Source organism: Hydrogenophaga aquatica, assembly GCF_054780915.1.
In genome coordinates this window covers 1-55,420 of record NZ_BAAGVK010000027.1, presented here as the reverse complement: position 1 = coordinate 55,420, position 55,420 = coordinate 1, and the positions used below count along the sequence as shown (strand labels likewise).

Here is a 55,420-nt window from a genome sequence, read left to right as displayed (position 1 = left end):
GCAAAAGGTGTGGTCACCTGGGCCAAAGCGCGGTTGTTGGCTGCGCCAAAGCCCAGATTGCGACCATGCGCCAGCACCTTTGCATGTGGCCACAGCTCGCTGGCGGCACGAGGGGTGTCATCGCCGCTGCCGTTGTCGGAAACGATGACGTGTGCGCACTGACTCAAGAGCGGCGCCAAGCGGTCCAGGCAATGGGCGCTGTTGTAGGTGACGACGATGATGGTCACGCCATTGAGCGCGGGGGCAAAGCCAGTGTTCATTGAGTTGCTCCTGCGGTGTGGCGGTATGCGTTCAACAGGAATGCTGCATAGCGTTGCGCGGCCCCCTGCCCTTGCTGCTGCAACACGCCACATGCCTGGCGGGCGCCGGCCAGGGCCTGCACATCGCCCAACAAACGCTGGGTTTGAACCATGGCGCCCTGCATGTCTGCCACGCGAATGGCTGCGCCCACCTGGGCGGCTTGCTCCGCAGCGTCCGCAAAATTGAAGGTGTGCGGCCCCATGACGACGGGGCAGCCGCAAGCCGCCGCCTCGATGAGGTTCTGCCCCCCCAGGGGCAGGAAGCTGCCGCCCAGCCAGGCCACGTCGGCCATGGCGTAGTAGGCGTGCATTTCGCCCAGCGAATCACCCAACCAGACGTTGGCGGTAGCTGCTGAGGCTTGATCGTGATCTTGCCATGCGCTGCGGCGGAACACCGTTAGCCCAGCCTGCTGCACGAGCGCAGCCACTTCGGCAAAACGCTGCGGGTGACGTGGTACCACAAGCCACAGCACCTGCTGTGCCCAAGGCTGGTTGCGCAGTGCCTGTAGCCAAAGGGCCTCTTCCCCTTCGCGGCTGCTGGCCAGCATGACCACAGGCCGCCCGCCTGCCGCCAGCTTCCAGCGCTGCCCCTGCGCAATTTGCGCGGGGTTGGGCTCCACATCGAACTTGAGGTTGCCGAACACACCTTGTACAGGTGCCCGCAGCTGCGCGAACCGTTCGGCATCGGCCTGCGTCTGCGCGAGCACGGCTTCGAGCCCGGCATAGGCGGGCCGCGCCAGCCAGGCCACGCGCTGCGCCTGGTGCAGCGACTTGGCACTCAGGCGGCCGTTGACCAGGCACAGGGGAATGCCCCTGGCTTGGCAGGCATGCACCCAATTCGGCCAGACCTCGGTTTCCATCAACACCCCCAGCGCGGGGTTGAAGTGGTTCAGAAACCGCTCCACCGCGCCCGGGGTATCCCACGGTTGCCACACCTGCAGGTCACCCGGTGCCAGCAGCTTGGCCCCCTCGGCCCGGCCGGTGGCTGTACCGTGGGTGAGCAGCACCCGCAGGCCCGGCATCTGCGCTCGCAGCGCGTTCAACAGCAAGCCTGCCGCACGCGTTTCGCCCAGAGAGACTGCGTGCACCCACAACCAGCCCGCAGAGGACGGTATGCCCGGGTAATGCCCCAGGCGCTGTTCAACGTGCGCCAGGTAGCCCGGCTCCACTTGGCCACGGCGCTGCAGCTTGCGCCGCAGCAGTGGCACCAACAACCACATGGCAAGGCCATAGCCCCACAGGGCCAACCGCTCGATGGTTGAAAGGCCACGGGCCTCAAGCGGCATCGAACAGCCCTTGGTAAACACGGCCAATGCCTGCAGCCTCCTGCGCCAGCGAAAACGCCGACGTGACCCTTGCCTGCGCCGCTTGCCCCATGCGCAGCGCCGCCTCGGGGTCTTGCATGACCTTTTGCACGGCCTGCGCCAAGCCTACGGCGTCGCCCGTGTCGACCAGATAGCCGTTCACACCGGGTTGCACCAGTTCTTCGAACGCGCCCGTGCGCGAACACACCAGCGCGCAGCCCGTGGCGGCAGCCTCGAAAGGTGTGAGACCAAAGGGCTCGTAACGCGGGCAAGCCACGCAGAGCAGGCAGCGCTGGTACCAGCGGTGTACCTCGCCCGCAGGCACCTCACCCAGAAAGACGATCCGATCTGCCAGCCCCGCTGCCGCGATCTTGTCTTTCAAGGCCTGCTGGTAGGCCTGGTGCTGGGGCTGGGCCAGGCCGGCAATGACAGCCGTGGCGTCTGGCAAATGCGGCAGCGCCTCGATCATGGCGTCCACAAAAACGTCGCTGCCCTTGTCGGGCCGGACGCGCCCGAACACGCCGATACCGTACTTGCCCGGCAGGCCGGAGTCGGCCCAGGCGTTGAGTTTGTCGGCTGGCGGGGAAAAGCGGCTCAGGTCGATGCCGTGCGGCACCACCGCCGTGGTGTTGGGCACGAAGCTGGCGGCCTTGGGCGTGGTGGAGATGACAGCGTCCATGCGCGAGATGAGCCAACGCGGAAACCAGCCGTGCAGGTGCTGCGCGGCCGAGGTGAACACCAGCTTGATGGGCAGGCGCAGCACATCGCGCGCCCAGAGGCCTGCGGCCATTTCGTGGTCGCGGCGCACATGCCAGATGCGGAAGTTGCGTCCTGCTGGCGGCTTGCGCGACAGGCGAATGGCTTCCTTGAGCGTCATGCCAGGCACGCCGTTGGACAGCGGCGTACCGCAGTAGGCCAGCTGCCACTGGTTCAACTGCAGCGGCACCAGTGCGTTCACCGTGGCGGACACGCCGGTGTAGCGCTTCTTGAGGTTGAAGACGATGACTTCGGGATCGTTGCTGGGCGTGGCCATGGGTGTCCTCAATGTGCGGCCTGCCCGATGTGGGCGTCGGGTTTGACGCGACGCAACAGCGCCAGCATCTCGGTTTCAATGCGCTGCAACGCTTCGGGCGTTTGCCCCTCGAAGCGCAGCACCAGCACGGGCGTGGTATTGGACGCACGGATGAGGCCAAAGCCATCGGGCCAGTCCACGCGCAGGCCGTCGATGGTGTTGGCCTCGGCCGGTGCCCGGAATTGCGCCAGGGCCTGCAATTCGGCCACCAGACGGTGCGGCTCGCCATCAGCGCAGGCCACATTCAGTTCGGGGGTGGAATGGCTGGTGGGCAGGGCCTCCAGCACCGCACCAGGATTGGCCTCACGGCTCAGAATTTCAAGCAAGCGCGCGCCAGCGTAGGTGCCGTCATCAAACCCGTACCACCGTTCCTTGAAGAAGATGTGGCCACTCATCTCGCCGCCCAACGGGGAATCAACTTCCTTCATCTTGGCCTTGATGAGCGAATGCCCGGTTTTGTACATGAGCGGCACGCCACCAGCGGCACGAATCGCCGGGGCAAGGCGCTGGCTGCATTTCACGTCGAACACGATGGCGCCACCCGGCACGCGCGACAGCACGTCCTGCGCAAAGAGCAGCATCTGCCGGTCCGGGAAGATGTTCTGGCCACTGGGCGTGACGATGCCCAGTCGGTCACCGTCGCCGTCAAAGGCCAGGCCCAGATCGGCACCCGTGCTTTGCAAGGCCGCGATGAGGTCACGCAGGTTCTCGGGCTTGGAGGGATCAGGGTGGTGGTTGGGAAAATTGCCATCCACCTCGCTGAACAGTTCGATCACCTCGCAGCCAAGGGCGCGGAACAGCTGCGGCGCGGACGCCCCGGCCACGCCATTGCCACAATCCACCACCACCTTCAGCGGGCGCGCCAGCTTCACATCACCCACGATGCGCTGGACGTAGTCGTTCAACACGTTGACCTCGCGCAGCGCGCCGCGTGGCTCGGCCTGAGCAGCGGCTGGGGCTTCGGCTTCGATTGCCTGCCGCAGCGCCTGGACCTCTTCACCATAGATGGCCCGGCCGGCCATCACCATCTTGAAGCCGTTGTGGTGTTTGGGGTTGTGGCTGCCGGTGACCTGGATGCCGCTGCGACACAGCGTGTGCGCCGCAAAGTACAGCATGGGCGTGGTGACCATGCCCACGTCGATCACGTCTACCCCGGCCTGCCGCAGGCCGTGGATCAAGGCGCTGGCAAGCGCGGGGCTGCTGAGCCGCCCGTCGCGCCCGACGGCAACCACCGCCTCCCCTTCGGCCAGGGCACGCGCACCAAAAGCGCGCCCCAAGGCCTGTGCCATGTCCGGGTGCAGCGCGTCTGGCACCACGCCGCGAATGTCGTAGGCCTTGAAGATGTGGGGAGATACTTGCATGCGTACTGATATGGGTGTTTGTGCAGGAGTATGATTTTCGCATTGTCGGCCACCCCCATGACCCACCCCCCATCCACCGTATCCTGCCAATGGCAAAGCCCCGTGGGCCCGCTGCTGCTGGCCGCCAGCGAAACTGCCCTGCGTGGCATATGGTTCGTGGACCAGACGGGCATTCCGCCGTGGGCTACGCGCGCTCCGCAAGTGCATGGCCACCCCATCCTGGACGAAACGCTGACGCAACTGCAAAGCTACTTTGCCGGGCAGCGCCGCGATTTTGACCTGCCGCTGGACTTGTCCTGTGGCACCGAATTCCAGCAAACCGTGTGGCGCCAGCTGCAGCACATACCCTACGGTGAATCCTGCAGCTACAGCGACGTGGCCCAGGCCGTTGGCCGCCCCAGGGCCGTGCGCGCAGTGGGTGGCGCGGTGGGCCGCAACCCGCTGGGCATCGTGCTGCCTTGCCACCGCGTGCTGGGCCAGCAAGGCCAGCTCACCGGCTACACGGGCGGTCTGGCACGCAAGGCGGCGCTGCTGTGGCTCGAAACCTCCTGACGCTCTGACACCATGAAAAAACAACTGGCAGCCGAGTTCGTGCTGCTCGCCGCCCTTTGGGGCTCGTCCTTCCTGTTCATGCGCTTTGGTGCCGCTGAATTTGGCGCCTGGGCCACTGCAGGGGCGCGGGTGGCCGTGGCCAGCGTGGCGCTGCTGCCCGTGCTGCTCATCAGCGGCCAGTGGAATGCGTTTCGCGCCAACGCAGGGCGCATTCTTTTTGTGGGCGTGTTGAATTCTGGCCTGCCATTCGCGCTGTACGCGTACGCGCTGCTGTCCATCACCACGGGGCTGTCAGCCATTCTCAACGCCACGGTGCCGCTGTTCGGGGCCCTGGTGGCCTGGCTGTGGCTGAAGGAACGGCCCGGGCGTTGGCGGGCGGTGGGCCTGGCCATCGGCTTTGTGGGTGTGGCGCTGCTTTCCTGGAACAAGGCCAGCTTCAAGCCCGGCGGCACCGGCTGGGCAGTGGTGGCCTGTCTGGGAGCCACGCTCTGCTATGGCATTGCCGCCAGCTACACCAAGAAGTTCCTGACCGGCGTGCACCCACTGGCCACGGCCACGGGCAGCCAGTTCGGCGCCACACTGGGCCTGGCTATTCCCGCCTTGTGGTTCTGGCCTGAACACAACCCCAGTGCCGGGGCGTGGTGGTCCGTCATCGCGGTGGGGGTGCTGTGCACGGCCGTCGCTTACATCCTGTATTTCCGCCTGATCGAAAAGGCAGGCCCCAGCAAGACCCTGACGGTGACTTTCCTGATCCCGGTGTTTGCCTTGGTCTACGGCGCACTGCTGTTGAGCGAACCGATCACGCTCTGGATGGTGGTGGGGGGCGCCATCATTCTGTGCGGGGTGGCGTTGGCCACCGGCCTGGTGGCACCAGGCAGCGGGGCGCGCCGCACGGCCAGGGCATGAAAAAGGGCCCTTGCGGGCCCTGTGTGTTCAAGCAGCGGCGGTATCGCCGCCCGTTTGCACCGAGTCCTTGAGCTTGGGGCTGGCGTGGAAGGTCACCACACGCCGGGCCTCGATGGCCACGGGCTCGCCAGTGCGCGGATTGCGGCCGGGACGGGCCGCCTTGGTGCGGATCTGGAAATTCCCGAAGCCGGAAATCTTCACGTCCTGACCATCCACCAGGCTCTGGCTGATGAGTTCAAAGAACGCATCAACCATGTCCTTGGATTCGCGCTTGTTCAGACCGATCTGCTCGAACAGCAGCTCGGCCATCTGGGCTTTGGTCAACGCGTTCGACTCGGCTTCTGTCGGCTTTTCTGCCATGTGTTGTTCTCCTCCGTGTCAGGTTTTCAGGCACGCAGACGGGCTTGCACACGCTGTGCCAGCTCGGCCAGCACGGCCTGCACGACTCCCTCGATTTCCTCGTCCGTGAGCGTGGCGTCGCCGCGCTCCAGCGTCAGACGCACGGCCAGGCTCTTTTCATCAGCGGCCAGGCCCCCTGCCTGTTCCGCGCCTTTCTTGGGCCGGTACACGTCAAACAGCACGGCTTGCTTGAGCCAGCCGTTGGTGGCCGCGGCATGCACAGCGCCCATCAGCGCCGCGTGAGTGACACCTTCCTTCACCACCACGGCGATGTCACGCTCCACCGGCTGGTGGCGCGTGACGGGCTGCGCCACGGGCACCTGGCGTTCCAGCACCGCGGGCAGGTCCAGCTCGAACATCACGGGAGCCTGCTGCCAGCCTTCCAGCTGGCGCCAGCGCGGGTGCAGTTCGCCCACATAGCCCACAGGCTGGCCGTCGAGCAGCACGCGGGCGCAGCGGCCCGGGTGCATGGCGGGGTGAGTTGCAGGTTCGAAGGTTGGCACGCGCGGCGCCAGCAAGGCTTCGACATCGCCTTTGACATCGAAGAAGTCCACGGCACGCGCAGGCATGCCCCACTGCAGGCTGGCATCATCGCCGTAGGCCACACCCGCCACACGCATGGGCTGGGCAAAACCGGCCACGGTGGTGTCGCTGTCGGCCACCGATGCATCTTTGCTGAACACCCGGCCCAGCTCGAACACACGCACACGGTGCGCCTTGCGGTCGGTGTTGAACTTGAGCACAGCCAGCAGGCTGCCCAGCAGCGAAGAACGCATCACGTTCATCTGGCTGGCGATGGGGTTGAGCAAGCGGATGGGGGCCGCATTGCCCGCGTAATCGCGCTCCCAGCGCTCTTCCACAAAGCTGTAGTTGATGGTTTCCTGGTACCCCAGCTGCGCCAGTTGGCGACGCAACTGGAAGGGTGCGCGGCGGCTCTCGGGGCGGATCTTGGCCGTCACGGGCGCGAGCGGCGGGGTGTGCGGCAGGTGGTCGTAGCCGATGACGCGCGCCACCTCTTCGATCAGGTCTTCCTCGATCTGCAGATCGAAACGGAAGGACGGCGGCGTGACGGTGACCGTACCCTCGCCTTCACTCACGGGCAGACTGAGGCGGCGCAGTGCGTCAGCGCATTGCTGCTGCGTGACCGGCATGCCGATGACCTTGGCTGCGCGTGCCACGCGCAGCGTCACCGGCTGGGCTTGCGGCATGTTGACGATATGGTCGTCGATGGGGCCGGCCTGGCCGCCACAGACCTGCAGGATGAGGTCGGTGATGCGCTCGACGTGTTCCACGGTGAGCTGGGGGTCGACCCCGCGCTCGAAGCGGTGGCCCGCGTCAGTGCTGAAGTTGTAGCGGCGTGAACGGCCTGCAATGGCCTTGGGCCACCAGAAGGCAGCCTCCACGAAAACGTTACGTGTCTCGTCACCCACGGCCGTGGCATCGCCGCCCATGATGCCGGCGAGCGATTCCACCTCTTTGTCGTCGGCAATGACGCCCACGGTCTCGTCCACCGTGACGGTATTGCCATTGAGCAGCTTGAGCTGTTCACCGGCCTTGCCCCAGCGCACCTGCAGGCCACCGTGGATCTTGTCCAGGTCGAAGATGTGCGAAGGACGGCCCAGCTCGAACATCACGTAGTTGGAGATGTCCACCAATGCAGACACGCTGCGCTGGCCGCAACGGGCCAGGCGCTCCACCATCCAGGCGGGCGTTTGCGCCTGCGGGTTGATGCCGCGCACGATGCGCCCGGTGAAGCGGCCGCACAGATCGGGCGACAGCACTTTGACGGGCAGCTTGTCGGCGTGCGCGGCCTCCAGCGTAGGGTAGACGGGTGTATTGAGGGGCGAGCCGGTGAGCGCCGCCACCTCCCGTGCGATGCCGTACACACTCAGGCAGTGCGCCAAATTGGGCGTGAGCTTGAGGGTGAACAGGCGGTCGTCGAGCTTGAGGTGCTCGCGGATGTCCCGCCCCACCGCGGCGTCACCAGCCAGCTCCAGCAGCCCGCCGTGGTCCTCGGACAGGCCCAGTTCGCGGGCAGAGCACAGCATGCCGTAGCTTTCCACACCGCGCAGCTTGCCCACCTTGATCTGGAAGGGCTTGCCATCCTCACCCGGCGGCAGCTCTGCACCCACCAGGGCACAAGGAACCTTGATACCCACACGGGCGTTCGGCGCGCCGCAGACGATCTGTAGCAGTTCACCAGTGCCTGCATCCACCTTGCACACGCGCAGGCGGTCGGCGTTGGGGTGCTGTTCGGCTTCGACTATTGAGCCAACCACGATCTTGGAAAACGGCGGCGCCACAGGCACGCACTCCTCCACCTCCAGACCGGCCATGGTAAGGGTGTCGGCCAATTGCTGGCTCGTCAGGGGCGGGTTGCAGAATTCACGCAGCCAGGACTCGGGGAATTGCATGTTTCAGACTCTCGGAATGCGTTGGCAGATCAGCGGAACTGGCTCAGGAAGCGGATGTCACCGTCGAAGAACAGGCGCAGGTCGTTGACGCCATAGCGCAGCATGGTCAGGCGGTCCGGCCCCATGCCGAAGGCAAAGCCGATGTATTTCTCGGGGTCCAGCCCCATGTTGCGCACCACGTTCGGGTGCACCTGGCCGCTGCCCGCCACCTCCAGCCAACGGCCCGCCAGGGGTCCGGTCTGGAACTGGATGTCGATCTCGGCGCTGGGCTCGGTGAAGGGAAAGAAGCTGGGGCGGAAACGCAGCACCAGATCGTCCGACTCGAAGAAGGTGCGGCAGAAATCGGTGAACACGAACTTCAGGTCCTTGAAGCTCACGTTCTCGCCGATCCACAGGCCTTCACACTGGTGGAACATGGGCGAGTGGGTGGCGTCGCTATCCACCCGGTAGGTGCGGCCCGGCGCGATGACGCGGATCTCGGGCATGTCGCCACCGAAGAGCCCGTCTGCCGGGGCCCCGGCCAGCGCCTTGTGGCGCTTGACGTGCTGCACCGCGTGGCGGATCTGCATGGGGCTGGTGTGCGTGCGCAGCAGGTTGGGGGCCTTGTCGGAGCCGCCTTCGACGTAGAAGGTGTCGTGCATGGAACGCGCCGGATGGTCTTCGGGCGTGTTCAATGCGGTGAAGTTGAACCAATCGGATTCGATCTCGGGACCGTCGGCCACTTCAAAGCCCATGGAGCCGAAGATCGCCTCGATGCGTTCCATCGTCAGGCTCACGGGGTGCAGACCGCCGGTGCCACGCTGGCGACCGGGCAGGGTCACGTCGAGTGCCTCGGCATGCAGCTGCCGCTGCAGCTCGGCCTCGGCCAGGGCCTGCCGACGCTCGTTCAATGCCGCCTCGATCGCCTGCTTGGCCACGTTGATGGCCGCGCCACGAGTCTTCTTCTCTTCCACGCTGAGCGCCGCCATGCCTTTCATCAGCTCGGTCATGCGGCCACTCTTGCCCAGGTACTGGGCCTTGGCGTTTTCCAGGTCGGCGGGGGTGGCGGCCTGCGCGAACAGCTCGCGTGCCGACTGCACCAGGGAATCGAGGTCGTTCATCTCAACGGTCCACGGCTTGCCCTCAAAGGGCGGAATCCAAATGAAAAAGGGCCAGAACTTTGCAGCCCTGGCCCCCAATTGCCGGTCGATTGGCGGCTTTTCTGTTCAGAAAAACCAATCGTCCATCAGGCAGCCAACTTGGCCTTGACCTGCTCGACGATGCTGCTGAAAGCAGCCTTGTCGTTCACGGCCAGATCGGCCAGCATCTTGCGGTCGATCTCGATGGCGGCTTTCTTCAGGCCGTTGGCGAACTGGCTGTAGGTCAGGCCCAATTCGCGCACGCCGGCGTTGATACGGGCGATCCACAGCTGGCGGAACACGCGCTTCTTGGTACGACGGTCACGGTAGGCGTACTGACCGGCCTTCATCACCGCCTGTTTGGCGATGCGGAAGACGTTACCGCGACGGCCGCGGAAACCTTTGGCCAGGGCCAGGACTTTCTTGTGACGGGCACGTGCGGTGACACCACGTTTGACGCGAGGCATAGCTTACTCCTTGTTCGTCGTTGAATTACAGGCCAGCAAAGGGCAGCATCTGCGCCATGTGACCCATGTTGGTCTCATGCACATTCACCGCACCACGCAGATGGCGCTTGTTCTTGGTGGTCTTCTTGGTCAGGATGTGACGCTTGAAGGCTTGACCGCGCTTGACGGTGCCACCCGGACGAACGCGAAAACGCTTTTTCGCACTGCTCTTGGTCTTCATTTTGGGCATGTTGATGCTCCTTATGGTTTGTGCTCGTGAGGCGCCGCGAACCAGATCGCGGTCTTGTTGGCCCCGAGCCACTTGGGTTGTGCGGCTGGTTCAAGGAACCGCCGCTTGGAAAGGCACCCTGTGGAGTGCGCTTCCCGGACCCGCCGCAGGCGACCAACCCGCCACGGACCCGTTTCTTGCACCGGCGGATTACTCTGCCGGGGTGGCCACCGGAGCAGCTTCCTGCGCCGGTTTGCCTGCACCGCCCGCCTTCTTGCGGCCGGGTGCGATCATCATGATCATCTGGCGGCCTTCGAGCTTGGGGAACTGCTCCACCACGATCGAATCGCCGAGTTCATCGCGAATGCGGTTCAACAGCGCCAGACCCAGTTCCTGGTGCGTGATCTCGCGACCACGGAAACGCAGGGTGATCTTGCACTTGTCGCCGTCTTCCAGGAAGCGGCGCACGTTGCGCATCTTGATGTTGTAGTCACCTTCGTCGGTACCGGGGCGGAACTTGATTTCCTTGACCTCGATGACCTTCTGCTTGGCTTTCGCCTCCGCTGCCTTCTTCTGCTCCGCGTACTTGAACTTGCCGTAATCGATGAGGCGGCAGACCGGCGGCTTCGCCATCGCGGCAATTTCCACCAGATCCACGTCCAGGTCACCCGCCATGCGCAGCGCTTCCTGGAGACTCACGACACCAATGGCTTCGCCTTCGGGCCCCGTAAGGCGAACCTCGGGAGCGTTGATTTCGCGGTTCAGGCGGTGGGCGCGTTCCTCGCGTTGACGGCGGTCGCGGAAGTTGGGGTTGGTAGCGATGGTGAAATCCTTTGTTCAAAAAGCTGCAGGGCAGCAAAATCGCTGCCCACTGCCTGACACCCGAGGCACCACAGAACAGGAAACCCAGGCCTCAGGCCTTGGCTTCGATGTCGGAGCGGATGCGTTGGGCGAACTCCTCCAGGGACAAAACCCCCAGGTCCTTGTTGCCGCGCGCGCGCACGGCAACCGCCCCGGCGGCCTTTTCTTTGTCACCTACCACGAGGATGTAAGGCAGCTTCTGCAGCGAGTGCTCCCGTATTTTATACGTTATTTTCTCGTTGCGCAGATCAAGCGCCACCCTAAGCCCTTGATTCTCCAGTGTTTTGGCAATTTCACGACAGTAATCTGCCTGCGCGTCGGTGATGTTGAGCACCGCCACCTGCACCGGGGCCAGCCACGTGGGCAGGGCGCCAGCATGCTGCTCGATCAAAATGCCGATGAAACGCTCCAGGCTGCCGACGATGGCGCGGTGCAACAGGACGGGGCGGTGGCGCATGCCATCCTCCCCCACGAACTCGGCGTCCAGGCGCTCCGGCAGGTTCGGGTCCACCTGGATGGTGCCGCATTGCCACTGGCGGCCCAGCGCGTCCTTGAGCGTGTATTCGATCTTGGGACCGTAGAAAGCCCCCTCGCCCGGCAGGTACTCGAAGTCGCAGCCAGCGGCCTTCAGGCCCTCGGCCAGAGCCGCCTCGGCCTTGTCCCAGCTTTCCTCGGTGCCAATGCGCTTTTCAGGGCGCGTGGACAGCTTGTAGAGGATGTCGGTGAACCCAAAGTCCTTGTAGACCTTCTTGAGCAGCGCAGTGAAGGCCGCCACTTCAACCTGGATCATGTCTTCCGTGCAGAAGATGTGGCCGTCGTCCTGCGTGAAGCCCCGCACACGCATGATGCCGTGCAAACCTCCCGTGGGCTCGTTGCGATGGCACTGGCCGAACTCGCCGTAGCGCAGCGGCAGGTCACGGTAGCTCTTCACACCCTGCTTGAAGATCAGGATATGGCCCGGGCAGTTCATCGGCTTGAGCGCGTAGTCGCGCTTTTCCGACTCGGTGGTGAACATGTTGTCCCGGTACTTGTCCCAGTGGCCGGTTTTCTCCCACAGGGTCTTGTCCAGGATCTGCGGGCCCTTGACCTCCAGGTAGCCGTTGTCGCGGTACACGCGGCGCATGTACTGCTCCACTTCCTGCCACACCGTCCAGCCCTTGGGGTGCCAGAACACCGTGCCGGGCGAATGCTCATCGATGTGGAACAGGTCCAGCTCCCGGCCCAGCTTTCGGTGGTCGCGCTTCTCGGCTTCCTCCAACAGGGTCAGGTACTGCTGCAGCTCGTCCTTGGAGGTCCATGCCGTGCCGTAGATGCGTTGCAGCATCTCGTTGCGGTGGTCACCGCGCCAGTAGGCTCCCGCCACCTTCATGAGCTTGAAGTGCTTGAGTTTGCCGGTGCTGGGCACGTGCGGGCCGCGGCACAGGTCTTCAAAGCTGCCCTCGCGGTAGAGGCTCACCTCTTCGTTCGTGGGTATGCTGGCAATGATCTCGGCCTTGTAGTGCTCACCCAGTCCCTTGAAGTAAGCAACAGCCTCATCGCGCGGCAGCACGCGGCGCACCACCGGCTCGTCCTTGTTGGCCAGCTCGGTCATCTTCTTTTCGATGGCGGCCAGGTCTTCGGGGGTGAAGGGGCGCTTGTACGAAAAGTCGTAGTAGAAGCCGTTGTCGATCACCGGACCGATGGTTACCTGGGCCTCGGGGAACAGCTCCTTGACAGCATAGGCCAGCAGGTGCGCGGTGGAGTGGCGGATCACCTCCAGCCCGTCGGCGTCCTTGGCGGTAACGATGGCGAGGGCGGCATCGGCTTCGATGCGGAAGGACGTATCGACCAGCCTGCCGTCCACCTTGCCTGCCAGCGCGGCCTTGGCCAGGCCGGAACCAATGGAAGCAGCCACCTCGGCCACCGTGACCGGGCCTGGAAACTGACGTTGCGAGCCGTCTGGGAGCGTGATGTTCAGCATGGGAAGTCCAGAAAACAAAAACGCGGCTCGGGGCCGCGCTGTGAGAGTGAAAAGATACCGTGCAGGCGCGAACTGCCGCCCATCAATGGGCAGTGACAACCTCCGGGGTAGTTCGCGGTGTCATAACCGGTGTGCCTTTCTCGCTCTTGTTGATCAGAAAGTGGGCATTTTCCCACAAAAAAAGCCCGGGGATCGCCCGGGCTCTCGTCTCCTCGCCCCCGTTGAGGGGCTTGCGGATCAGTGGAACTGCTCTTCTTCGGTGGAGCCGGTCAGGGCTTTCACGCTGGAAGAACCGCCTTGGATAACCGTGGTCACGTCGTCGAAGTAACCCGCGCCCACTTCCTGCTGGTGCGACACGAAGGTGTAGCCCTTCTCACGCGCTGCGAACTCGGGCTCTTGCACCATGTTCACATAGTGCTTCATGCCTTCGCCGCGAGCGTAAGCGTGAGCAAACTGGAAGGTGTTGAACCAGTTGATGTGGATACCGGCCAGCGTGATGAACTGGTACTTGTAGCCCAGCGCAGACAGCTCTTCCTGGAAGGAAGCGATCTGGCTGTCGTTGAGGTTCTTCTTCCAGTTGAAGGACGGCGAGCAGTTGTAGGACAGCAGCTTGCCCGGGCAAGCGGCGTGCACGGCCTGGGCGAACTCACGGGCGAAGCCGATGTCAGGCACGCCGGTTTCGCACCACACCAGGTCGGCGTAGGGCGCGTAGGCCACGCCACGGCTGATGGCCTGCTCCAGACCGTTCTTCACACGGTAGAAGCCTTCTTGCGTGCGCTCGCCAGTCAGGAAAGGCTTGTCGTTGGCGTCGTGGTCAGACGTGATCAGGTTGGCTGCCTCGGCGTCGGTACGAGCCAGGATGATGGTGGGCACACCCATGGTGTCGGCAGCGAAACGAGCGGCGATCAGCTTCTCGATGGCTTCCTGGGTGGGCACCAGCACCTTGCCGCCCATGTGACCGCACTTCTTCACGGCAGCCAGCTGGTCTTCGAAGTGCACGCCTGCCGCGCCGGCAGCAATCATGTTCTTCATCAGTTCGAAGGCGTTGAGCACGCCGCCGAAACCGGCTTCTGCATCAGCCACGATGGGCAGGAAGTAGTCGATGAACTCGGGAGAGCCCGGCTCGATGCCACGGCCCCACTGGATTTCGTCGGCGCGTTTGAAGGTGTTGTTGATGCGGCGAACCATGGTAGGCACCGAGTCGTAGGCGTACAGCGACTGGTCGGGGTACATGGTTTCGGAGGTGTTGCCGTCGGCAGCCACCTGCCAGCCGGAGAGGTAAACAGCTTCCAGACCAGCCTTGGCCTGCTGCATGGCCTGGCCAGCGCTGATGGCGCCGAAGGCGTTCACATAGCCCTTCTTGGCACCGCCGTTGATCTTGTCCCACAGCTTTTCGGCACCGCGCTGGGCCAGGGTGTACTCGGGCTGCAGACTGCCGCGCAGACGAACCACGTCTGCGGCGGTGTAACCGCGCTTGATGCCTTTCCAGCGGGGATTGTTGGCCCAGTCTTTTTCCAGGGCTTCGATCTGTTGCTGACGGCTCAGTTGCTGGGTGATGGATTGAGGCATGGAAACACTCCTTGGCTTAGGTTGAGACACCGGGTGGCAGTTGCCTTGTTGATTACATGCAAGTGCAGTGCCGTTGGAGAAAGTTTAAGTCTTCTATAAGACTTGATGTGAATCTTATGTCTTATAGAAGACATTTATTTTTTTATTAAAAATCAATTACTTAACAAACTGTTTTTTCAATGTGAAAACTCATTCTTCATATTGAGAAATTTTGCGGCGGCGCAACATCCTTTGATTTCATAATACAAAAATGTTTGCGTCTGTATGAAAATGCGCCCTCGCCATCAGGCATGCACCTGATAGGTGACACCTCTCGCCCTTGGTGCATGATCGGGGGCCACACCACCGCTGTCACACGTTCCTCACCATGTTGCACCCCACCCCCTGGCTGGCCTACGCATGCCTTGCCCTGAGCATGTCACTCGTTGGAAGCTATGTCGCACTGTCCAAGCCGCTGGTCGCCGTGCTGCCGGTGTTCCTGCTCGCCTGGCTGCGCTTTGGCATTGGTGCCCTGGCCATGGCCACATGGGTGGTGAAGCCGGCCGATGAGCCTCCCCTGTCGGCACGCACCCGAGGACTCCTGTTCCTGGAGTCCTTCCTGGGCAACTTCCTGTTTTCCATCTGCATGCTGTACGGTGTGAGCCTGACCACTGCCACCGCCGCAGGCGTGGTCATGTCGTCGATTCCTGCGGTGGTCGCCGTGTTGAGCTGGCTGTTCCTGCGCGAACGGCTCAGCGGCCGCAACCTGGCCGCCATTGGCCTTGCCGCATTGGGCATCGGCCTGTTCTCCATGGAAAAGTCCAGCACGACAACAGGCACCACCGGCAGCTTCCTGGGCATGCCCCTTGCCCTGTGGGGCAATCTGCTGGTGTTTGCGGCCGTGGTGTGCGAGGCCTCATACGTGGTGATTGGCAAGAAGCTCACCCAGGGCCTGGGTCCCAGACGCATCTCTGCCATCATCAACCTGTGGGGGTTGGCCCTTGTCACCCCGCTGGGCCTGTGGACCGCATGGTCCTACGATTTCAGCCAGATGACGCTCTCACTGTGGACACTGCTGGCGTTCTATGCCCTGGCAGCCAGTGTCTGGACAGTGTGGCTGTGGATGACCGGGCTCAAACGCGTGAGCGCCAGCCAGGCAGGGGTTTTCACGGTGATGCTGCCGGTGAGCGCCGCGGCCATCGGCGTGCTGTTCATGGGGGAACGGCTCACACCCATGCAACTGACGGCATTTGCCATTGCCCTGGCTGGCCTGTTGATCGCTACCCTGCCCTCGCGTACCGGCTCGGCGCACCACTGATCTGCCGCCGGACCATCCCAAGGCGACGAGACGTCAGGCGCACCAGAGCCCGGTGGGCTGCGTGATACCCATCCACAAGGCCCAACCCGACGTCAAGGCCAGGGCGAGCCCGGCAAGCCGTATGCCCCAACCGCCCGAGCGGGCGTTCTTGACGCGGAGCAGCAGCCACGGGCCAGCCACCAGCGACACCATGGTCCCCGAGGCGAAGGCGGCCATGATCAAGGCGCCGTCGAACGCAGAGGCCGACAGCGAAGCCACCAGCAAAGCCGAATAGAGCAGCCCGCAAGGCATGAGCGCCCATCCCACGCCCAGCACGACAGGCGCCTTGCCCCCCAGGCCTGCCATCACCGGCCTGGCCTTGCGCCAGAGCCGCTGCCCCCAGTCGTCGATGAAAGCGGGTTGACGGGCCTGCCACAGCAGAACCAGCCCGAGAAGGAGAGCCGCCACGTGCATCATGGTCCACAACGGGCGCAGCACTGCGGTCTGCTGGCCCATCCAGCCCAGGCCCTGCACGGTTCCACCCGCCAACGCCCCCATCAGGCTGTAGCCCAGCAACCGCGAGAACTGGAACTTCCACAGGGCCAGGGTGCCGCGCGGCTCGGCAGCGCGTGCAATGCCTGCGCAGGCCGCCCCGCACATGGCCACGCAGTGCGGGCCGCCGACCAGGCCCATCATGAGGGCCGACACTGTCATGGAACTGAGCATGCGGGAACTGTAGCAGCGCGGCCGGACCTGCGTTCAGATGATCTTGGAAAACCTCGCGCGGTCCTGATCCACCTGCAGGTATTTGTCGAACACCATCGCAATGGCACGCACCAGGTACCAGCCCGCTGCCGTCACCTCGATGCTGTCGGCGTTGATCTGGACCAGACCCCATTCCTGCATGGGCTGCAGGCGCTCCAGCTCGCGGGCAAAGTAGGTTCGAAAATCGACCAGATGGCCCAGGTTGATGGACTCGAAGTCGACCGCCCCCTGGCACATGATGGCCATGATGACACTGCGGCGCAGCGCATCGTCACGGTTGAGCGCCAGACCGCGCACGATGGGCAGGCGGCCCTGATCGAGCGCGTCGTAATACTCCTCCAGCGTCTTGGCATTCTGGCTGTAGGTGGCGCCGATGCGGCCGATGGCCGAGACGCCCAGCGCGATCAGGTCGCAGTCAGGCTGCGTGCTGTACCCTTGAAAATTGCGGTGCAGGCGCCCCTGACGTTTGGCCACGGCCAGGGCATCGTCCGGCAGGGCAAAATGGTCCATACCCACGTACACGTACCCGGCCTCGCTGAACATGTCCAACGAGATGGACAGCATGGACAGCTTCTCGGCCGGGCTCGGCAGCTCCGCCGTCAGGATGCGGCGCTGAGGTTTGAAACGCGCAGGCAGGTGGGCATATGCGTAGAGCGCAATGCGCTCGGGCCGCAACGCCTTGACCTGCTCCAGCGTGTGCCGGAACGACTCCGGCGTCTGCAGGGGCAGGCCGTAGATCAGATCGACGTTGACGGATTCAAAACCGATGAGGCGCGCTGCCTCGACCAGCGCGAACACCTGCTCTGCCGGCTGCACCCGGTGAACGGCTTTCTGCACCGTGGGATCGAAATCCTGCACACCGAAGCTGAGGCGGTTGAAGCCCAGGCGGTGCAGGTGCTCCAGGCGCTGCACGGTCACCGTCCGGGGGTCCACCTCGACCGAGTACTCACCGCCGGGCACGAGATTGAAATGTCTGCGAACCATGGCCAGCAGGTCAGACAGTTCGTCGTCGCTGAGGAACGTTGGGGTACCGCCGCCCAGGTGCAACTGCGACACGCTGTGTCCCCGGCCGAAGTGCTCAACCTGCAACTCCAGCTCGCGCGAAAGGTAGCGCAGGTACTCCGCCGCCTTGCTGTGATGCTTGGTGATCACCTTGTTGCAGGCGCAGTAATAGCAGAGAGACTCGCAAAAAGGAATGTGGACGTACAGTGACAGAGGCAGAGCCAGAGAACCGGCGCGGCGCTGCTCCAGCGCCTGCACATAGTCTTTCTCGGTGAACGCCTCCACGAAGCGGTCGGCCGTCGGGTACGAGGTGTAACGCGGCCCCGGCACGTCAAACCGTTGCAGCAGTTGCTCGTCGATCACATGGTTCACAGGCAATATCTCCAGATTTTGTTGAACTGTGCCGCATGGGCTGAGTCTTGCCATTGACGTGAGTCAAAGATTCCCCACAGGGCGGGCAGAATTTCGCACCTGTGAGAGCTATGGGTTAAGCTCACGCCTGCACCAGCCTTTACTTATGGATATCCAAAGCATCAAAGTCGCCTGTTCCAGCTGCAACCTTCGGGAGTTGTGCCTGCCCATGGGACTGAACGCCAGCGAGATGGACAAGCTCGACACCGTCATCTCGACCCGGCGCCGCGTCAAGCGGGGCTCGTCGCTCTTCAACGTGGGCGACAGCTTCACATCGCTTTACGCCGTGCGGTCTGGCTTCTTCAAGACCAGCATCACCACCGCGGACGGCCGTGACCAGGTGACGGGCTTCCAGATGACGGGCGAGATCATCGGGCTCGACGGCATCGTCAACGACAAGCATTCCTGCGACGCGATTGCCCTGGAGGATGCCGAGGTCTGTGTCCTGCCGTTCGACAAGCTCGAACAATTGTCCCGGGAGTTCAGCACCTTGCAGCACCATGTGCACAAGATCATGAGCCGCGAGATCGTGCGGGATCATGGCGTGATGCTGCTGCTGGGCAGCATGCGCGCAGAGGAACGGCTGGCCGCGTTCCTGCTCAACCTTGTTCAGCGCCTCCATGCCAGGGGGTTCTCTCAGTCCGAGCTGATCCTGCGGATGACCCGCGAGGAGATCGGGAGCTATCTGGGCATGAAGCTGGAAACGGTGAGCCGGACGTTCTCGAAATTCATGGACGAAGGCATCATCGAGGTGAAACAGCGCTACGTCCACATCAAGGACACGCAGGCGCTGAGCAGCATCGTCAACGCCCAGCAGCAACAGGAAATCTGAGGCTCAGCAGCAGTTCCTGGCGCAATCCTTGGGCCGTTCGTCTGGTTCAACCGGGCAGCGGTTGACCTCGAAGGGCGACTGCGACAGCAAGGTGGTGAGGGCGCTGGACGCAAAGGTCATGGCCCAGAAGAAAAAGAAGGCAACGGTATAGGTTGCCTGGCGTGATAGCTCGAGCGGCTGTCCGCCCCAATGCAGCTCACTGGGATCGACCAGTGCAAAGACCACCATCTCGATCACCCCTGCCACCAGGAAGGCAGGCCACGCGATCCACATCAATCGTTGAGCAAGCATCATCGGTCTCCTCTTGTGTGCCTGTCCAACGTCGGCAGGCATTATTCGTCTTTGGGTAGTGTAGGCGAAACCACGTGGTTTCGAGCCTTGCCCGCGGGCATCACGCTGAGCTCGGCCGCGGTACGTTCCTCTGGCGAGAGCCGCTGCAGGGCGGCTTCGTCAACCTGAACTTGCGGCTTGCGCTGCAGCACCGGATCGGGATGCCGCACGGCGAGCACGACCGTGTAAATGCCCGCCACAACGACCAGCAAGGGCCCACCCAGCACCATCCAGACGTAAGGCTCCTTGTACCAGGGGCGGCCCGAACGGGCTGGCGCGGGAGATGCCGTGGGGGCGGGGGCTGCGGTACTCATGACACGGGGCTTTCAGGCGTATGTGCGGTTAGCGAGGGATCAGGAAAACCGATTTTTCCTTGACCTGGATGGCGCTGTCACCAGCGGCCTTGATCTCGAACTGGATAGGGTGTGAACCGGGCTCCGAGCTGTTAGGCGGCACCTGTACACGCACTGCAACAGAACGGACTTCGGTGGGCAACACTTCAACAGAAGGTTCGGACGCGATGGTTATCCCGGGCAAACCCGAGACCGAGATGTCGTAATGCTGCTTTGCCTCGGTGGCGTTCATCACCTGCAGGCGGAAAACGTTTTCGATGCGGCCCTGCTCGACCATGCGCGCCAGAGCTCCCCGGTCACGGATCACGTCCACCTTGAGCGGGGTGCGCAGGAACAGGCTGACACCCAGGGCGACGCAGATGGCAAGCAGGATGCCCGAATACACCAGCACGCGGGGCCGCAGGCCACGCCTGATCATCTGGGCACGGGACCAGTTGTTCGTCATGCCGTTCTGGGTCGAGTACTTGATCAGACCGCGGGGATAGGACATCTTGTCCATGACGTCGTCGCAGACGTCGATGCAGGCGCCGCAGCCGATGCACTCGTACTGCAGGCCCTTGCGGATGTCGATGCCCGTGGGGCACACCTGCACGCAAAGTGTGCAGTCGACACACGCACCCAAGCCCAGCGAGGCTGGGTCAGCCTTCTTGGAGCGCGCGCCACGAGGCTCACCACGTTTCTCGTCGTAGGTGACGATCATGGTGTCCTTGTCGAACATGGCGCTCTGGAAGCGTGCGTAAGGGCACATGTACTTGCAGACCTGCTCGCGCATGAAGCCCGCGTTGCCGTACGTGGCAAAGCCGTAGAAGAAGATCCAGAACGTCTGCCAGGGGCCAAGGTCCCAGGACATCACCGCAGCGCCCAGTTCGCGGATAGGTGTGAAGTAACCGACGAAAGTGAGGCCCGTCCACAGGCCAAACGCGACCCACAGGAAGTGCTTCAACCACTTCTTGCCAAATTTTTCAAGGGAGAGCGAAGACTGATCAAGCCGCATGCGGGCAGACCGGTCGCCCTCCACCTTCTTTTCGATCCAGAGGTAGATTTCCGTATAGACGGTCTGGGGACAGGCGTAACCGCACCAGAGCCGGCCGGCCACGGCGGTAAACAGGAACAGCGCCAGGGCGGAAATGACCAGAAGCCCGGTCAGGTAGATGAAGTCCTGCGGATAGAGAACCAGGCCGAAGATATAGAAACGGCGCGCCTCAAGGTCAAAGAGAACGCCCTGGCGGGCGTTCCACTCCAGCCAGGGCAGTCCGTAGAAGATCAGCTGCGTGAACCAGACAAGCACCCACCGCCACTTGCTGAACAAGCCCGAGACAGAACGGGGATAGATTTTCTGTCGCGACGCGTACAGCGAGACTTCGATTTCATCGGTGCCTGCCTCGGCGGCAGGCACGGTTCTGGGCTCTTGCGAATGGGAACTCACAGCGGATCTTCAGTAAACGTACTCAGTTCTGCGGCTTGTTGGACAGGCCCCAGACATAGGCAGTCAGGACATGGATCTGCTGTTCGGTCAACTTGGCGTTCTGGGCCGGCATGACGTTGGTCTTGCCTTCGTTGATCATCTTCACCACAGCGTCCACACCCCAGCCATGCAGCCAGACGTCATCGGTCAGGTTGGGCGCACCCATGACCGTGTTGCCCTTGCCATCCATGCCGTGACAGGCGGCACAGGCACCGAACTTGGACTTGCCAAGCGTGGCCTTGACGCTGTCGTGCGGGCTGCCGGACAGGCTGAGCACGTAGTGCGCAACGTTCGTGACGTCGTCCGGCGTGCCCACGGCGGCGGCCATGGGAGGCATCATGCCCTGACGTCCATGGGTGATCGTGGTCTTGATGGCCTCGGGGTCGCCGCCCCACAGCCAGTCGCCGTCGGCGAGGTTGGGGAAGCTCTTGCTGCCTCGTGCATCGGAACCATGGCACTGCGCGCAGTTGTTCATGAACAGGCGCTCGCCAATGGCCATCGCAGCGGCGTCGGCCGCAAGCTTCTGGGGCTCCATGTCATTGAACTTGGCGTAGATCGGTGCAATGGCGTCCTCGCTCTTCTTCACCTCGGCGGCATGCTGGCCGGTGGACGACCAGCCCAGTTGGCCCTGGATGTTGCCGAACATGGGGTACAGCGCACCATACGCCAGACCGAAGATGACGGTGATGATGAAGAGATAGACCCACCACTTGGGCAGCGGGTTGTTCATCTCACGCAGGTCTTCGTCCCAGACGTGACCGGTGGTGTTGTCGTCATGCGCCTTGACCTTGGTGGTGCCGCTGATCCACAGCAGGATCAGGCAGGCAATGATGCTGACGAAGGTCAGTCCCGCCACATAAAGGTGCCAGAAATCGCTTGTAAAGTCGCTCATGATGATTCTCTTTTCTTGTTGGCTCTTTATTCATCCTTGAAGGGCAGTTGTGCTGCCTCTTCAAAGCGGGACTGGTTGCGCTTCGACCACGCCCACCAGACGATGCCCAGAAAAGTCACCAGGCTGATCACGGTGACGATGCTTCGCAGGTCGTTGATGTCCATCTCAGAGCCCTCCGGTTACTTGACGGCCGTGCCCAGACTCTGCAGGTAGGCGATCAGCGCCTGCATTTCGGTCTTGCCCTTGACCTCTTCGACAGAAGCGGCGATCTCCTGGTCGGTGTAAGGTGCGCCCAGCGTGCGCAGCGCCTTCATGCGGGAAGGCAGCGCTGCAGCATCGACTTCCTTGCGCTCCAGCCAGGGGTAGGCGGGCATGTTGGACTCGGGCACCAGGTCACGCGGGTTGACCAGGTGGATGCGGTGCCATTCGTCAGAGTAGCGGCCACCCACGCGAGCCAGATCCGGACCGGTACGCTTGGAACCCCACTGGAACGGGCGGTCGTAGACGAACTCACCGGCCAGGGAGTAGTGGCCATAGCGCATGGTCTCGGCGTGGAAGGGACGGATCATCTGGGAGTGGCAGCCGTAGCAACCCTCTTTCACGTAGACGTCACGACCTGCCACTTGCAGCGCCGTGTAAGGCTTGAGGCCCTCGACCGGCTGCGTGGTGGACTTCTGGAAGAAGAGAGGAACGATTTCGACCAGACCGCCAACGGCGATCACCAGGACGATCAGAACGATCATCAGGAAGTTGTTGGTCTCGATCCGCTCGTGGGTAAAACCCTTGGGCGCTTCGTTGTGTTGTGCCATTTTGTTGTCCTCCTCAGGCGTGAGCGGTGGCAGCGGGAATCTTGACCTGGGGCACTGCGCCTGCCTTGAGGCCTTGGCGAGCGGTCATCCAGACGTTCCAGGCCATGACGCACATGCCGCCCAGGTACAGCAGACCACCCAGCAGACGGATCACGTAGAACGGGAAGGTGGCCTTCACGGATTCGACGAAGGTGTAGGTCAGCGAACCATCGGGGTTCACGGCACGCCACATCAGGCCCTGCATGACACCGGCGATCCACATGGCGGCGATGTACAGCACGATGCCGATGGTGGCCACCCAGAAGTGCAGCTCGATGGCCGACTTGGAATACATCTGCTTCTGGCCGAACAGGCGCGGCACCAGGTAGTACAGCGAACCCATGGAAACCAGACCCACCCAGCCCAGGGCACCGGAGTGCACGTGGCCGACGGTCCAGTCGGTGTAGTGAGACAGCGCGTTGACGGTCTTGATGGACATCATCGGGCCTTCGAACGTGGACATGCCGTAGAACGACAGGGACACGATCAGGAAGCGCAGGATGGGGTCGTCACGCAGCTTGTGCCATGCACCCGACAGGGTCATGATGCCGTTGATCATGCCGCCCCAGGACGGTGCCAGCAGGATGAGCGAGAACACCATGCCGACGGACTGGGTCCAGTCAGGCAGCGCGGTGTAGTGCAGGTGGTGGGGACCCGCCCACATGTAGGTGAAGATCAGCGCCCAGAAGTGGACGATGGACAGGCGGTAGGAGTAGACAGGGCGCTCAGCCTGCTTGGGGATGAAGTAGTACATCATGCCCAGGAAGCCTGCCGTGAGGAAGAAGCCCACGGCGTTGTGGCCGTACCACCACTGCACCATGGCGTCCTGCACGCCAGCGTAGGCGGAGTAGGAGTGGAGCAGACCGGTGGGCAGAGCCGCGCTGTTGACGATGTGCAACAGGGCCACGGCGAGGATGAAGGCGCCGAAGAACCAGTTGGCCACGTAGATGTGGCGGACTTTGCGGGTGCCGACGGTGCCGAAGAAGACGATGGCATAGGCCACCCAGACGGCGGCGATCAGCACGTCGATCGGCCAGATGAGTTCGGCGTACTCCTTGCCCTGGGTGTAGCCCAGCGGCAGGGAGATGGCGGCGGCGACGATGACCAGCTGCCAGCCCCAGAAGGTGAAGGCAGCCAGGGGCCCGAGGAACAGGCGCGTCTGGCAGGTGCGCTGCACCACGTAGTAGCTCGTGGCGAAGAGCGCACAACCACCAAAGGCGAAGATGACCGCATTGGTGTGCAACGGGCGCAGACGGCCATAGGTCAGCCATTCAATGCCCAGGTTGAGCTCGGGCCAGGTCAACTGGGCCGCGATGATGACGCCAACCAGCATGCCCACCACGCCCCATACCACGGCCATGATGGAGAACTGTCTGACGACCTTGTCGTTATAGACCCCCTCCAGGGAGCCCGCTGTTGTTACGGACATACCAAACTCCTCGTAAATGTCACCACGATGCAGTATCCGACGCCATTCGGCAAATCGGCTTGACTTAGATCAATCGCCCCGAAGAATGCGTTCACCTTCGCGTTCGATGTTGTCGAACTGCCCCGATTGCAGGGCCCACCAGAACAGCCCGATGATGCCGAGCACCAGCACCACGGACAGCGGAATCAACAGGTACAGGACTTCCATTGGGAGGACCTCCTTTTCATGATTGCGGGAAAACAGGGGGCGCAGGCCAGGCGCGCGTCAGGCGCATGGCGTTGCCGATGACCAGAAGGGAACTGGCGGCCATGCCAAGGCCCGCCAGCCATGGCGGCATGAGCCCGACCAGCGCCAGCGGCACGCAGACCGCGTTGTAGGCAGCCGCCCACCACAGATTCTGCCGGACGATGGCCATGGTTCTGCGCGCCAGCAGCAGGGTCTCGACAACCTCCAGCAGCCGCCCGCTCTGGACGACGAAATCCGATTGGGCCTGCGTGAGCGGCGCGCCATGCCCCAGGGCGAAAGAGCTGTCGGCCCGCGCCAGCACCGGGCCGTCGTTGAGGCCGTCGCCAACCATGACCAAGCGGGCGCCCTGCTCCTGGAGCGCGACCACCTCGGCCAGCTTGCGCTCGGGGCTCGCCTCCGCCACGACGTCCGGTATCCCGAGTTGACGCGCGACACGCTCTGCCGCCTGACGCCGGTCACCGGAGAGCAGCCGCGTGCGCAGGCCCTCTGCCTGGAGACGGCGCACGGCCTCCAGGGCATCTTCGCGTATGCCTTCGTCCAGCACGAAAGTGGCGAGCCAGCCGTCCTCATCGGCCAGATAGGCGCAAGGCGTGCCCGGTTCGCTGCGACCCAGTTCGAGCAGGTTCGCCTCGTCGAGCCCGCAAAAGGCCGCGGACCCCAGGCGCATCCAGCCGCCCCCCGGCAAAGCAAAAGCCATCCCCTGCCCTGGCACATCCTGGACTTCCTGGAAATGGCCTGCATGGGGCCTGTCACCGGCCTCTTCCGCTGCCCGGGCAATCGCTCGTGAGACCGGGTGCAGCGACACACTGGCCAGCGGCCACGCTGCGAGCAGCGCATCCCGGGGCGCCAACCCGTCTCGAACACGGACTTCACGCAGGACCACACGGTCCCGCGTGAGGGTACCGGTCTTGTCGAACACCACCGTGTCCACGTCTGCCAGGACTTCAAAGGCCTGCAGGCGGCGCACCAATATGCCACGCTGCGCCAGCACACCGGCCGATGCGAGCATGGCCGCGGGCGTGGCCAGCGAAAGCGCGCACGGGCAGGTCACGATGAGCACCGCCACGGCCACCGCCAAGGCGCGGGTGTGGTCCAGCTGCCACCAGTAGAAAGCCGCCACGGCGGCAGCCAGCAGCACCAGCACCAGGAAAGGCGCCGCAATGCGGTCGGCCAACCTGGCCAGACGCGGTTTTTCAATGGAGGCCTGCTCCATGAGGTTGACGATCTGGGCAAACCGCGTGTCACGGCCGAGCTTGTCGATGCGGATCAGCGCCGGGCCTGACAGGTTGTAGCTGCCTGCCACAACGGACTCACCCTTGTGGCGAGTGACGGGGTGAGACTCGCCCGTGAGCAGGGCCTCATCGACCGTCGCGCCGTCGCTGAGGACGGTGCCGTCCCCCGGGAAGGCCTGGCCCGCATGCACGCGCACAACGTCACCCACCAGCAGGCGCTTGAGGGAGACCGGCGTGAAACTGCCATCGGTGCCCTGGCGGTCACAGCGCTCGGGCAGACGGTTCATCAGGGCGTCCAGCGCGCCAGCCGTGCGGTCACGCGCCTTGAACTCCAGGTAGCGCCCGCCCAGCAGGAAGAACACGAACATGGTGAGCGAGTCGAACCAGACCTCGCTGCCCCAGGGACCGGACGGATCAAAAGTGGCAGCGCTGCTGACCAGGAAAGTGACCAGGATGCCGATGGAGACAGGCGTGTCCATGCCGATGCGGCCTTTTCGCAGGTCGCGCCACGCGCTTTCGAAGAAAGGGCCGCTGGCAAAAAGCACCACAGGCAGGCTAAGCACCCAACTCGCCCAACGCAACAGCTGGGAAATGTCCGCAGGAATCTCGCCCGGCTCCGTGACGTAGTCTGGCCATGCGTACATCATGACCTGCATCATGCAAAAACCTGCCACGAACAAGCGCCACAGCGCCTTGCGGGTTTCGGCCAGCCTGGCACTGACGCTGAGCGCCTGCCGCATGGGCAGGAGGCGGTAACCGGTATCGCCCACCGCGCGGGCCAGATCGGACACCCGCGTGAGCGCCGGGTCCCAGCGCACGGTCAGGCGGCGCGTGGCAGCATGAACCTGCGCAGACACAACACCTCGCCGTCCCTCCAGCGAAGACTCGACGGCATCGGCACAGGCAGCGCAATACATGCCCTGCACCATCAGCACCGACTCGCACAGCGCAGGACCGTCACCGCCACAAGGCTGCGTGAACTCTTGCTGCTCCACCGGATCGTCGAGAACCGAGAAATCGTCCTCGACGGTCAACGGCCCGCGATGGGCATCGCCCGGCCACGGCACCTGCCGGGAAGCCGAAGGCGCAGCACCGCCCTCATCGACTGAACGAACCGCCGTGGAATCTGACATTGAGCGAGCCTAACCGAGGAGAACTGCGAGACGGTTGACATAGGTCAAGGCTGCCAACGTCAACCCCATTTGCACTGGGGCCATTTCTGGCCACAATAACCCGTACCGCACACAAGCAAAAGAGGAGATTCTGCATGTACAAGCGCATCCTGGTGGCCACCGATGGCTCGAAACTTTCCAACATGGCCGTGGAACATGCTCTGGGGCTGGCCGACATCACAGGCGCTGAAGTGGTGGCCTTGAAGGTGGTGCCCCGGTATCCCCAGACGTATTTCGAAGGCGGCGTGGCCCTGGCGGCAGAAGAGGTCAAACGCATCGAGAAGCAGTGGCAGGAAGAAGCCCTGGAAGTGGTGAACGCCGTGAAGGCGCAAGGACAGAAGCAGGCCGTGAAGGTCAAGACCGCCACAGTGAAATCCGACCTGATCGCCGAAGCGATCATCGCCGCGGCCAAGCGCCACAAGGCCGACCTGATCGTGATGGCGTCACACGGACGCCGAGGCCTCAAGCGCCTGCTGCTGGGCAGCGAAACCCAGCAGGTGCTGACGCACTCGCACATTCCGGTGCTCGTGCTGCGCTGACCGCCATCAGGCGCGCGCCTGGAACGTCTCCTGGTACTGGGCGCGCAGCAGGTTCTTCTGGACCTTGCCCATGGTGTTGCGGGGCAGGTCGGCGACCACCACGCAGCGCTTGGGCACCTTGAAATTGGCCAGCTGGCCCTTGAGGGTGGACAGTATGTCGTCCGCCGCCACGGCGGCCCCCGCCCGCGGCACGATGACCGCCACCCCCACCTCGCCAAAATCGGGGTGTGGCACACCGACCACGGCGCTTTCAGCCACGCCGGGCAGTTCGTTGATGTAGCCCTCTACCTCGGCCGGGTAGACGTTGTAGCCGCCGCTGATGATGAGGTCCTTGCTGCGGCCGACGATGGTGACGTAGCCTTGCTCGTCCTGCCGCCCCACATCACCGGTCTTGAACCAGCCGTCTGGCGTGAATTCCTCGCGTGTTTTTTCGGGCATGCGCCAGTAGCCCTTGAATACGTTGGGCCCGCGCACTTGAATGCCGCCGATCTCGCCCACCGGCACGGGGGCGTTGTCGTCGTCCACGATGCGTACACCGACGCCCGGCAACGGGAAGCCCACCGTGCCGCCACGCCGCTCCGACTGCCCCCCATGACGCCCATCGGCCCGGTAGGGGTTGGAGGTGAGCATGATGGTCTCGCTCATGCCATAGCGTTCCAGGATGGTGTGCCCCGTACGCACCTGCCATGCCTTGAAGGTTTCGATGAGCAGGGGCGCCGAGCCGGAGATGAACAGCCGCATGTGCCGGGCCGCCTCGGGCGTGAGCGCGGGCTCGGCCAGCATGCGCACGTAAAGTGTGGGCACGCCCATGAACACCGTGGCCCTCGGGAACCAGCCGATGGCGATCCTCGGGTCGAACTTCGCCATCCACAGCATGGGGCTGCCGTTGATGAGCGCGCCGTGTATGGCCACGAACAGGCCGTGCACGTGGAAGATGGGCAGAGCGTGGATCAGCACGTCATCGGGCTGCCAGCCCCAGTAATCGCGCAGCATCTGTGCGTTGCTCAGCAGGTTGCCGTGCGTGAGCATGGCTCCCTTGCTGCGGCCGGTGGTACCGCTGGTGTACAGAATGGCAGCCAGATCATCGGCCTGGCGCAGCACGGGCTCGTGCACGTCGGCGTGGTGCGCGGCACGCTCCAGCAGGCTGCCGGTGCGGTCGTCGTTCAGCGTGAACACGTGCGCCGTGCCCGCCTTGAAGGCGATCTTGCTGACCCAGCCGAAGTTCGCGCCCGTGCAGACCACGACAGCGGGCTCGGCATCACCGATGAAATATGCGATTTCGGCCTTCTGGTAGGCGGTGTTCAAGGGCAGGAACACCAGACCGGCGCGCAGGGTGGCCAGGTAAAGCACCATGGCCTCGACGGATTTTTCCACCTGCACCGCCACGCGCGCGCCTTCTGGCAAGTCAAGCGACTCCAGCAGGTTGGCCACCATGGCGCTGGCGCGGTCCAGGTCGCGCCAGGAATAGAGCAGGCCCTGGTCGGTCTCGACGGCCCAGGTGTCCAGGTCTTCCGGGAAAGCGGCCCGCAAGGCCGAAAAGACGTTTTGGTTCATGTCGGCTTCCACAGAATGCTCAGGAGACAACCTCAGGCTGCGCGGCGAGCGGACCAAACCCAGAGCGCCACACCCGCCAGCACCATGGGCAGGCTGAGCCACTGGCCCATGCTCAGACCCATGCCCAGGAGGCCCAGGTGCGCGTCGGGCTCACGGAAGAATTCGGCCAAGAAGCGGAACGAGCCGTAGCCCACGAGGAAGGCGGCGGACACCACGCCCGTGGGGCGAGGCTTGCGTGCGAACAGCCACAGCAGCACGAACAGCAGCAACCCCTCGAGCAGGAACTGGTACAGCTGCGAAGGGTGGCGGGGTGCGTCACCCGCGCCGCGGAACACCATGCCCCAGGGCAACGACGGGTCCGCCACCCTGCCCCAGAGTTCGCCATTGATGAAATTGCCGATGCGCCCGGCAGCCAGGCCGGTGGGCACGCAAGGCGCCACGAAGTCCATCACCTGCAGCCAGGAGCGCTGCCGCGTGCGCGCGAACCAGACCATGGCCAGGAGCACACCGATGAGCCCGCCGTGAAAGCTCATGCCGCCTTCCCAGACGGCAAAGATGCCCAAGGGATTCGCCAGATAGTCCAGCGGCTTGTAGAACAGCACGTAGCCCAGGCGGCCGCCCAGGATGACACCCATCACACCCAGGAAAAGGATGTCCTCGACATCGCGCTTTTCCCAGCCCAGCGCGTTGTAGGGCGGGTGCGACAGCCGCAGGCGACCCAGCCACAGGAACAGCCCGAAAGCCGCCAGGTAGGTCAGGCCGTACCAATGCACGGCCAGAGGCCCGATCTGCAAGGCGACCGGGTCGATCTGGGGATGCTGCAGCATGTGCGGGCGTCAGTCGTCGAGCAGGGACAGGTCGCGCACGGCCCCCTTGTCGGCCGACATGGCCAGCAAAGCGTAGGCCTTGAGCGCGGCGGAGACCTTGCGCGGGCGCGGCTGCGCGGGCTTCCAGCCCTTGGCGTCCTGCTCGGCGCGGCGGCGCGCCAGTTCCTCGTCGCTCACCAGCACGTCGATGGTGCGGTTGGGGATGTCGATGCGGATGCGGTCACCGTGGCGAACCAGACCGATGGCGCCGCCAGCGGCTGCCTCGGGCGAGACGTGGCCGATGGACAGACCGGACGTGCCGCCGGAGAAGCGGCCGTCGGTGAGCAGCGCACAGGCCTTGCCCAGCCCCTTGGACTTGATGTAGGACGTGGGGTAGAGCATTTCCTGCATGCCGGGGCCTCCCTTGGGACCCTCGTAGCGCACCACAACCACGTCACCAGCCTTGACCTTGTCGTCCAGGATGTTGGCCACGGCTTCGTCTTGCGACTCGACCACGTGGGCCGGGCCTTCGAACACCAGCAGCTCATCGTCCACGCCAGCCGTCTTGACCACGCAGCCGTTGAGGGCGATGTTGCCATGCAGAACGGCCAGGCCGCCCTCCTTGGAGAAGGCGTGGTCGTACGAGCGGATGCAGCCTTCGGCGCGATCGGCGTCAAGGCTGGGCCAGCGTGTGTTCTGGCTGAATGCCACCTGGGTGGGGATGCCGGCAGGCCCCGCCATGTAGAACGTCTTCACCTCGTCCGAAGGATTGCGCATGATGTCCCACTGGTCCAGCGCGTCTTTCAGCGTCTTGCTGTGCACCGTAGGCACATCGGTGTGCAGCTTGCCTGCACGGTCCAGCTCACCCAGGATGGCCATGATGCCACCGGCACGGTGCACGTCCTCGATGTGGTACTTGTTGGTGTTGGGCGCGACCTTGCACAGCTGGGGCACTTCGCGCGAGAGGCGGTCGATGTCCTTCATGGTGAAGTCGATACCGGCCTCCTGGGCGATGGCGAGCAGGTGCAGGATGGTGTTGGTGGAGCCGCCCATGGCGATGTCCAGCGTCATGGCGTTCTCGAAAGCCTTGAAGCCGACAGAACGGGGCAGGACGGTTTCGTCTTCCTGCTCGTAGTAGCGCTGGCACAGTTCCACGGCCAGGCGGCCCGCGCGCTTGAAGAGCTGCTCGCGGTCGGCGTGGGTGGCAAGCACGGTGCCGTTGCCCGGCAGGGAGAGGCCCAGGGCTTCCGTCAGGCAGTTCATGGAGTTGGCGGTGAACATGCCGGAGCAGGAACCGCAGGTCGGGCAGGCAGAGCGCTCGACTTCGGCGATCTCGGCGTCGGAAACCTTGCTGTCGGCAGCCATGACCATGGCGTCCACCAGATCGAGCTTCTTGATCTGCACGGTCTGCGTGCCGGGCACGGCCAGGCGCACCTTGCCGGCCTCCATCGGGCCGCCAGAAACGAACACCACGGGGATGTTCAGGCGCATGGCGGCCATGAGCATGCCGGGGGTGATCTTGTCGCAGTTGGAGATGCACACCAGCGCGTCGGCGCAGTGGGCGTTGACCATGTACTCCACGCTGTCGGCGATGATGTCGCGGCTAGGCAGCGAATACAGCATGCCGTCGTGACCCATGGCTATGCCGTCGTCCACGGCGATGGTGTTGAACTCCTTGGCCACGCCGCCAGCGGCCTCGATCTCGCGGGCGACCAGCTGCCCCAGGTCCTTCAAGTGGACGTGACCGGGCACGAACTGGGTGAACGAGTTGGCGATGGCGATGATGGGCTTGCTGAAGTCACCATCCTTCATGCCAGTGGCGCGCCACAGGGCGCGGGCACCCGCCATGTTGCGGCCGGCGGTGGAGGTCTTGGAACGGTATGCGGGCATGGGAGGGAAACCTTCGTGACGTGGATACGCGCACCGCAATCGGTGCAGAGGAAATTATCTCGCAGCCTTGGATTGCGCGGGGCGGCCAAGGCCTTCCAGGGACAGGGGGTAAACGGTTATTTGCGCTTGATGGGAGGCAGCCCCAGGCGCTTGCGCCCGGTATTGATGCGCTCTTCCTTGCGCTGATCTTCCCTTGCCATGGCCTTGCGGCGGGTGTACCCGGAAAAGTCAGCCCACCACCACCAGACGACGGCCATGGCGAAGGGAGACAGCACCCACCACCACTCCCAGGAAGAGACAGGGTCGACTTCCAGGTACTTGAGGATCAGCAACGCCACTCCCAGAACCAGCAGGTACATGTTGTACTCCTGTAACGCTTAACCGTATCGATTGCAACAACTCGTAATGGCCAAGACGGTATTTCAGCGAGGCCCGATAGAATTCATACCGTCACTGTATCTCCAAAATTCTCTCCCAAGGAATACTCCATGAAACGCGCATTGCTGATACTCGCTGCATCCACCGTGGTGGCACTGCCGGCCATGGCTGACGAAGCCCTGGCCAAGTCCAAGAACTGCATGGCTTGCCATGCCGCCGACAAGAAACTGGTCGGCCCCGCCTACAAGGACGTGGCCAAGAAGTACGCTGGCGACGCCACAGCCGCCGACAAGCTGGCCGCTAAGATCGTCAAGGGTGGCTCCGGCGTGTGGGGTGCCATCCCCATGCCCGCCAACCCCCAGGTCAGCGACGCTGATGCCAAGAAGCTGGCATCCTGGATCCTCGGCATGAAGTGATTCAGACAGCGTTCTGAACAAAAAACCCCGCTTTTTCAAGCGGGGTTTTTTTATGCCTGCCGCAAGCGCGGCAGGATGGCACGGCATGGCTCAGTTGGTCTTGGCCAGCTGCTCCAGGATGTGCGGGTTCTCCAGCGTGGAGGTGTCCTGCGTCACAGCCTCGCCTTTGGCGAGCGAACGCAGCAGGCGCCGCATGATCTTGCCGGAACGGGTCTTGGGCAGGTTTTCGCCGAAGCGGATTTCCTTGGGCTTGGCGATGGGGCCGATTTCCTTGCCCACCCAGTTGCGCAGTTCATTGGCAATGGCCTTGGCCTCGTCGCCCGTGGGCACCGGGCGCTTGAGCACCACGAAGGCCACGATGGCCTCGCCGGTGAGGTCGTCGGGACGGCCCACCACGGCGGCTTCGGCCACCAGGTCGGTCTTGCCCACCAGGGCGGATTCGATTTCCATCGTACCCATGCGGTGACCCGAGACGTTCAGCACGTCATCGATGCGGCCGGTGATGCGGAAGTAGCCCCGGTCAGCGCTGCGCACGGCTCCGTCGCCCGCCAGGTAGTAGCCCTTGAGCTCCTCGGGGAAGTAGCTCTTCTTGAAGCGCTCGGGATCGCCCCAGATGGTGCGGATCATGGACGGCCACGGGCGCTTGACCACCAGGATGCCACCAGAACCGTTGGGCATGTCGTTGCCGGTTTCATCGACGATGGAAGCCATGATGCCCGGCAGCGGCAGCGTGCAGGAGCCAGGCACCAGCGGCGTGGCACCCGGCAGCGGGGTGATCATGTGGCCGCCGGTTTCGGTCTGCCAGAAGGTGTCGACGATAGGGCAGCGCTCGCCGCCCACGTGCTTGTAGTACCACATCCAGGCTTCGGGGTTGATCGGCTCGCCGACGGAACCCAGGATGCGCAGGCTGGACAGATCCCAGTTCTTCGGGTGCACCTTCTCGTCGGTGTCGGACGCCTTGATCAGCGAACGGATGGCGGTGGGCGCGGTGTAGAAGATGGTGCACTTGTGCTTCTCGATCATCTGCCAGAAGCGGCCGGCGTTCGGGTAGGTTGGCACGCCTTCGAAGACGATCTGGGTCGCGCCTGCGGCCAGCGGGCCGTAGGCCACGTAGCTGTGGCCGGTGATCCAGCCGATGTCGGCCGTGCACCAGAAAACGTCGCTGTCCTTCAGGTCGAAGGTCCACTGCATGGTGAGCGCAGCCCACAGCAGGTAGCCGCCGGTGCTGTGCTGCACGCCCTTGGGCTTGCCGGTGGAGCCGGACGTGTAGAGCACGAACAGCGGGTGCTCGGCGCCCACCATTTCGGCCGGGCAGTCGGTGGACTGGGCAGCCATGACGTCGTGCATGAAGGTATCGCGGCCAGCGACCATGTTGACGGCCGTCTGGGTGCGCTGGAACACCACCACGTTCTTGATGGTTTCGCAGCCGCCCATGGCGATGGCTTCGTCCACGATGGACTTGAGGGGCAGCTCCTTGCCGCCGCGCATCTGGTAGTTGGCGGTGACCACGGCCACGGCGCCGGCGTCCTGGATGCGCTCCTGCAGTGCCTTGGCGGAGAAGCCGCCGAACACCACGCTGTGGGTCGCGCCGATGCGCGCACAGGCCTGCATGGCCACCACGCCTTCGACGGTCATGGGCATGTAGATGACCACACGGTCACCCTTCTTGACACCCATGCCCTTGAGCGCGTTGGCGAACTGGGAAACCTTGCCCAGCAGTTCCTTGTAGGTGACCTTGGTGACGGCGCCGTCGTCGGCTTCAAAGATGATCGCGGTCTTGTTTTCGACCGGGGTACCCATGTGGCGGTCCAGGCAGTTGTAGGAGGCGTTGAGCTCGCCGTCCTGGAACCACTTGTAGAAAGGCGCGTTGGACTCGTCCAGCACCTGGGTGAAGGGCTTGTTCCAGGTCAGCACCTCGCGGGCACGCTGGGCCCAGAAGCCTTCCAGATCACGCTCGGCCTCGGCACACAGGGCCTGGTAAGCCTCCATGCCTGCAATGCGGGCGGCCTTGACGGTGGCCTCGCTGGGCTCGAACACCCGGTTTTCCACCAAGGTGGACTGGATGGCGGACGACGGTGCGGACATGTTGGGTCTCCTCTGGTACGGACAATTGAACGACGTGAAATGTGCGCAAGGGCTCTTACGAGGCTCTTACACCAATCGTCAGACACTGTAAAGCACACATCCTACAATTGCCGGGCTAAGTCAATGCCTGCGTACTTCATGGCCAACCCCATTCGCCCCATCGCCCCCCTGCCGAAACTGATCTTTGCCAGCCGCTGGCTCCAGTTGCCCCTGTACATCGGACTCATCGCCGCACAGGCCATCTACGTTTACCATTTCTGGGTTGAACTGGTCCACCTGATCGAGGCTGCCTTCGGCAACCAGCAGGCGCTGGCCGCGCTGGTCACCAGCATCGGCTACAACACCGATGTGCAGATCACCTCGCTCAACGAGACCATCATCATGCTGGTGGTGCTGGCGTTGATCGACGTGGTGATGATCTCGAACCTGCTGATCATGGTGATCGTCGGGGGCTACGAAACCTTTGTGAGCCGCATGAACCTCGAAGGCCACCCCGACCAGCCCGAGTGGCTCAGCCACGTCAACGCGTCGGTGCTGAAGGTGAAGCTGGCCACGGCCATCATCGGCATCAGCTCGATCCACCTGCTCAAGACCTTCATCAACGCCGCCAACTACACCGACAAGGTGCTGATGTGGCAGACCCTCATCCACATCACCTTCCTGCTCAGCGCCATGGCCATCGCCTTCACGGACAAGCTCCTGCACCAGGCCGGCGCCGATGACCACTGATTCCCGGCCCATCACGTAGAGAAAGACTCCCACCATGACCGCCATCCGCCAAGAAGACCTGATCCAGTCCATCGCCGACGCGTTTCAGTACATCAGCTTCTATCACCCGCTCGACTACATCAAGGCGCTGGGTGAAGCCTACGAGCGCGAGCAAAGCCCCGCCGCCAAGGACGCGATCGCGCAGATCCTGACCAACTCCCGCATGGCGGCCGAGGGCCACCGCCCGATCTGCCAGGACACGGGCATTGCCGTGGTGTTCCTGAAAGTGGGCATGAACGTGACCTGGGCCGACGCCACCATGAGCGTGCAGGACATGATCAACGAGGGCGTGCGCCGCGCCTACCTGAACCCCGAGAACCCGCTGCGCGCTTCGGTGCTGGCCGACCCGGCCGGTGCCCGCAAGAACACCAAAGACAACACGCCTGCGGTGGTGCACTACGAAATCGTGCCGGGCGACCACGTGGAGGTGATCTGCGCGGCCAAGGGCGGCGGCTCGGAAAACAAGTCGAAGTTCTACGCACTCAACCCGTCGGACTCCATCGTGGACTGGGTGCTGAAGACCGTGCCCACCATGGGTGCTGGCTGGTGCCCGCCCGGCATCCTGGGCATCGGCATTGGCGGCACGCCCGAGAAGGCGCTGCTGCTGGCCAAGGAATCGCTGATGGCGCCGGTGGACATCCACGAGCTGATCGACAAGAAGAAGTCTGGCGCCACGCTGACCCGCGTGGAGGAACTGCGCCTGGAGCTGTACGAAAAGGTGAACGCCCTGGGCATTGGCGCACAAGGCCTGGGCGGCCTGACGACCGTGGTGGACGTGAAGATCATGGACTACCCGACCCACGCGGCATCGCTGCCTGTGGCCATGATCCCGAACTGCGCGGCCACCCGCCACGTGCACTTCCACCTGGATGGCACGGGCCCGGCCAAGCTGGAGCCGCCCAAGCTGGAAGACTGGCCTGCCGTGACCTGGACCGCCGACACCAAGAGCGCCACCCGCGTGAACCTGGACACGCTGACCAAGGAAGAGGTTGCCAGCTGGAAAGTCGGGCAGAAGCTGCTGCTCAACGGCAAGATGCTGACCGGGCGCGATGCCGCTCACAAGCGCATTGCCGACATGCTGGCCAAGGGTGAGAAGCTGCCGGTGGACTTCACCAACCGCGTGATCTACTACGTGGGCCCGGTGGACCCGGTGCGTGACGAAGTGGTGGGCCCGGCCGGCCCGACCACCGCCACTCGCATGGACAAGTTCACCCGCATGATGCTGGAAAAGACCGGGCTGATCTCGATGATCGGCAAGTCCGAGCGCGGGCCGGTGGCGATCGAGGCCATCAAGGACAACCAGAGCGCCTACCTGATGGCCGTGGGCGGTTCCGCCTACCTGGTGGCCAAGGCCATCCAGGCCGCCAAGGTGGTGGGCTTCGAGGACCTGGGCATGGAGGCCATCTATGAGTTCGACGTGCGGGACATGCCCGTGACCGTGGCCGTGGATTCCACCGGCAACAACGTGCACGAGAGCGGCCCTGCGGAATGGGGCAAACGCATTGCCAGCGGCGAGTTCAAGGGCATTGCCGTGACGGCGAACTGAGCCAGTTGAGAAGCGCCCCTCCTCGCGGGGGACGCCTCAGCAAAAAGCCCCTGGTGGATGCCAGGGGCTTTTTGTTTCCCCGATCGGGGATCAGTGCAGGTGGCGAGGCTTGCGCGGACCGCCATGGCCGCCCGCAGGGCCGGAGCCACGGGGGGGCTTGCCCAGCTGCATGGAGCTGACCAGGGCATCGAAGCGGTTGGTGAACAGGCGGTCGATGGCCACCACCACCTCGCCCAGCTCGGAAGCGTCGAAATGGCGCTCCATCAAGTGCACCACGTCCTGCACCAGCATGTCGCGCTGCACCTGCATGATGGCTGCAGGCGTGGGCCCGACGAAGCACATGACGAAATCGTCACGGGCCTCGGCGTCGGGCGATGCATCTTCCTCATCGAACTCCAGGTCGTAGAAGGAGACCTCGATGGGAGCACCGGCTGCGGCAATGTCGTTCAGGCTCATACAGGCTTCGTCAACCGCCAGGCGGAAGTCTTCGTCACCCTCGACCGTCCAGCACAGTTGCAGCAGGTGTTCCTTGGGGTCGAAGCGGATGCCAGGCTCGTCCTCGTAGGCACTGGGGGCAGCGTCCACCAGGGAGCGGGCACCGGTGTACTGCCACAGGGGCTTGAGGGCCTCCTGGATCTGGGCGTAGTCCACATCGTCGCGCAAACGGACGTCACCGTGGACGTGGATCTCAAAAGGCGGGTTGAAGTGGCTCATGGTGTTGCTTTCGGGTGTGCGCCGCAGGCGCGGTCCTGCCCTTCTTGACAGGGTGTGATTGTAGTTCCTGCCGCCCAGCATGGGTCGGTACAATGCCAGCCCTGGCCCGCGCGGGTGACGGAACAGGTAGACGTAGCGGACTTAAAATCCGCCGCCGCAAGGCGTACGGGTTCGAGTCCCGTCCCGCGCACCAGTCACCGGGCTCAACGCCCGGCAACCAGGGCTTCGTAGGCCTGCCGCGTCTGCGGCGAGACGGACTCCAGCACCTGCTGATACGAGGTCTTGTGCCGCCCGAGCAAACGCGCCGACGCCACCGTGCGTGATTTGCAGAACCAGTGGCAGGTGTGCTGCATCAGGTACAGCTCGGCCGACAGCATGTAGGCCTTGGCCTTGGGCGCGAGCCCATCGCGATTGGCCACCACCCCGGCAATGCCCCGGGCGTGCAGGGCCAGCATTTCGCGCAGGTCGATGGTGGAGCGTGGCAGCCAGCGGTCGATGTAGGGCACCGCCAGCTTGCACACCCTGGCCTGCTCTGGCGCGACACGGGCAAAGCCCTGCGCAAAGCGGCCGAACTGGTCGCTCAAAGAGGTCTCTGTGCTTTCCAGCAGCTGCCAGATCTGCTCGCGGCGGGCAGGGTCTTTTTCGTCGAGAGCACGCATGTAGCCCTGCGCCAGGTGGGCCATGAGCTTCTCGATCTGGAAGTGCCCCAGGTGGCTGCCCAGCAGGGCCATGCGGCGCTTTTCGTCACGCACCTTGAGGGTGAAAGCCCCCAGGGCCACGAGCATCGCCAGAAAAAAAGTATCCATCCCAACAGAACCGGAACAAGGGTTGCGCAAGCTCGCAGTGTATTCACCCGCGGCGCCTGTTGCTTGGTAGACGGAACAATCACGCCCCGGCTTTCTGTTTATACTGTAAATAAATACAGTATTTAAGATTTGCCATGTCCAGCCGTCATACATCCGCCCGCCTGGCCGACCCTGTCTGGCCGGGTGTCTGGCGTGGCGACCAGTTGGAAAACACCACAGGCACGGTCACGTCCAGCGGACACCCTGCGCTGGACGCCGCGCTGCCGGGTGGCGGCTGGCCGCAGGGGGCGCTGGTCGAACTGCTGCACAGCGGAGCCTGCCTGCCCGAATGGCGCCTGCTGCTGCCCACCCTGCGTGCAGTGGCTGCTGGGCGCCCGGTGCTGCTGGTGGCGCCACCGCACCGCCCCCACCTGAGTGCGCTGGCCGCACAAGGCCTGCCCGCCCACCGTCTGTGGCTGGCTGAAGCCCGCACGCCTGCCCTGGCACTGTGGTCTGCCGAACAGGCGCTGCGCTGCCCCGACCTTGGTGCCCTGCTGGTGTGGTTGCCACAGGCGCAACCCGAGCAGTTGCGCAGGCTGCACCTGGCCGCCCAAGCCACGGGCACACCCTTGTGCTTCGCCTGGCGCCCGCTGGAGGCTTCGTCATCGGCCTCACCGGCACCGCTGCGCCTGGCGGTACGCAGCCTGGGCTCCGATGGCCTGAGGCTGGACATGCTCAAACGCCGGGGTCCGCCACTGGAACGCCCCATCATGCTGCCCGCCAGCCTGCCCGTGCAACGCCTGCTGCCGGCCGTGCCCCTGCCTGCAGACATGGCAGCCAACGTGTACCCGATCGGCGGCCACAACCGCCCGACGCCCCATGTGGTGGATCGCTTTCGCCCCCGAACCGGCACCGGTTGGCGTACCTGCGCCTGAGGCACTGCTGCCCGCCTGCTGGTGGGCACTGCGCTTCACCCCACGGGTGTGCATGGCCGACGACCTGCTGTTGCTGGAAGCCGAAGCCAGCCTGCGCCTGTTTGGCGGAGAAGACGCCTTGCTGGAACGCTTGCGCCAAGAAGCTGCGGCATGGCAGTTGACGGCCATGGCCTGCGCCCCCACGGGACAGGCTGCCCTGGCCCTGCTGCATGCCCGGCAAGACACAGGGCACGGCGCCCTCCCCGGCACCAGCCCTCTGCCTCTGCTGCGTTGCCTGCCGCCACGGTTGAACCAGACGCTCGACCGGCTCCCTTTGCACAGCCTGGCCGCCACGCGCGAACACGCCCCTACCCTGCACCGCCTTGGCTGCCGCACCCTGGGCGACTTGCGGCGACTGCCGCGCGCCAGCATTGCCAGACGCTTCGGTGCCGCTGTGCTGCTGTGCCTGGACCAGGCCTATGGCCAGGCGGTGGAAACCCATGCGTGGCTGCAGGTGCCCGAACGCTTTGACCTGCGGCTGGAGCTGCCGGGGCGCATCGACCACGCCCCTGGCCTGCTGTTCGGCGCGCGCCGCCTGCTGCAGGCTTTGCAAGCCTGGCTGCAGATGCGCCAGCAAGGTGTGACCGAATTGCTGCTGCGCTGGGAGCATGACCGCTGGCGGCGAGGCGATGCGGCCGAAGGGCAGTTGCGGCTGCGCACCGCCGAGGCCACGCGCGACACAACCCACCTGGGCAGGCTGCTGGGCGAACACCTGGCCCGCACCACCTTGCAAGCGCCTGCCCTGGCCCTGCGGCTGGAAGCCACCGAGACCGCAGCGCTGCCCACCCGCAGCAACAGCCTGCTGCCCGACCCAGCCGAACACAGCGGTGAACGCTGGCCCCAGCTGCTCGAAAGACTCACCGCCCGGCTGGGCGCAGAACACCTGCTGCAGGGCGAGCCCCTGGCCGACCACCGGCCTGGACACATGCAGATTTGGCGGAGCGCGGCCGCACAGGCTGAACCACCCGCCAGCGCACCCCGAACGCGGCGGCCAGACGAGGCGCATGCCGCCTGGCAACCCCACTGGCTGGTGGACCCGCCCCAAGCGCTGCCCACACACAACGGCCACCCTTGCCATGCGGGCGCTGCGCTGACCCTGCTGGCTGGCCCCCTGCGGCTGGAAGGCCACTGGTGGGATGCCCAGCCCGCCGTGCGCGATCACTTCGTCGCGCAAAGCCCGCAGGGCGGTCTGCTGTGGGTTTTCCGGGAGCACGGCACCAGCGGATCGCCCGCCTGGTTCCTGCAAGGCTTCTATGGCTGAAGCTGCCACCCCGCCCGGCTACGCTGAATTGCATGCCCTGAGCAACTTCAGCTTCCAGCGTGGCGCCTCCCACCCCGAGGAACTGGTGGAACGCGCCCATGCGCTGGGCTACAGTGCCCTGGCACTGACCGACGCCTGCTCCATCGCGGGCGTGGTGCGCGCCCACGTGCGGGCCCGCGAACTGAAACTGCACCTCATCATCGGTGCGGAATTTCGCGTGCAAGCGCCGGCCCTGGGGTTGCAAGGTTTCACCCTGGTGCTGCTGGCCAAGAACCGCAGCGGGCATGCCCAGCTCTGCGAATTCATCACCCACGCCCGACGCCGCGATGCGCCACATGCACGCGAGCAGGGGCCAGGGCTGGAGCGCCTGCCGGTGCACCTGGATTGGCAAGACAACTGGCCCCCACTGCCCATGCACGACCTGCTGGCCTTGCTGGCCCCCTGGCGCGACGCCTGCCCAACGCTGCCCGAGGCCACCCTGACCCACGACCTTGACGCCCTGGGGCAATGGCTGCACCACCGCTTCCCGCAACGCGGGTGGCTGGCCGCCGAACTGCACGGGCAGCTGGACGATGCCCACTGGGCCCGGCAACTGGCGCAGGCGGCCCAACGGCAGCACCTGAAAGTGGTGACCTGCGGCAACGTGCACATGCACCAGCGTGCCCGCAAGCCTCTGCAGGATGTGCTCACCGCCGTGCGCCTGGGCCTGCCCCTGCAGGCCTGCGGCCTGACCTTGCAGCCCAACGCCGAGCGGCACCTGCGCCACCGCCAGCGCCTGGCCCAGATCCACCCGCCCGGCTGGCTGGCCGAAAGCCTGCACATTGCCCAACAGTGCACCTTCAACCTGGACGAGCTGCGCTACGAATACCCCGAAGAGGTGGTCCCCAAAGGCGAAACCCCGGCCAGCCACCTGCGCCAGCTCACCCTGGCCGGGGCACGCGATCGCTACCCGCAAGGGCTGCCCGGTGAAATCACTGCGCTGATCGAAAAAGAACTGGCCCTGATCGGCGAGCTGGGTTACGAAAAATACTTTCTCACGGTACACGACGTGGTCAAAGTCGCCCGCCAGCGCGGCATCTTGTGCCAGGGGCGGGGCTCGGCGGCCAACTCGGTGGTGTGCTACTGCCTGGGCATCACCGAGGTGGACCCGGAGCGCGGCAACCTGCTGTTCGAGCGCTTCATCAGCCGCGAGCGCAACGAACCGCCCGACATCGACGTGGACTTCGAGCACCACCGGCGCGAGGAGATCATCCAGTACCTCTACCTCAAGTACGGCCGTGACCGTGCCGCGCTCACGGCCACCGTCATCACCTACCGGGAGCGCAGCGCGCTGCGCGACGTGGCGCGCGCCTTCGGGCTCGACCCGGCCACGCTCACCGCCGAACACCCGCGCTGGGCACAGATCCAGGCCCTGGTGGATACGCTCAAGGGTTTTCCGCGCCACTTGTCGCAGCACACCGGCGGTTTCGTGCTCACTGGCGACCGGCTCACCTCCACCGTGCCCGTGGTGCCCGCCGCGATGGCCGGGCGCACCACCATCGAATGGGACAAGGACGACATCGACGCCCTGGGCCTGCTCAAGGTGGACGTGCTGGCGCTCGGCATGCTCAGCGCCTTGCAGCAGACGCTGCAGATGGTGGGCCAACGGCACGGGCGAACCCTGACACTGGCCGACATTCCCCCGGAAGACCCGGCCACCTACGACATGATCTGCGCCGCCGACACGGTAGGGGTGTTCCAGATCGAAAGCCGCGCCCAGATGAGCATGCTGCCGCGCCTGCGCCCCCGCAACTACTACGACCTGGTGGTGGAGGTGGCCATCGTGCGCCCCGGGCCTATCCAGGGCGGCATGGTCCACCCTTACCTGAAAGCCCGCGAACGCCAGCGCCAGGGCTTGCCGCTGGAATTGCCCAACGAAGCCTTGCGCCCGGCCCTGAAGCGCACACTGGGCGTGCCCATCTTCCAGGAGCAGGTGATGCAGATCGCCATGATCGCCGCCGACTTCACCCCAGGCGAGGCCGACGCCCTGCGGCGCTCCATGGCCGCCTGGCGGCGCAAGGGGGGGGTGGACCGCTTCCACGACCGGCTGATTGGCGGCATGCTGGCCAAGGGCTACCCGCAAGACTTCGCCGAGGCGATCTTCCGCCAGATTGAAGGTTTTGGGGAATACGGCTTCCCCGAAAGCCACGCCGCCAGTTTTGCGCTGCTGGTGTATGCCAGTGCCTGGCTCAAGCGCCACGAACCCGCCTGCTTTCTGGTGGCGCTGCTCAACGCCCAGCCCATGGGGTTCTACGCCCCGGCCCAACTGGTGCAGGACGCCCGCCGCCATGGCGTGACCGTGCACCCGGTGGACGTGCTGCACAGCGGCTGGCACAGCGGGCTGGAGGCAGGCACGGCACACAGCCCCCAACCCCAGGTACGGCTTGGCTTGCACCTGGTCAAAGGCATGTCAAAAGGCTGTGCCGGGCGGATCGCGCAAGCCCGCTCAAGCCATGTCCCGGCCAGCGTGGACGAACTGGCGCGGCTGGCCAGCCTTACCCCCCAGGAGCTTCGCCTGCTGGCCGAAGCCGACGCCCTGCGCAGCCTGGGTGGGCACCGCCGCCAGCAGGTCTGGCAAGCCAGTGCGTTGAACACGCCCGCCCCGCCCCTGTTGCGCGAGGCCCCGGTGCATGAGGAGGCCTGCCCCCTGCCGCCCCCGCCCGAAGGCGAGGACGTGCTCTTCGACTACACCAGCCTGGGCCTGACCCTGCGCAGCCACCCGCTGGCCCTGCTGCGCCCACGCCTGGAACGCCAGCGCCTGCAAACCGCGCAGGCCTTGCAGGCCCTGCCGCACGGGCGGCTGGTGCGCGCCTGCGGCCTGGTCACCGCGCGGCAACGGCCTGGCACCGCCAAGGGCGTGGTCTTTGTCACACTGGAAGACGAGACCGGCACCGTGCAGGTGATCGTCTGGCCCCGGCTGCGCGAACGCCTGGGGCGTGTGCTGGTGGAGTCGCGCCTGCTGGCGGTGCATGGGCAGTGGCAGCGCGAAGGCGAAGTCTGCCATCTGGTGGCGGGCCATCTGGCCGACCTGACCCCGCTGCTGGGCGACCTGCCCACGCGCAGCCGGGACTTCCGCTGAACCGGATCAAAAGTTCAGACGCCGCCCAGCGTGGGCCGAACCAGCCCCACCACCACGCCCTCGATTTCCAGCGCATCGCCGGGGCCAACCTCAATGTCGGCAAAGGCGGGATTGGCTGCTTCCAGAACAACGCCCCGGGGCGTGCGGCGCAGGCGCTTGACCGTCACGTCGTCCCCCAGGCGCGCCACCACCGTCTGGCCGTCGCGCGCCTCGCGGGTGGCGTGAACGGCCAGCAGATCGCCTTCCAGGATGCCTGCGTCGCGCATGGACAGGCCGCGCACCCGCAGCAGGTAGTCGGGGCGGCGCTCGAACAGCCTTGGGTCCACCGGGTAGGACGCCTCCACATGCGCCTGCGCCAGGATGGGCGAACCCGCTGCCACCCGGCCGATCAGCGGCAGCGTCAACTGTGCCAGACCGGGCATGGGTAGCTCCACCTGGCGCAGGGCGCCACCGCGCAGGCGGATGCCACGCGACGTACCCCCCACCAGTTCGATCGCCCCTTTGCGTGCCAGGGCGCGCAAGTGTTCTTCCGCCGCGTTGGGCGACTTGAAGCCAAAGGCCTGGGCGATCTCCACGCGCGTGGGCGGTGCGCCATGCTCACGCACAGCCTTTTCGATGAAGGAGAGGATGTCGCGCTGGCGCGAGGTGAGCGGGGTGGTATCGGTCATGGCGGGCCCTTTGTTCCAACTGTATCAAAAAACAGTATTTCAAGCCCCGCAAAGGATGCCCATTTTTTCGGCAGGGCAATCGCCTCCAAGGCAAATCAAGCACTTGTCACGCCCATACCGACATGCCCAGAACTTATTCACAAGGTTGTCCCGGGAAAACCGGGACAACCCAACCCTGCGGCAAGTTGTGCACAGGCGCTCAGTGGCGGGCACCGCCCCGGCGCTCTGCCTGACGGGCCTTGCGCTCGGCAGCCAGCTCGGCCTCCACCTTCAGCGCCGCCTTGAGCCACACGGCATACTCGTCCGGCGTCTCCAGCGTGATTCGCCCCAGCGTGCCGCTGCGGAAGTCGGTCAGCAGAATCTCTGCCGCCTTCTGCGCGTTGAGCCGCCCGCCAGGCAACAGGGCGCCGCGTTTGCGCCCGATGGCGGCCAGCAGCTCGTCGTCCTTCATGCCTGCCACCTGCTCGGGCGACAGCCCCCACTTGTAGCGCGCCTCCAGCAAGGCTCCATAGGGCTTCTGCAGAACTTTCAGCAGCTCCAGCGCCACCTCTTCCTCGTCATACGCGTTGCGCCCGACAGCGCCGCTGGCTGCCAGGTGGTAGCCGCTTTGCGGCACGATGATCTTGGGCCACAGCATGCCCGGCGTGTCGTAAAGGTAGAAGTCGTCAGCCAGCACGATGCGCTGTTCCTGCTTGGTCACGCCTGCTTCGTCACCCGTCTTGGCAGCGCGCTTGCCCACCAGCGTGTTGATGAGCGTGGACTTGCCCACGTTGGGAATGCCGCCGATGAGCACCCGCAAAGGCTTGACCATGCCGCCACGGTTCGGCGCCAGTTCACGGCAGGCGGCGATGATGGCGCGCGCGGGCGCCGTCATGCCCGCGTCCAGCCCAATGGCCCGCGTGCCCGGCTGTGCGTTGTAGTGCGCCAGCCAGGCCTCGGTGCGTACCGGGTCTGCCAAGTCCTGCTTGTTGAGCACCTTCAGCGTCGCCTTGCCTTCGGTGATGGCGGCCAGCATGGGGTTCGCACTAGACCCGGGCAGGCGGGCGTCGAGCATCTCGATGATGACGTCAATGCCTTTGATGCGTTCAAGAATGGCCTTCTTGGTCGCATGCATGTGACCTGGGAACCACTGTACCGACATGTCTGTTTCCGTTTCTGTATGACTGGTGCGATTGTGCACGTCACGCCCACCCAGCGTGCACCACAATACCCGCATGAGCACCTGGTACGAGCGTCACGTCCTGCCCTACCTCATCGACTGGGGATGCGGCCTGCCACTGGCCACGCGCCAGCGCAGGGCCCTGGTGCCGCGTGCACATGGGCGGGTGCTGGAAGTGGGCGTGGGCACGGGGCTGAACCTGCGCCACTACGACCGCCAGCAGGTGCAAAGCCTCACCGTTCTGGACCCGGCCGAAAGCCTGCACCGCCTGGCGCGCCAGCGGGCCGAACGCGCCGGGTTGCCTGTGGAACTGCTGGGCCTGTCTGCCGAGCGCATTCCCCTGCCCGACCACAGCTTCGACACCGTGGTGATGACCTGGACGCTGTGCTCCATTCCCGAGCCGCTGACCGCGCTGCGCGAAATGCGCCGCGTGCTGGCGCCACAAGGGCAGCTGCTGTTCTGCGAGCACGGATTGTCGCCGGAACCCGCCGTGCAACGCTGGCAGCGCCGCCTGGAACCCTGGTGGAGCCCCTGCACTGGCGGCTGCCATCTGACGCGCGACGTGCCCCAACTGTTGCGCGACGCGGGTTTTGCCCTGCCGGAACTGGAACAGCGCTACCTGATGCGGCCCCACACCCTGGGCTACCACTACTGGGGCCGCGCCACCGGCTGACCGCCCTTTTTCAGGCGTTGCCGCGCAGCCAGTCGTGCAATTCAGCCACCGAATGGGCCACGAAGCGCGGTTGGTACTCCGCAAACCCGTCGGGGTCGTGGGCGCCGTAGCTCACCCCCACGCTGGCGCAACCGGCGTTCACTGCCATCTGCAGGTCGTGCGTGGTGTCACCGATCATCAACGTGCGTTCCGGGTCCACCCCGAATTCGCGCATCAGTTCATTGAGCATCAAGGGACTGGGCTTGCCTGCGGTCTCGTCCGCCGTGCGGGAGCCATCGAACAAACCGTGCAGATCGACGTGGCGCAATGCCTCGTCCAGGCCACGCCGGCTCTTGCCGGTGGCCACGGTCAGCCAATGGTTGCGCGCCTTCAGGTCGTGCAACAAGGGCAGCACCCCCTGGAACAGCGAAATGTCGTGCTGGCTGGCGAAATAATGGTGGCGGTAACGCTCGCCCAGCAGCGGGTACCGCTCGGGCGGCACATCGGGCGCGGCATGTGCCAGCGCCTGCATCAGCCCCATGCCGATCACGTAGGACGCAGCCTCGTCGCTCGGCACCTGCCCGCCCACGTCGCGCACCGCCGCCTGTATGCAGCGGACGATGATGGCGGTGGAATCAAACAGGGTGCCGTCCCAGTCGAAGGCGATCAGGTCGAATTGGCGGGGGCGCATGGCAGACATCGTGGAAACCAAAAAAGCAAAGGGCGCATTGTGCGCCCTTTTGATTCACCCTGTTGCGGGCGAGTTCAGATGCGGTAGTCCTCAATGCTCTTGCCAGAAGCCAGCACCGCTTTCACCCATTCCGGCTTGCGGCCCGGGCCACCCGACCACAATTCACCGTTCGGGCCACGGAATTTCGCAGCCGATTTGGTCTTGGTACCGCCGGATTTGCGCGCACCGGTGCCACCCAGGTCTTCAACGGTGATGCCGTATTCCTTCATCTTGGCCTTGATGTCGGAAATCACATTCGCCAACTCCTGCTTGCGAACCTGTTCGGCCTGAGCCATCAGGGCCTGTGCCTGGCTGACCAATTCGGAATAAGTTGCCATTCGAACGTCCTTTCTGGTTATGAAACGGACTGCCATCTGAGACAGACCCGAATCGGATTCTAATCAGAAATACGCCGACACGTTGCACCAGCCCAGCAATTCAGGTGGCAAACCGGCTTTCAATTGCATCGGTTCCTGGCTGACAGGATGTTGCAGCGTCAATTGCCAGGCATGCAGGAACATGCGCTTGAGTCCGCGGCGCTGCAACAGTTTGTTGAGTTCGAAATCGCCGTATTTGTCGTCGCCGAGTATGGGATGCCCCGCGCTGGCCAGGTGCACACGTATCTGGTGTGTGCGACCGGTCTTGATGGTGACCGCCAGCAATGAAAACACCTGATCCGTTTCGCCATCCGAATCAGCGGGCAATGAAACCTGGCCCAATACCTTCACCAGGGTGATCGAACGCATGCCATCGGGATCGTCGGGCGTGGTGACCTTGACCCGCCTCTCGCCATCGGGCAGCAGGTATTTGTGCAGGGGCTGGTCAATCACCTTCTTGCGTGCGGGCCACACTCCCTTGACCAGGGCCAGATAGGTTTTCCCGGTTTCACGTTCGCGGAATTGGTCCTGCAATGCCTTGAGCGCGCTCCTTTTCTTGGCCACCAGCAATACACCGCTGGTTTCACGGTCCAGCCGGTGAACCAATTCCAGCAGCGGCGCCTGCGGGCGCGACTGGCGCAATTGCTCGATCACACCGAAAGAAACCCCGCTGCCGCCATGCACCGCCACACCGGCGGGCTTGTCAATGGCCAGCATCACGGCATCCTCGAACAGCACCGGGAATTCCCGTGACGGCACCACCTGAGTGGTTTTCGCTTCAGCGCGTTCGCTCAGCCTGATGGGCGGCACCCGGATCAGATCGCCCGGCTGAACGCGCGAATCGGCCTGCGCCCGTCCCTTGTTCAACCGCACCTCGCCGGAGCGGATGATCCGGTACACGTGTGTCTTGGGCACGCCTTTGAGCTCGCGCAGCAAATAGTTGTCCAGGCGCTGTCCGGCGGATTCGTTGTCGACCGTGAGATGGCGGACTGAGGGGGTGGAAGCCATGAAAACTGAGGGGCGGGCAGCGGATGGCGGTCAGGGCCCTTGCCCTTGGGAAGATACCCGGGGCGGGAACGCTCGGGATTTGAGCGCCGGGTACTATAATCCGCACATCCGACCGCGCGTTTAAGTGTTTGATTTGCCTTGGAGTTTAAGGCACGCACAAGTCCAGCGCGGGGCGGATGAAGTTGCCAGCCCCTGGCAGGCAGTGCCCGATGGCGCCCGAGACGGCCCCTGCGCAGGCACGCAGCCAGTGGCGAACCGACGTTGTAGATCAGCGAACCCGATACGGAATACCCCAAGCGTCCAGCCCGCGGCCCAAGGTGCCCCAGGCTGGACGAGGACACAAGTGACCACAGAGACAAACAGGCAAACCGCAGTGTTCAACACCGTCTTGCCCCCTTTGATCACCCACTTCCACGCGCCTATGCCCTGGCTGGGCTGAGCGTGAGCGGCATCTTGCGCCGCCGCTCGGCAGACCAGTGGCTCTCCGGCAATTCCTCCTCGTTCGCGTAATCAGCGCTGGTTCACGGCTTGAGCCCCCCATGGGGGCCGTTGTTTGTGAAACGAGGAACGCAACATGAAGCGCATGCTGATCAACGCCACGCAGGCCGAAGAGCGCCGCCTGGCGATCGTGGACGGGCAGAAACTGCTCGACTACGAAATCGAAATTGAAGGGCGCGAACAGCGCAAGGGCAACATCTACAAGGCCGTGGTCACCCGCGTGGAGCCTTCGCTGGAGGCCTGCTTCGTGGACTACGGTGAGGAACGCCACGGCTTCCTGCCCTTCAAGGAAATCTCGCGCCAGTACTTCCAGGGCAATGTGTCGCCGTCGCAGGCTCGCATCCAGGACGTGATCAAGGAAGGCCAGGAACTGCTGGTCCAGGTGGAGAAGGAAGAACGCGGCAACAAGGGCGCTGCGCTCACCACCTTCGTCAGCCTGGCTGGCCGCTACGTGGTGCTGATGCCCAACAACCCGCGCGGCGGTGGCGTGAGCCGCCGTATTGAGGGCGAGGACCGCGCCGAGCTGAAGGCCGCGCTGGACCAGCTCGAATACCCCAACGGCATGAGCATCATCGCCCGCACCGCGGGCATCGGCCGTGACGCGCCGGAACTTCAGTGGGACCTGAACTACCTGCTCAAGCTGTGGAGCGCCATCGACGGCGCCGCCAAGTCCGGCAAGGGCGCCTTCCTGATCTACCAGGAATCCAGCCTTGTCATCCGCGCCATCCGCGACTACTTCAACAGCGACATCGGCGAGATCCTCATCGACACCGATGACATCTACGAGCAGGCGCACCAGTTCATGAGCCACGTGATGCCCGAGCACGGGCACCGCGTCAAACGCTACCGCGACGACTCGCCGCTGTTCAGCCGCTTCCAGATCGAGCACCAGATCGAAACCGCCTACAGCCGCACCGTGCAGCTGCCCAGCGGGGGCGCCATCGTGATCGACCAGACCGAAGCGCTGGTGGCCGTGGACGTGAACTCGGCCCGCGCCATCAAGGGCGGCGACATCGAGGAAACCGCCACCCGCACCAACCTGGAAGCCGCCGACGAAGTGGCGCGCCAGGCCCGTCTGCGCGACCTGGGTGGCCTGATCGTGATCGACTTCATCGACATGGAGGAGAGCAAGAACCGCCGCGAAGTGGAAAACCGCCTGCGCGACGCCCTGCGCCAGGACCGCGCCCGCGTGCAGTTCGGCTCCATCAGCAAGTTCGGCCTGCTGGAAATGAGCCGCCAGCGCCTGCGCCCGACGCTGGCCGAAGGCGCGTCCATTCCCTGCCCGCGCTGCGGCGGCTCCGGCCACATCCGCGACACCGAGTCCTCGGCACTGCAGATCCTGCGCATCATCCAGGAAGAATCCCTGAAAGACAGCACCGCCGCCGTGCTGGTGCAAGTGCCCGTGGAAGTGGCCAGCTTCCTGCTGAACGAAAAGCGCACCGAGATCACCAAGATCGAACTCAAGCAGCGCATCAACGTGCTGCTGGTGCCCAACAAGTCGCTGGACACGCCGCACTACAAGCTGGAGCGCATCAAGCACGACGACCCGCGCCTGGACAACCTGGACGCCAGCTACAAGCTGGCCGACGAGGTGGACGACGTGGCCAGCTTCACGCGCCGCAGCCAGGAACGCACCAACAAGCAGGAACCCGTGATTAAGGGCGTGGTGTTCGACGGCCCCGCACCCGTGGCACCGCCCAAGCCTGAGGCTGCAGCCCCCGTGGCGGCACCGAAAGCCGCACCGGCGCCCGCGCCGGCCGAATCCGGCTTCTTCGCATGGCTCAAGCGCCTGTTCGGCGCCGCGCCTGCAGCTCAACCGGCACCTGCCCCCGCACCCGCCCCGGCTGCCCGCGAGGGCCGTGCCGAAGGCAAGGGCGACGGCAACCGCGGCGGACGCGGCCGTGGCCGCAATGAGCGTGGCCAGAGCCAGCGTGCCGAAGGCCAGGCTGGCGACAACCGCAACGCCGAGGGCCGCCGTGGTGAGCGCCAGCCGCGTGCCGAACGCCCCGAAGGTGAAAACCGCGAGGGCCGTGAAGGCGGCCGCCGCGAACGTGGCGAACGCCAGGACCGCCAGAACGGCGAGCGCGGCCAGCGTCCGGAACAGCAGCAGCGAGGCGAGCGCCGTGAAGGCGGCCGCGCCGAGGTTGCCGCCCAGGCGGCCGTGAACGGCGAATCCGCCACCACCACGGCAGAAGGCCAGGCCAGCGCTGGCGAACAGCGCCGTGACCGTGGCGAGCGCGGTGAGCGTGGCGAAGGCCGCCGCCGTGGTGGCCGTGGCGAAGGCCGCCGCAACGCCCCTGCCGAGGAAAACACCAGCGCCGTTGAAGGCAACGTGGCTGCAGATGTTGCGCAGGCAACCACGGAAGCCCCGGTGACGGCCGAAACCGCCACCGAAGGCCGTGCGCCGCGTGAACGCCGCAGCCGCGACCGCTACGGCCGCGACCGCCGCCAGCCCAGCGAAGTGGCCGCCGCCGAGAGCACGGGGGACAACACCGTGGAAACCGCTGTGGAAGCTGCTGGCGAGCCGGTGCGCTCCTACTTCACCATGCCTTCGGAAACAGCTGTGGCGGCACCTGTGCCCGCCGCCCCGGTGGCCGAACCGGTGGAAACCACCGTGGCTGAAGCCGCCCCGGTGGCTGTGGCCGCCCCCGTGGCACCGGCCGAGCCGTCTGGCATGCCTGCCGTCCAAGCGTTCGAACTGAAGGTGGACCAGCTGGCCAACATCGCCGAACAGGCTGGCCTGCAATGGATCCAGTCCGATGCTGACAAGGTGGCACAGGCGCAGGCAGCCATTGCCGCCGAGCCCAAGCCGGTGCACGTGCCGCGCGAGCCCAAGCCCGTGGCCGTGATCGACGAAGGCCCGCTGGTGCTGGTGGAAACCCGCCGCGACCTGCGCAACATGACCCTGCCTTTCGAAAGCTGAAGCCGTTGCTCCGCGTCCGGCGCCTTGACGCAGGTCAAGGTGTCCGCCGCGGGAGCTGGCTATCCTCTGCGCCATGTCTGACACCGCCAACGAATTCCCCGTCATCCCCGACCTGCACTGGGGCAACGAACTCCACACGGGCGACACCCGCATGGACGAAACCCACGAGGAGTTCGTCGACATGCTGGCACGCCTGCGCGCCCTGCCCGACAGCGAACAGCTGCCGCTGTACCGTGAACTGGTGCAACACACGGTAGAACACTTCGCCCAGGAAGACCGCTGGATGGTGGCCACCGGGTTCTCGGCGGACAACTGCCATACATCGCAGCACAACAGCATCCTCGACACCATGCGTGCCGTGGAAACCCACTACCTGCAAGGCGATACCGAGATCATCTCGCGCATGGCTGCGGCGCTGGCGGAGTGGTTCCCCATGCACGCCCAGAGCATGGATGCCGGTCTGGCACAGCACATGCAGTCCGTGAAGTTCGACAGCCGCAGCGAAACCCTCGAAGATCCTTCGCTGGTCCGCCCCGCCACGATGAGCGGGTGCGGCAGCGTCAGTTGCAGCTGAAAACCGCACACGTTGAACACGGTTGCCCCGGTGCCCAACGGCCCGGGGCAATTTTTTTCAAACCGCTGTCGCCTGCTTTCACGACAGCCCGCACGCCACGGCGCTACCATGCCGGCACACCACCACAAACCGGAGACTGTGCATGCCTGTGATCACCAACATCGAAGACCTGCGCGTGCTGGCCAAGCGTCGCGTGCCCCGCATGTTCTACGACTACGCCGACAGCGGCTCGTGGACCGAGAGCACCTACCGCGCGAACGAGGCCGACTTCCAGGCCATCAAGCTGCGCCAGCGCGTGGCGGTGAACATGGAAGGCCGCACCACACGCACGACGATGGTGGGCCAGGACGTGGCCATGCCAGTGGCCATCGCCCCCACCGGGCTGACCGGCATGCAGCATGCCGACGGTGAAATCCTGGCCGCGCGCGCCGCCAAGAAATTCGGCATCCCCTTCACGCTGTCCACGATGAGCATCTGCTCCATCGAGGATGTGGCCAAACACGCGGGCGAAGGTTTCTGGTTCCAGCTGTACGTGATGCGCGACCGCGACTTCATCGAGCGGCTGATCGACCGCGCCAAGGCAGCCAATTGCGCCGCGCTGGTGCTGACGCTGGATCTGCAGATCCTGGGCCAGCGCCACAAGGACCTGAAGAACGGTCTGTCGGCCCCACCGAAGCTGACGGTGGCCAACATGATCAACATTGCCACCAAGCCGCGCTGGGCCTTGGGCATGCTGGGCACGCCGCGCCGCCAGTTCGGCAACATCGTGGGGCACGTCAAGGGCGTGGAGAACATGGGCAGCCTGTCGGCCTGGACGGCGCAGCAGTTCGACCCGCGCCTGAACTGGGGCGATGTGGAGTGGATCAAGAAGCGCTGGGGCGGCAAGCTCATCCTCAAGGGCATCCAGGACGTGCAGGACGCGCGCTTGGCCGTGGATTCGGGCGCTGACGCACTGATCGTGAGCAACCACGGCGGGCGCCAGCTGGACGGCGCGGAAAGCAGTATCCGCGCCTTGCCCCAGATCGTGGCCGAAGTGGGCAACAAGATCGAGGTGCACATGGACGGCGGCATCCGCTCCGGCCAGGACGTGCTCAAGGCCCGTGCCCTGGGCGCGCGCGGCACGTACATTGGCCGGGCCTTCCTGTACGGGCTGGGCGCCATGGGCGAGGAAGGTGTCTCCAAGACACTGGAGATCATCCACAAGGAGCTGGACCTGACCATGGCCTTCACTGGCCACACCAACATCAACCAGGTGGACAGCAGCATCCTGCTGCCGGGCACCTTCTGACAAGCCCCATGCAATGAAAAAAGGCCCGCGCAAAGCGGGCCTTTTGATTGGTGGCAGAGCCGCCGTCAGGCGGCCAAGCCAGGGTTGCCTTCCATGCCGATGACTTTCGGGGCATTGATCTTGAGCTGCTTGACGACCTTCTTGTCACGCAGGTAGCCAGACACCACGTCCCAGATCGGCGTGCCCTGCACACCTTCCTGGACCGAAGCCCAGCCCGCCACCTTGTACTTCTTGTCCGCCTCGATGGGCTTGCCCTTGAGCGTCATGTTGTTGATGCGCTGGCCCATGGGGGCGTTGGGGGTGCAGCTGTAGCTCATGCCGCCCACGCGGACCATGTCGCCACCCTGCTGGAAGTAGGGATCGGGGTTGAAGATGTTGTCGGCCACGTCTTCCAGGATGCCCTTGATCTGCTCGCCCGTGAACTCGTTGAGCGTGGTGGCGGGATAGGTCATGGCCATCTGGTCCATCATGCGCTCGTAGGTGATGGTGTCGCCCGGCAGCAGGCTGGTACCCCAGCGCACGCCCGGCGAGAAGGCCATGTCAGCGCCCTTGACGTCCATCAGCGCGTCGAGGATGAGCTGGTCCCACGAGCCGTTGAAGTTGCCGCGGCGGTACAGCGCGCCTTCGGACACGGCCAGTTTCTCTTCCAGCTTGTCCTTGTAGGGCGCACGCACCTTGTCGATGAGGGCCTGCATGGCCTTGTCAGCGGGCAGCAGGTTGGCGAACACAGGCATCAGCTTGTAGCGGAAGTCCTGGATCTTGCCGCCGCGAACGTCGAAGTCGAGCACGGCCAGGAACTTGCCGTTGGAACCGGCGTTGGTCACCAGCGTCTGGCCGCCAGCGTTCTTGACGATCACCGGCGCGGGCATGCCGTCATGCGTGTGGCCGCCCAGGATGGCGTCGATGCCACGCACGCGCGAGGCCATCTTGATGTCCACGTCCATGCCGTTGTGCGACAGCACCACCACAACCTGCGCCCCTTTGGCACGCACTTCGTCCACCTGCTTCTGCATGTTTTCGTCCTGGATGCCGAAGCTCCAGTCGGGCACGAAGTGGCGCGGGTTGGCGATGGGGGTGTAGGGGAAGGCTTGGCCGATCACGGCGATCTTGACGCCGTTTTGCTCCTTCATGGTGTAAGGAGCAAACACCTGGTCGCCGAAATCTGCCGTGGTGACGTTCTGTGCCACGAAGTCGATGTGACCCTTGAAGTCCTTCTCGACGATTTCCTTGACGCGGTCGGCACCGAAGGTGAATTCCCAGTGCGGGGTCATGATGTCCACGCCCAGCAGCTTGCAGGCGTCGACCATGTCCTGGCCGTTGGTCCACAGCGAGGTGGCGGAGCCCTGCCAGGTGTCGCCGCCGTCGAGCAGCAGCGCGTGCGGGCGGTTGGCCTGGATCTGCTTGACCAGCGTGGCCAGGTGCGCGAAGCCCCCCACCTTGCCGAACGTGCGCGCGGCCTTGTCGAAGTTGAGGTAGCTGAATGCGTGGGCCTGGGCCGTGTTGGGCTTGATGCCATAGTGCTTCAGCAACTGCTCGCCCACGATGTGCGGCGGGCGCCCCACAGCTTCGCCAACGCCGAGGTTGACACTGGGCTCGCGGAAGTAGATGGGCATCAACTGCGCGTGGCAGTCGGTGAAATGCATGAAGCTGACGTTGCCGAACTTGGGCAGGTCGTACAGGCGCTCGCCCGCGCCAGGGGTGGCGGCAAGGACGTCCTTGTGGCTGATGGCCATGCCGGCGGCGCTGGCCATGGCCAGCACCTGCATGAACTCACGACGGCTGAAGCTCATGAATATTCCTTCGGTTTGTGGTGGTCGGGACAAAAAAGGCCAGCATGGGCTGGCCTTGCCGGGGCCGTTTCCGCTCAGGAAATGGCGGCCTCGTCGGTGCGGGTGTCACCCTTGTTGTCGGTCCACTTGACCACCACCTTCTCACCCTTGGCCGCGCCCTTGAACTTGAACGACAG

Annotated in this window: 52 protein-coding genes and 1 tRNA gene (1 of these 53 cut by a window edge); 16 read left to right on the top strand and 37 right to left on the bottom strand. The window is 64.6% G+C overall.

Features of this window, described 5'->3' with window-relative positions:
- The 4 genes in view from ACYVHH_RS17670 to ACYVHH_RS17655 are tightly spaced (at most 8 nt apart) and all read right to left on the bottom strand, a layout consistent with a single transcriptional unit that may run on beyond the window.
- Positions 1 to 260, bottom strand: the 5' portion of a protein-coding gene (locus tag ACYVHH_RS17670) for a glycosyltransferase family 2 protein (RefSeq protein WP_460566653.1). Its footprint begins 613 nt before the window's first position; only the first 260 of its 873 coding nucleotides appear in the window; the start codon lies at positions 258 to 260; the stop codon falls past the left edge of the window.
- Positions 257 to 1,585, bottom strand: coding sequence for a 3-deoxy-D-manno-octulosonic acid transferase (locus ACYVHH_RS17665; protein ID WP_460566651.1), 1,329 nt, complete (start codon positions 1,583 to 1,585; stop codon positions 257 to 259). The genes ACYVHH_RS17670 and ACYVHH_RS17665 overlap by 4 nt, the downstream gene beginning before the upstream one ends.
- Entirely contained in the window at positions 1,575 to 2,636 is a 1,062-nt protein-coding gene (locus ACYVHH_RS17660; RefSeq protein ID WP_460566649.1) for a glycosyltransferase family 4 protein, read from the bottom strand. The genes ACYVHH_RS17665 and ACYVHH_RS17660 overlap by 11 nt, the downstream gene beginning before the upstream one ends.
- Before the next feature lie 8 nt (positions 2,637 to 2,644).
- Entirely contained in the window at positions 2,645 to 4,036 is a 1,392-nt protein-coding gene (locus tag ACYVHH_RS17655; RefSeq protein WP_460566647.1) for a phosphomannomutase/phosphoglucomutase, read from the bottom strand.
- Positions 4,037 to 4,093: 57 nt separating this feature from the next.
- On the opposite strand from ACYVHH_RS17655, the gene ACYVHH_RS17650 reads away from it, so the two are divergent.
- Both ACYVHH_RS17650 and ACYVHH_RS17645 read left to right on the top strand, forming a co-directional pair.
- A complete protein-coding gene (locus tag ACYVHH_RS17650) occupies positions 4,094 to 4,588 on the top strand; it encodes a methylated-DNA--[protein]-cysteine S-methyltransferase (RefSeq protein ID WP_460566645.1) in 495 nt (164 codons plus the stop codon).
- A 12-nt stretch (positions 4,589 to 4,600) separates the two neighbouring features.
- On the top strand, positions 4,601 to 5,494 hold the full coding sequence (locus ACYVHH_RS17645) for a DMT family transporter (RefSeq protein WP_460566643.1): 894 nt from the start codon (positions 4,601 to 4,603) through the stop codon (positions 5,492 to 5,494).
- A gap of 27 nt (positions 5,495 to 5,521) precedes the next feature.
- On the opposite strand, the gene ACYVHH_RS17640 is transcribed toward ACYVHH_RS17645, so the two are convergent.
- From ACYVHH_RS17640 to aceA, 8 genes are all read right to left on the bottom strand, one after another.
- Positions 5,522 to 5,854, bottom strand: a complete 333-nt coding sequence (locus ACYVHH_RS17640; protein WP_460566641.1) for an integration host factor subunit alpha — start codon at positions 5,852 to 5,854, stop codon at positions 5,522 to 5,524.
- 26 nt (positions 5,855 to 5,880) lie between these two features.
- A complete protein-coding gene (pheT, locus tag ACYVHH_RS17635; protein ID WP_460566639.1) occupies positions 5,881 to 8,307 on the bottom strand; it encodes a phenylalanine--tRNA ligase subunit beta in 2,427 nt (808 codons plus the stop codon).
- Between the two features lie 29 nt (positions 8,308 to 8,336).
- Positions 8,337 to 9,407 (bottom strand): phenylalanine--tRNA ligase subunit alpha, encoded by a 1,071-nt coding sequence (gene pheS / locus ACYVHH_RS17630; RefSeq protein WP_460566637.1) that lies wholly within the window; start codon positions 9,405 to 9,407, stop codon positions 8,337 to 8,339.
- A gap of 125 nt (positions 9,408 to 9,532) precedes the next feature.
- Positions 9,533 to 9,892, bottom strand: a complete 360-nt coding sequence (rplT, locus tag ACYVHH_RS17625) for a 50S ribosomal protein L20 (protein WP_460566635.1) — start codon at positions 9,890 to 9,892, stop codon at positions 9,533 to 9,535.
- Positions 9,893 to 9,917: 25 nt separating this feature from the next.
- Positions 9,918 to 10,121 carry a 50S ribosomal protein L35 gene (gene rpmI / locus ACYVHH_RS17620; RefSeq protein ID WP_009517525.1) on the bottom strand — a complete coding sequence of 68 codons (204 nt, stop codon included), beginning with the start codon at positions 10,119 to 10,121 and terminating at the stop codon, positions 9,918 to 9,920.
- A 189-nt stretch (positions 10,122 to 10,310) separates the two neighbouring features.
- Positions 10,311 to 10,922 carry a translation initiation factor IF-3 gene (gene infC / locus ACYVHH_RS17615; protein ID WP_460566725.1) on the bottom strand — a complete coding sequence of 204 codons (612 nt, stop codon included), beginning with the start codon at positions 10,920 to 10,922 and terminating at the stop codon, positions 10,311 to 10,313.
- Between the two features lie 91 nt (positions 10,923 to 11,013).
- On the bottom strand, positions 11,014 to 12,921 hold the full coding sequence (thrS, locus tag ACYVHH_RS17610) for a threonine--tRNA ligase (protein WP_460566632.1): 1,908 nt from the start codon (positions 12,919 to 12,921) through the stop codon (positions 11,014 to 11,016).
- A 237-nt stretch (positions 12,922 to 13,158) separates the two neighbouring features.
- Positions 13,159 to 14,490, bottom strand: coding sequence for an isocitrate lyase (aceA, locus tag ACYVHH_RS17605; RefSeq protein WP_460566630.1), 1,332 nt, complete (start codon positions 14,488 to 14,490; stop codon positions 13,159 to 13,161).
- A gap of 367 nt (positions 14,491 to 14,857) precedes the next feature.
- Here aceA and ACYVHH_RS17600 point away from each other — a divergent pair, with 367 nt between their 5' ends.
- Complete coding sequence (locus ACYVHH_RS17600; protein ID WP_460566628.1) at positions 14,858 to 15,787, top strand: DMT family transporter; 930 nt, start codon at positions 14,858 to 14,860, stop codon at positions 15,785 to 15,787.
- Positions 15,788 to 15,820: 33 nt separating this feature from the next.
- Here the strand turns inward: ACYVHH_RS17600 and ACYVHH_RS17595 are convergent, their stop codons facing one another.
- Complete coding sequence (locus ACYVHH_RS17595; protein WP_460566626.1) at positions 15,821 to 16,480, bottom strand: sulfite exporter TauE/SafE family protein; 660 nt, start codon at positions 16,478 to 16,480, stop codon at positions 15,821 to 15,823.
- A gap of 45 nt (positions 16,481 to 16,525) precedes the next feature.
- On the bottom strand, positions 16,526 to 17,905 hold the full coding sequence (gene hemN, locus ACYVHH_RS17590) for an oxygen-independent coproporphyrinogen III oxidase (protein ID WP_460566624.1): 1,380 nt from the start codon (positions 17,903 to 17,905) through the stop codon (positions 16,526 to 16,528).
- A 145-nt stretch (positions 17,906 to 18,050) separates the two neighbouring features.
- Between hemN and fnr the strand changes: the two genes are divergently transcribed.
- Positions 18,051 to 18,776 (top strand): fumarate/nitrate reduction transcriptional regulator Fnr, encoded by a 726-nt coding sequence (gene fnr, locus ACYVHH_RS17585; protein WP_460566622.1) that lies wholly within the window; start codon positions 18,051 to 18,053, stop codon positions 18,774 to 18,776.
- 3 nt (positions 18,777 to 18,779) lie between these two features.
- On the opposite strand, the gene ACYVHH_RS17580 is transcribed toward fnr, so the two are convergent.
- The 9 genes from ACYVHH_RS17580 to ACYVHH_RS17540 form a co-directional block, all read right to left on the bottom strand.
- Positions 18,780 to 19,067, bottom strand: a complete 288-nt coding sequence (locus ACYVHH_RS17580) for a hypothetical protein (RefSeq protein ID WP_460566620.1) — start codon at positions 19,065 to 19,067, stop codon at positions 18,780 to 18,782.
- 41 nt (positions 19,068 to 19,108) lie between these two features.
- On the bottom strand, positions 19,109 to 19,420 hold the full coding sequence (locus ACYVHH_RS17575; protein ID WP_460566618.1) for a nitrogen fixation protein FixH: 312 nt from the start codon (positions 19,418 to 19,420) through the stop codon (positions 19,109 to 19,111).
- A 28-nt stretch (positions 19,421 to 19,448) separates the two neighbouring features.
- The gene (gene ccoG, locus ACYVHH_RS17570; protein ID WP_460566616.1) at positions 19,449 to 20,855 is read right to left on the bottom strand and encodes a cytochrome c oxidase accessory protein CcoG; all 1,407 of its coding nucleotides are present in this window, start codon (positions 20,853 to 20,855) and stop codon (positions 19,449 to 19,451) included.
- A gap of 52 nt (positions 20,856 to 20,907) precedes the next feature.
- Positions 20,908 to 21,816: a cytochrome-c oxidase, cbb3-type subunit III gene (ccoP, locus tag ACYVHH_RS17565; protein WP_460566614.1), complete on the bottom strand. Its 909-nt coding sequence runs from the start codon at positions 21,814 to 21,816 to the stop codon at positions 20,908 to 20,910.
- A 26-nt stretch (positions 21,817 to 21,842) separates the two neighbouring features.
- Positions 21,843 to 21,980 (bottom strand): cbb3-type cytochrome oxidase subunit 3, encoded by a 138-nt coding sequence (locus tag ACYVHH_RS17560; protein ID WP_460566612.1) that lies wholly within the window; start codon positions 21,978 to 21,980, stop codon positions 21,843 to 21,845.
- Between the two features lie 15 nt (positions 21,981 to 21,995).
- Positions 21,996 to 22,625, bottom strand: coding sequence for a cytochrome-c oxidase, cbb3-type subunit II (gene ccoO, locus ACYVHH_RS17555; protein WP_460566610.1), 630 nt, complete (start codon positions 22,623 to 22,625; stop codon positions 21,996 to 21,998).
- 13 nt (positions 22,626 to 22,638) lie between these two features.
- Positions 22,639 to 24,093, bottom strand: a complete 1,455-nt coding sequence (gene ccoN, locus ACYVHH_RS17550; RefSeq protein WP_460566608.1) for a cytochrome-c oxidase, cbb3-type subunit I — start codon at positions 24,091 to 24,093, stop codon at positions 22,639 to 22,641.
- Positions 24,094 to 24,162: 69 nt separating this feature from the next.
- A complete protein-coding gene (ccoS, locus tag ACYVHH_RS17545) occupies positions 24,163 to 24,300 on the bottom strand; it encodes a cbb3-type cytochrome oxidase assembly protein CcoS (protein WP_460566606.1) in 138 nt (45 codons plus the stop codon).
- A gap of 16 nt (positions 24,301 to 24,316) precedes the next feature.
- Positions 24,317 to 26,704, bottom strand: a complete 2,388-nt coding sequence (locus ACYVHH_RS17540) for a heavy metal translocating P-type ATPase (protein WP_460566604.1) — start codon at positions 26,702 to 26,704, stop codon at positions 24,317 to 24,319.
- Between the two features lie 134 nt (positions 26,705 to 26,838).
- Here ACYVHH_RS17540 and ACYVHH_RS17535 point away from each other — a divergent pair, with 134 nt between their 5' ends.
- A complete protein-coding gene (locus tag ACYVHH_RS17535; RefSeq protein ID WP_460566602.1) occupies positions 26,839 to 27,282 on the top strand; it encodes a universal stress protein in 444 nt (147 codons plus the stop codon).
- A gap of 6 nt (positions 27,283 to 27,288) precedes the next feature.
- Here the strand turns inward: ACYVHH_RS17535 and ACYVHH_RS17530 are convergent, their stop codons facing one another.
- The 4 genes from ACYVHH_RS17530 to ACYVHH_RS17515 form a co-directional block, all read right to left on the bottom strand.
- Positions 27,289 to 28,836, bottom strand: a complete 1,548-nt coding sequence (locus ACYVHH_RS17530; protein ID WP_460566600.1) for a malonate--CoA ligase — start codon at positions 28,834 to 28,836, stop codon at positions 27,289 to 27,291.
- A gap of 32 nt (positions 28,837 to 28,868) precedes the next feature.
- Positions 28,869 to 29,663, bottom strand: coding sequence for a prolipoprotein diacylglyceryl transferase (lgt, locus tag ACYVHH_RS17525; protein WP_460566598.1), 795 nt, complete (start codon positions 29,661 to 29,663; stop codon positions 28,869 to 28,871).
- A 9-nt stretch (positions 29,664 to 29,672) separates the two neighbouring features.
- A complete protein-coding gene (gene ilvD, locus ACYVHH_RS17520) occupies positions 29,673 to 31,532 on the bottom strand; it encodes a dihydroxy-acid dehydratase (protein WP_460566596.1) in 1,860 nt (619 codons plus the stop codon).
- A 116-nt stretch (positions 31,533 to 31,648) separates the two neighbouring features.
- Complete coding sequence (locus tag ACYVHH_RS17515; RefSeq protein ID WP_460566595.1) at positions 31,649 to 31,891, bottom strand: TIGR04438 family Trp-rich protein; 243 nt, start codon at positions 31,889 to 31,891, stop codon at positions 31,649 to 31,651.
- 129 nt (positions 31,892 to 32,020) lie between these two features.
- On the opposite strand from ACYVHH_RS17515, the gene ACYVHH_RS17510 reads away from it, so the two are divergent.
- Positions 32,021 to 32,326, top strand: coding sequence for a c-type cytochrome (locus tag ACYVHH_RS17510; RefSeq protein WP_460566593.1), 306 nt, complete (start codon positions 32,021 to 32,023; stop codon positions 32,324 to 32,326).
- Between the two features lie 90 nt (positions 32,327 to 32,416).
- Here the strand turns inward: ACYVHH_RS17510 and acs are convergent, their stop codons facing one another.
- Positions 32,417 to 34,411, bottom strand: a complete 1,995-nt coding sequence (acs, locus tag ACYVHH_RS17505) for an acetate--CoA ligase (RefSeq protein ID WP_460566591.1) — start codon at positions 34,409 to 34,411, stop codon at positions 32,417 to 32,419.
- Between the two features lie 138 nt (positions 34,412 to 34,549).
- On the opposite strand from acs, the gene ACYVHH_RS17500 reads away from it, so the two are divergent.
- Positions 34,550 to 35,140: a TIGR00645 family protein gene (locus ACYVHH_RS17500; protein ID WP_460566589.1), complete on the top strand. Its 591-nt coding sequence runs from the start codon at positions 34,550 to 34,552 to the stop codon at positions 35,138 to 35,140.
- Positions 35,141 to 35,174: 34 nt separating this feature from the next.
- Positions 35,175 to 36,725 carry a fumarate hydratase gene (locus ACYVHH_RS17495; RefSeq protein WP_460566587.1) on the top strand — a complete coding sequence of 517 codons (1,551 nt, stop codon included), beginning with the start codon at positions 35,175 to 35,177 and terminating at the stop codon, positions 36,723 to 36,725.
- A 90-nt stretch (positions 36,726 to 36,815) separates the two neighbouring features.
- Here the strand turns inward: ACYVHH_RS17495 and ACYVHH_RS17490 are convergent, their stop codons facing one another.
- Positions 36,816 to 37,439 (bottom strand): DUF6806 family protein, encoded by a 624-nt coding sequence (locus ACYVHH_RS17490; protein WP_460566585.1) that lies wholly within the window; start codon positions 37,437 to 37,439, stop codon positions 36,816 to 36,818.
- Positions 37,440 to 37,547: 108 nt separating this feature from the next.
- Here ACYVHH_RS17490 and ACYVHH_RS17485 point away from each other — a divergent pair.
- A tRNA-Leu gene (locus ACYVHH_RS17485) sits at positions 37,548 to 37,632 on the top strand.
- A 10-nt stretch (positions 37,633 to 37,642) separates the two neighbouring features.
- Here the strand turns inward: ACYVHH_RS17485 and ACYVHH_RS17480 are convergent.
- Positions 37,643 to 38,245 carry a hypothetical protein gene (locus tag ACYVHH_RS17480; RefSeq protein ID WP_460566583.1) on the bottom strand — a complete coding sequence of 201 codons (603 nt, stop codon included), beginning with the start codon at positions 38,243 to 38,245 and terminating at the stop codon, positions 37,643 to 37,645.
- A gap of 134 nt (positions 38,246 to 38,379) precedes the next feature.
- On the opposite strand from ACYVHH_RS17480, the gene imuA reads away from it, so the two are divergent.
- Genes imuA through ACYVHH_RS17465 form a run of 3 tightly spaced genes read left to right on the top strand, consistent with a single transcriptional unit; the run spans position 38,380 to position 43,577 of the window.
- The gene (imuA, locus tag ACYVHH_RS17475; RefSeq protein ID WP_460566581.1) at positions 38,380 to 39,159 is read left to right on the top strand and encodes a translesion DNA synthesis-associated protein ImuA; all 780 of its coding nucleotides are present in this window, start codon (positions 38,380 to 38,382) and stop codon (positions 39,157 to 39,159) included.
- A complete protein-coding gene (locus ACYVHH_RS17470; RefSeq protein ID WP_460566579.1) occupies positions 39,104 to 40,459 on the top strand; it encodes a Y-family DNA polymerase in 1,356 nt (451 codons plus the stop codon). The genes imuA and ACYVHH_RS17470 overlap by 56 nt, the downstream gene beginning before the upstream one ends.
- On the top strand, positions 40,452 to 43,577 hold the full coding sequence (locus ACYVHH_RS17465) for an error-prone DNA polymerase (protein WP_460566577.1): 3,126 nt from the start codon (positions 40,452 to 40,454) through the stop codon (positions 43,575 to 43,577). Before ACYVHH_RS17470 ends, ACYVHH_RS17465 begins: the two co-directional genes overlap by 8 nt.
- A gap of 14 nt (positions 43,578 to 43,591) precedes the next feature.
- On the opposite strand, the gene lexA is transcribed toward ACYVHH_RS17465, so the two are convergent.
- The gene (gene lexA, locus ACYVHH_RS17460) at positions 43,592 to 44,245 is read right to left on the bottom strand and encodes a transcriptional repressor LexA (RefSeq protein WP_460566575.1); all 654 of its coding nucleotides are present in this window, start codon (positions 44,243 to 44,245) and stop codon (positions 43,592 to 43,594) included.
- A 199-nt stretch (positions 44,246 to 44,444) separates the two neighbouring features.
- Positions 44,445 to 45,386, bottom strand: coding sequence for a ribosome biogenesis GTPase YlqF (ylqF, locus tag ACYVHH_RS17455; protein WP_460566573.1), 942 nt, complete (start codon positions 45,384 to 45,386; stop codon positions 44,445 to 44,447).
- 73 nt (positions 45,387 to 45,459) lie between these two features.
- Here ylqF and ACYVHH_RS17450 point away from each other — a divergent pair, with 73 nt between their 5' ends.
- Positions 45,460 to 46,077 carry a class I SAM-dependent methyltransferase gene (locus tag ACYVHH_RS17450; RefSeq protein WP_460566571.1) on the top strand — a complete coding sequence of 206 codons (618 nt, stop codon included), beginning with the start codon at positions 45,460 to 45,462 and terminating at the stop codon, positions 46,075 to 46,077.
- Positions 46,078 to 46,087: 10 nt separating this feature from the next.
- Here the strand turns inward: ACYVHH_RS17450 and ACYVHH_RS17445 are convergent, their stop codons facing one another.
- From ACYVHH_RS17445 to ACYVHH_RS17435, 3 genes are all read right to left on the bottom strand, one after another.
- Positions 46,088 to 46,756, bottom strand: coding sequence for an HAD family hydrolase (locus ACYVHH_RS17445; RefSeq protein ID WP_460566569.1), 669 nt, complete (start codon positions 46,754 to 46,756; stop codon positions 46,088 to 46,090).
- Positions 46,757 to 46,821: 65 nt separating this feature from the next.
- Positions 46,822 to 47,124, bottom strand: coding sequence for an H-NS histone family protein (locus tag ACYVHH_RS17440; protein ID WP_460566567.1), 303 nt, complete (start codon positions 47,122 to 47,124; stop codon positions 46,822 to 46,824).
- 63 nt (positions 47,125 to 47,187) lie between these two features.
- Positions 47,188 to 48,171, bottom strand: a complete 984-nt coding sequence (locus ACYVHH_RS17435) for an RluA family pseudouridine synthase (protein WP_460566565.1) — start codon at positions 48,169 to 48,171, stop codon at positions 47,188 to 47,190.
- Between the two features lie 574 nt (positions 48,172 to 48,745).
- Between ACYVHH_RS17435 and ACYVHH_RS17430 the strand changes: the two genes are divergently transcribed.
- The 3 genes from ACYVHH_RS17430 (at position 48,746) to ACYVHH_RS17420 (ending at position 53,454) form a co-directional block, all read left to right on the top strand.
- Positions 48,746 to 51,592 carry an Rne/Rng family ribonuclease gene (locus ACYVHH_RS17430; RefSeq protein ID WP_460566563.1) on the top strand — a complete coding sequence of 949 codons (2,847 nt, stop codon included), beginning with the start codon at positions 48,746 to 48,748 and terminating at the stop codon, positions 51,590 to 51,592.
- A 73-nt stretch (positions 51,593 to 51,665) separates the two neighbouring features.
- The gene (locus ACYVHH_RS17425) at positions 51,666 to 52,166 is read left to right on the top strand and encodes a hemerythrin domain-containing protein (protein WP_460566561.1); all 501 of its coding nucleotides are present in this window, start codon (positions 51,666 to 51,668) and stop codon (positions 52,164 to 52,166) included.
- A 142-nt stretch (positions 52,167 to 52,308) separates the two neighbouring features.
- On the top strand, positions 52,309 to 53,454 hold the full coding sequence (locus tag ACYVHH_RS17420) for an alpha-hydroxy acid oxidase (RefSeq protein WP_460566559.1): 1,146 nt from the start codon (positions 52,309 to 52,311) through the stop codon (positions 53,452 to 53,454).
- Between the two features lie 65 nt (positions 53,455 to 53,519).
- Here the strand turns inward: ACYVHH_RS17420 and soxB are convergent, their stop codons facing one another.
- Positions 53,520 to 55,244 carry a thiosulfohydrolase SoxB gene (gene soxB, locus ACYVHH_RS17415; protein WP_460566557.1) on the bottom strand — a complete coding sequence of 575 codons (1,725 nt, stop codon included), beginning with the start codon at positions 55,242 to 55,244 and terminating at the stop codon, positions 53,520 to 53,522.
- A 74-nt stretch (positions 55,245 to 55,318) separates the two neighbouring features.
- A complete protein-coding gene (locus tag ACYVHH_RS17410; RefSeq protein ID WP_460566723.1) occupies positions 55,319 to 55,420 on the bottom strand; it encodes a thiosulfate oxidation carrier complex protein SoxZ in 102 nt (33 codons plus the stop codon).

What these genes read in the sequence shown, in the direction of transcription:
- ACYVHH_RS17665 (WP_460566651.1), bottom strand. Translation starts at nt 1,585, where the DNA reads ATGCCGCTTGAGGCCCGTGGCCTTTCAACCATCGAGCGGTTGGCCCTG.
- ACYVHH_RS17660 (WP_460566649.1), bottom strand. Translation starts at nt 2,636, where the DNA reads ATGGCCACGCCCAGCAACGATCCCGAAGTCATCGTCTTCAACCTCAAG.
- ACYVHH_RS17655 (WP_460566647.1), bottom strand. Translation starts at nt 4,036, where the DNA reads ATGCAAGTATCTCCCCACATCTTCAAGGCCTACGACATTCGCGGCGTG.
- ACYVHH_RS17650 (WP_460566645.1), top strand. Translation starts at nt 4,094, where the DNA reads ATGACCCACCCCCCATCCACCGTATCCTGCCAATGGCAAAGCCCCGTG.
- ACYVHH_RS17645 (WP_460566643.1), top strand. Translation starts at nt 4,601, where the DNA reads ATGAAAAAACAACTGGCAGCCGAGTTCGTGCTGCTCGCCGCCCTTTGG.
- ACYVHH_RS17640 (WP_460566641.1), bottom strand. Translation starts at nt 5,854, where the DNA reads ATGGCAGAAAAGCCGACAGAAGCCGAGTCGAACGCGTTGACCAAAGCC.
- pheT (WP_460566639.1), bottom strand. Translation starts at nt 8,307, where the DNA reads ATGCAATTCCCCGAGTCCTGGCTGCGTGAATTCTGCAACCCGCCCCTG.
- pheS (WP_460566637.1), bottom strand. Translation starts at nt 9,407, where the DNA reads ATGAACGACCTCGATTCCCTGGTGCAGTCGGCACGCGAGCTGTTCGCG.
- rplT (WP_460566635.1), bottom strand. Translation starts at nt 9,892, where the DNA reads ATGCCTCGCGTCAAACGTGGTGTCACCGCACGTGCCCGTCACAAGAAA.
- rpmI (WP_009517525.1), bottom strand. Translation starts at nt 10,121, where the DNA reads ATGCCCAAAATGAAGACCAAGAGCAGTGCGAAAAAGCGTTTTCGCGTT.
- thrS (WP_460566632.1), bottom strand. Translation starts at nt 12,921, where the DNA reads ATGCTGAACATCACGCTCCCAGACGGCTCGCAACGTCAGTTTCCAGGC.
- aceA (WP_460566630.1), bottom strand. Translation starts at nt 14,490, where the DNA reads ATGCCTCAATCCATCACCCAGCAACTGAGCCGTCAGCAACAGATCGAA.
- ACYVHH_RS17600 (WP_460566628.1), top strand. Translation starts at nt 14,858, where the DNA reads ATGTTGCACCCCACCCCCTGGCTGGCCTACGCATGCCTTGCCCTGAGC.
- ACYVHH_RS17595 (WP_460566626.1), bottom strand. Translation starts at nt 16,480, where the DNA reads ATGACAGTGTCGGCCCTCATGATGGGCCTGGTCGGCGGCCCGCACTGC.
- fnr (WP_460566622.1), top strand. Translation starts at nt 18,051, where the DNA reads ATGGATATCCAAAGCATCAAAGTCGCCTGTTCCAGCTGCAACCTTCGG.
- ACYVHH_RS17580 (WP_460566620.1), bottom strand. Translation starts at nt 19,067, where the DNA reads ATGCTTGCTCAACGATTGATGTGGATCGCGTGGCCTGCCTTCCTGGTG.
- ACYVHH_RS17575 (WP_460566618.1), bottom strand. Translation starts at nt 19,420, where the DNA reads ATGAGTACCGCAGCCCCCGCCCCCACGGCATCTCCCGCGCCAGCCCGT.
- ccoP (WP_460566614.1), bottom strand. Translation starts at nt 21,816, where the DNA reads ATGAGCGACTTTACAAGCGATTTCTGGCACCTTTATGTGGCGGGACTG.
- ACYVHH_RS17560 (WP_460566612.1), bottom strand. Translation starts at nt 21,980, where the DNA reads ATGGACATCAACGACCTGCGAAGCATCGTCACCGTGATCAGCCTGGTG.
- ccoO (WP_460566610.1), bottom strand. Translation starts at nt 22,625, where the DNA reads ATGGCACAACACAACGAAGCGCCCAAGGGTTTTACCCACGAGCGGATC.
- ccoN (WP_460566608.1), bottom strand. Translation starts at nt 24,093, where the DNA reads ATGTCCGTAACAACAGCGGGCTCCCTGGAGGGGGTCTATAACGACAAG.
- ccoS (WP_460566606.1), bottom strand. Translation starts at nt 24,300, where the DNA reads ATGGAAGTCCTGTACCTGTTGATTCCGCTGTCCGTGGTGCTGGTGCTC.
- ACYVHH_RS17540 (WP_460566604.1), bottom strand. Translation starts at nt 26,704, where the DNA reads ATGTCAGATTCCACGGCGGTTCGTTCAGTCGATGAGGGCGGTGCTGCG.
- ACYVHH_RS17535 (WP_460566602.1), top strand. Translation starts at nt 26,839, where the DNA reads ATGTACAAGCGCATCCTGGTGGCCACCGATGGCTCGAAACTTTCCAAC.
- ACYVHH_RS17530 (WP_460566600.1), bottom strand. Translation starts at nt 28,836, where the DNA reads ATGAACCAAAACGTCTTTTCGGCCTTGCGGGCCGCTTTCCCGGAAGAC.
- lgt (WP_460566598.1), bottom strand. Translation starts at nt 29,663, where the DNA reads ATGCTGCAGCATCCCCAGATCGACCCGGTCGCCTTGCAGATCGGGCCT.
- ilvD (WP_460566596.1), bottom strand. Translation starts at nt 31,532, where the DNA reads ATGCCCGCATACCGTTCCAAGACCTCCACCGCCGGCCGCAACATGGCG.
- ACYVHH_RS17515 (WP_460566595.1), bottom strand. Translation starts at nt 31,891, where the DNA reads ATGTACCTGCTGGTTCTGGGAGTGGCGTTGCTGATCCTCAAGTACCTG.
- ACYVHH_RS17510 (WP_460566593.1), top strand. Translation starts at nt 32,021, where the DNA reads ATGAAACGCGCATTGCTGATACTCGCTGCATCCACCGTGGTGGCACTG.
- acs (WP_460566591.1), bottom strand. Translation starts at nt 34,411, where the DNA reads ATGTCCGCACCGTCGTCCGCCATCCAGTCCACCTTGGTGGAAAACCGG.
- ACYVHH_RS17500 (WP_460566589.1), top strand. Translation starts at nt 34,550, where the DNA reads ATGGCCAACCCCATTCGCCCCATCGCCCCCCTGCCGAAACTGATCTTT.
- ACYVHH_RS17495 (WP_460566587.1), top strand. Translation starts at nt 35,175, where the DNA reads ATGACCGCCATCCGCCAAGAAGACCTGATCCAGTCCATCGCCGACGCG.
- ACYVHH_RS17490 (WP_460566585.1), bottom strand. Translation starts at nt 37,439, where the DNA reads ATGAGCCACTTCAACCCGCCTTTTGAGATCCACGTCCACGGTGACGTC.
- ACYVHH_RS17480 (WP_460566583.1), bottom strand. Translation starts at nt 38,245, where the DNA reads ATGGATACTTTTTTTCTGGCGATGCTCGTGGCCCTGGGGGCTTTCACC.
- imuA (WP_460566581.1), top strand. Translation starts at nt 38,380, where the DNA reads ATGTCCAGCCGTCATACATCCGCCCGCCTGGCCGACCCTGTCTGGCCG.
- ACYVHH_RS17470 (WP_460566579.1), top strand. Translation starts at nt 39,104, where the DNA reads ATGTGGTGGATCGCTTTCGCCCCCGAACCGGCACCGGTTGGCGTACCT.
- ACYVHH_RS17465 (WP_460566577.1), top strand. Translation starts at nt 40,452, where the DNA reads ATGGCTGAAGCTGCCACCCCGCCCGGCTACGCTGAATTGCATGCCCTG.
- lexA (WP_460566575.1), bottom strand. Translation starts at nt 44,245, where the DNA reads ATGACCGATACCACCCCGCTCACCTCGCGCCAGCGCGACATCCTCTCC.
- ylqF (WP_460566573.1), bottom strand. Translation starts at nt 45,386, where the DNA reads ATGTCGGTACAGTGGTTCCCAGGTCACATGCATGCGACCAAGAAGGCC.
- ACYVHH_RS17450 (WP_460566571.1), top strand. Translation starts at nt 45,460, where the DNA reads ATGAGCACCTGGTACGAGCGTCACGTCCTGCCCTACCTCATCGACTGG.
- ACYVHH_RS17445 (WP_460566569.1), bottom strand. Translation starts at nt 46,756, where the DNA reads ATGTCTGCCATGCGCCCCCGCCAATTCGACCTGATCGCCTTCGACTGG.
- ACYVHH_RS17440 (WP_460566567.1), bottom strand. Translation starts at nt 47,124, where the DNA reads ATGGCAACTTATTCCGAATTGGTCAGCCAGGCACAGGCCCTGATGGCT.
- ACYVHH_RS17435 (WP_460566565.1), bottom strand. Translation starts at nt 48,171, where the DNA reads ATGGCTTCCACCCCCTCAGTCCGCCATCTCACGGTCGACAACGAATCC.
- ACYVHH_RS17430 (WP_460566563.1), top strand. Translation starts at nt 48,746, where the DNA reads ATGAAGCGCATGCTGATCAACGCCACGCAGGCCGAAGAGCGCCGCCTG.
- ACYVHH_RS17425 (WP_460566561.1), top strand. Translation starts at nt 51,666, where the DNA reads ATGTCTGACACCGCCAACGAATTCCCCGTCATCCCCGACCTGCACTGG.
- ACYVHH_RS17420 (WP_460566559.1), top strand. Translation starts at nt 52,309, where the DNA reads ATGCCTGTGATCACCAACATCGAAGACCTGCGCGTGCTGGCCAAGCGT.
- soxB (WP_460566557.1), bottom strand. Translation starts at nt 55,244, where the DNA reads ATGAGCTTCAGCCGTCGTGAGTTCATGCAGGTGCTGGCCATGGCCAGC.